General features: G+C 59.5%; 46 protein-coding genes and 3 pseudogenes (2 of these 49 cut by a window edge). 25 read left to right on the top strand and 24 right to left on the bottom strand.

All coding sequences use genetic code 11. From position 1 onward, the window contains the following. Window positions 1-796: the 5' portion of a Ku protein gene (locus BKP54_RS01770; RefSeq protein ID WP_084814090.1), read on the bottom strand. It extends 104 nt beyond the left edge of the window; only the first 796 of its 900 coding nucleotides appear in the window; the start codon lies at window positions 794-796; its stop codon lies off the left edge, out of view. A 268-nt stretch (window positions 797-1,064) separates the two neighbouring features. Here BKP54_RS01770 and xth point away from each other — a divergent pair, with 268 nt between their 5' ends. The 4 genes from xth (at window position 1,065) to BKP54_RS01750 (ending at window position 5,735) form a co-directional block, all read left to right on the top strand. After that, entirely contained in the window at window positions 1,065-1,835 is a 771-nt protein-coding gene (gene xth, locus BKP54_RS01765; protein ID WP_084814259.1) for an exodeoxyribonuclease III, read from the top strand. A 290-nt stretch (window positions 1,836-2,125) separates the two neighbouring features. Then, window positions 2,126-2,626 (top strand): hypothetical protein, encoded by a 501-nt coding sequence (locus BKP54_RS01760; RefSeq protein WP_025430447.1) that lies wholly within the window; start codon window positions 2,126-2,128, stop codon window positions 2,624-2,626. Between the two features lie 2 nt (window positions 2,627-2,628). Beyond that, on the top strand, window positions 2,629-3,222 hold the full coding sequence (locus tag BKP54_RS01755) for an OmpA family protein (protein ID WP_084814089.1): 594 nt from the start codon (window positions 2,629-2,631) through the stop codon (window positions 3,220-3,222). Window positions 3,223-3,761: 539 nt separating this feature from the next. Then, on the top strand, window positions 3,762-5,735 hold the full coding sequence (locus BKP54_RS01750; RefSeq protein ID WP_084814088.1) for a TetM/TetW/TetO/TetS family tetracycline resistance ribosomal protection protein: 1,974 nt from the start codon (window positions 3,762-3,764) through the stop codon (window positions 5,733-5,735). A 44-nt stretch (window positions 5,736-5,779) separates the two neighbouring features. Here the strand turns inward: BKP54_RS01750 and BKP54_RS01745 are convergent, their stop codons facing one another. From BKP54_RS01745 to BKP54_RS01735, 3 genes and pseudogenes are all read right to left on the bottom strand, one after another. Continuing rightward, window positions 5,780-6,421, bottom strand: a complete 642-nt coding sequence (locus BKP54_RS01745; RefSeq protein ID WP_084814087.1) for an Isoquinoline 1-oxidoreductase subunit — start codon at window positions 6,419-6,421, stop codon at window positions 5,780-5,782. 13 nt (window positions 6,422-6,434) lie between these two features. Continuing rightward, a pseudogene (locus BKP54_RS01740) lies at window positions 6,435-8,586 on the bottom strand (xanthine dehydrogenase family protein molybdopterin-binding subunit). Window positions 8,587-8,589: 3 nt separating this feature from the next. Then, window positions 8,590-9,048, bottom strand: coding sequence for a (2Fe-2S)-binding protein (locus tag BKP54_RS01735; RefSeq protein WP_025430442.1), 459 nt, complete (start codon window positions 9,046-9,048; stop codon window positions 8,590-8,592). Window positions 9,049-9,286: 238 nt separating this feature from the next. Between BKP54_RS01735 and BKP54_RS01730 the strand changes: the two genes are divergently transcribed. The 7 genes from BKP54_RS01730 (at window position 9,287) to fabI (ending at window position 19,797) form a co-directional block, all read left to right on the top strand. After that, window positions 9,287-10,987 (top strand): SulP family inorganic anion transporter, encoded by a 1,701-nt coding sequence (locus BKP54_RS01730; RefSeq protein ID WP_084814258.1) that lies wholly within the window; start codon window positions 9,287-9,289, stop codon window positions 10,985-10,987. A gap of 988 nt (window positions 10,988-11,975) precedes the next feature. After that, a complete protein-coding gene (locus BKP54_RS01720; RefSeq protein WP_084814085.1) occupies window positions 11,976-13,355 on the top strand; it encodes a DUF3300 domain-containing protein in 1,380 nt (459 codons plus the stop codon). A gap of 21 nt (window positions 13,356-13,376) precedes the next feature. Continuing rightward, window positions 13,377-14,336 (top strand): DUF2950 domain-containing protein, encoded by a 960-nt coding sequence (locus tag BKP54_RS01715; protein ID WP_025430439.1) that lies wholly within the window; start codon window positions 13,377-13,379, stop codon window positions 14,334-14,336. Window positions 14,337-14,591: 255 nt separating this feature from the next. After that, window positions 14,592-16,835 (top strand): DUF3141 domain-containing protein, encoded by a 2,244-nt coding sequence (locus BKP54_RS01710; RefSeq protein WP_128090349.1) that lies wholly within the window; start codon window positions 14,592-14,594, stop codon window positions 16,833-16,835. A 16-nt stretch (window positions 16,836-16,851) separates the two neighbouring features. Further along, complete coding sequence (locus BKP54_RS01705; RefSeq protein ID WP_245317779.1) at window positions 16,852-17,802, top strand: phosphate acetyltransferase; 951 nt, start codon at window positions 16,852-16,854, stop codon at window positions 17,800-17,802. 3 nt (window positions 17,803-17,805) lie between these two features. Next, a complete protein-coding gene (locus BKP54_RS01700) occupies window positions 17,806-18,984 on the top strand; it encodes an acetate/propionate family kinase (RefSeq protein ID WP_057226036.1) in 1,179 nt (392 codons plus the stop codon). Window positions 18,985-19,011: 27 nt separating this feature from the next. Further along, the gene (fabI, locus tag BKP54_RS01695) at window positions 19,012-19,797 is read left to right on the top strand and encodes an enoyl-ACP reductase FabI (RefSeq protein ID WP_084814083.1); all 786 of its coding nucleotides are present in this window, start codon (window positions 19,012-19,014) and stop codon (window positions 19,795-19,797) included. A 45-nt stretch (window positions 19,798-19,842) separates the two neighbouring features. Here the strand turns inward: fabI and BKP54_RS01690 are convergent, their stop codons facing one another. The 3 genes from BKP54_RS01690 to BKP54_RS01680 form a co-directional block, all read right to left on the bottom strand. Continuing rightward, window positions 19,843-20,247, bottom strand: coding sequence for a response regulator (locus tag BKP54_RS01690; RefSeq protein ID WP_084814082.1), 405 nt, complete (start codon window positions 20,245-20,247; stop codon window positions 19,843-19,845). Window positions 20,248-20,320: 73 nt separating this feature from the next. Further along, on the bottom strand, window positions 20,321-20,953 hold the full coding sequence (locus BKP54_RS01685; protein ID WP_084814081.1) for a response regulator transcription factor: 633 nt from the start codon (window positions 20,951-20,953) through the stop codon (window positions 20,321-20,323). A gap of 3 nt (window positions 20,954-20,956) precedes the next feature. Next, complete coding sequence (locus tag BKP54_RS01680) at window positions 20,957-22,840, bottom strand: HAMP domain-containing sensor histidine kinase (protein WP_084814080.1); 1,884 nt, start codon at window positions 22,838-22,840, stop codon at window positions 20,957-20,959. 336 nt (window positions 22,841-23,176) lie between these two features. Between BKP54_RS01680 and BKP54_RS01675 the strand changes: the two genes are divergently transcribed. The 3 genes from BKP54_RS01675 (at window position 23,177) to BKP54_RS01665 (ending at window position 28,509) form a co-directional block, all read left to right on the top strand. After that, the gene (locus tag BKP54_RS01675) at window positions 23,177-24,841 is read left to right on the top strand and encodes an arylsulfatase (protein WP_084814079.1); all 1,665 of its coding nucleotides are present in this window, start codon (window positions 23,177-23,179) and stop codon (window positions 24,839-24,841) included. Window positions 24,842-24,926: 85 nt separating this feature from the next. Next, window positions 24,927-25,940 (top strand): HAD family hydrolase, encoded by a 1,014-nt coding sequence (locus BKP54_RS01670; protein WP_057207017.1) that lies wholly within the window; start codon window positions 24,927-24,929, stop codon window positions 25,938-25,940. 367 nt (window positions 25,941-26,307) lie between these two features. Beyond that, on the top strand, window positions 26,308-28,509 hold the full coding sequence (locus BKP54_RS01665; protein ID WP_128090367.1) for a tetratricopeptide repeat protein: 2,202 nt from the start codon (window positions 26,308-26,310) through the stop codon (window positions 28,507-28,509). A gap of 127 nt (window positions 28,510-28,636) precedes the next feature. Here BKP54_RS01665 and BKP54_RS01660 read toward each other — a convergent pair whose 3' ends face one another. Further along, window positions 28,637-29,086, bottom strand: coding sequence for a group III truncated hemoglobin (locus tag BKP54_RS01660; RefSeq protein WP_057207019.1), 450 nt, complete (start codon window positions 29,084-29,086; stop codon window positions 28,637-28,639). 296 nt (window positions 29,087-29,382) lie between these two features. Here BKP54_RS01660 and BKP54_RS01655 point away from each other — a divergent pair, with 296 nt between their 5' ends. Then, a complete protein-coding gene (locus tag BKP54_RS01655) occupies window positions 29,383-29,589 on the top strand; it encodes a hypothetical protein (protein ID WP_128090348.1) in 207 nt (68 codons plus the stop codon). 516 nt (window positions 29,590-30,105) lie between these two features. On the opposite strand, the gene BKP54_RS01645 is transcribed toward BKP54_RS01655, so the two are convergent. From BKP54_RS01645 to BKP54_RS01615, 7 genes are read right to left on the bottom strand one after another with little or no spacing between them, the layout of a single operon-like run. Further along, window positions 30,106-31,110: an FAD:protein FMN transferase gene (locus tag BKP54_RS01645; protein WP_084814078.1), complete on the bottom strand. Its 1,005-nt coding sequence runs from the start codon at window positions 31,108-31,110 to the stop codon at window positions 30,106-30,108. Next, entirely contained in the window at window positions 31,103-31,627 is a 525-nt protein-coding gene (locus BKP54_RS01640) for a nitrous oxide reductase accessory protein NosL (RefSeq protein WP_234907795.1), read from the bottom strand. Before BKP54_RS01640 ends, BKP54_RS01645 begins: the two co-directional genes overlap by 8 nt. A gap of 26 nt (window positions 31,628-31,653) precedes the next feature. Beyond that, window positions 31,654-32,481 carry an ABC transporter permease gene (locus BKP54_RS01635; RefSeq protein WP_057207023.1) on the bottom strand — a complete coding sequence of 276 codons (828 nt, stop codon included), beginning with the start codon at window positions 32,479-32,481 and terminating at the stop codon, window positions 31,654-31,656. Then, a complete protein-coding gene (locus BKP54_RS01630) occupies window positions 32,478-33,389 on the bottom strand; it encodes an ABC transporter ATP-binding protein (RefSeq protein WP_084814077.1) in 912 nt (303 codons plus the stop codon). The genes BKP54_RS01635 and BKP54_RS01630 overlap by 4 nt, the downstream gene beginning before the upstream one ends. Further along, window positions 33,386-34,756: a nitrous oxide reductase family maturation protein NosD gene (locus tag BKP54_RS01625; protein ID WP_084814076.1), complete on the bottom strand. Its 1,371-nt coding sequence runs from the start codon at window positions 34,754-34,756 to the stop codon at window positions 33,386-33,388. The genes BKP54_RS01630 and BKP54_RS01625 overlap by 4 nt, the downstream gene beginning before the upstream one ends. Then, window positions 34,756-36,675, bottom strand: a complete 1,920-nt coding sequence (gene nosZ, locus BKP54_RS01620; protein WP_084814075.1) for a TAT-dependent nitrous-oxide reductase — start codon at window positions 36,673-36,675, stop codon at window positions 34,756-34,758. The genes BKP54_RS01625 and nosZ overlap by 1 nt, the downstream gene beginning before the upstream one ends. A gap of 23 nt (window positions 36,676-36,698) precedes the next feature. Then, window positions 36,699-38,957: a NosR/NirI family protein gene (locus tag BKP54_RS01615; protein WP_057226030.1), complete on the bottom strand. Its 2,259-nt coding sequence runs from the start codon at window positions 38,955-38,957 to the stop codon at window positions 36,699-36,701. Window positions 38,958-39,154: 197 nt separating this feature from the next. Here BKP54_RS01615 and BKP54_RS01610 point away from each other — a divergent pair, with 197 nt between their 5' ends. The 6 genes and pseudogenes from BKP54_RS01610 (at window position 39,155) to BKP54_RS01585 (ending at window position 45,688) form a co-directional block, all read left to right on the top strand. After that, complete coding sequence (locus tag BKP54_RS01610) at window positions 39,155-40,015, top strand: ferritin family protein (RefSeq protein ID WP_225906217.1); 861 nt, start codon at window positions 39,155-39,157, stop codon at window positions 40,013-40,015. Window positions 40,016-40,113: 98 nt separating this feature from the next. After that, on the top strand, window positions 40,114-40,785 hold the full coding sequence (gene ric / locus BKP54_RS01605) for an iron-sulfur cluster repair di-iron protein (RefSeq protein ID WP_348272065.1): 672 nt from the start codon (window positions 40,114-40,116) through the stop codon (window positions 40,783-40,785). Window positions 40,786-41,473: 688 nt separating this feature from the next. After that, a complete protein-coding gene (locus tag BKP54_RS01600; protein WP_025430416.1) occupies window positions 41,474-42,622 on the top strand; it encodes a mandelate racemase family protein in 1,149 nt (382 codons plus the stop codon). A gap of 18 nt (window positions 42,623-42,640) precedes the next feature. Then, window positions 42,641-43,270 (top strand): SGNH/GDSL hydrolase family protein, encoded by a 630-nt coding sequence (locus BKP54_RS01595; RefSeq protein WP_025430415.1) that lies wholly within the window; start codon window positions 42,641-42,643, stop codon window positions 43,268-43,270. An 88-nt stretch (window positions 43,271-43,358) separates the two neighbouring features. Then, window positions 43,359-44,957: an ABC transporter substrate-binding protein gene (locus tag BKP54_RS01590; protein WP_057207030.1), complete on the top strand. Its 1,599-nt coding sequence runs from the start codon at window positions 43,359-43,361 to the stop codon at window positions 44,955-44,957. Window positions 44,958-45,339: 382 nt separating this feature from the next. Further along, window positions 45,340-45,688, top strand: a pseudogene (locus BKP54_RS01585) (VOC family protein). 306 nt (window positions 45,689-45,994) lie between these two features. Here the strand turns inward: BKP54_RS01585 and BKP54_RS01580 are convergent. The 9 genes and pseudogenes from BKP54_RS01580 to BKP54_RS01540 all read right to left on the bottom strand — a co-directional run bounded on the left by BKP54_RS01580 (window position 45,995) and on the right by BKP54_RS01540 (window position 53,959). Further along, on the bottom strand, window positions 45,995-46,756 hold the full coding sequence (locus BKP54_RS01580; RefSeq protein WP_057207032.1) for an ABC transporter ATP-binding protein: 762 nt from the start codon (window positions 46,754-46,756) through the stop codon (window positions 45,995-45,997). Beyond that, a pseudogene (locus BKP54_RS01575) lies at window positions 46,756-47,591 on the bottom strand (ABC transporter ATP-binding protein). Before BKP54_RS01575 ends, BKP54_RS01580 begins: the two are co-directional and overlap by 1 nt. 4 nt (window positions 47,592-47,595) lie before the next feature. Continuing rightward, entirely contained in the window at window positions 47,596-48,483 is an 888-nt protein-coding gene (locus BKP54_RS01570) for an ABC transporter permease (protein ID WP_025430411.1), read from the bottom strand. Next, window positions 48,483-49,505, bottom strand: a complete 1,023-nt coding sequence (locus tag BKP54_RS01565) for an ABC transporter permease (RefSeq protein ID WP_084814074.1) — start codon at window positions 49,503-49,505, stop codon at window positions 48,483-48,485. Before BKP54_RS01565 ends, BKP54_RS01570 begins: the two co-directional genes overlap by 1 nt. Before the next feature lie 109 nt (window positions 49,506-49,614). Next, window positions 49,615-49,929, bottom strand: coding sequence for a cupin domain-containing protein (locus tag BKP54_RS01560; RefSeq protein ID WP_057207316.1), 315 nt, complete (start codon window positions 49,927-49,929; stop codon window positions 49,615-49,617). A gap of 62 nt (window positions 49,930-49,991) precedes the next feature. After that, window positions 49,992-50,741, bottom strand: coding sequence for a FadR/GntR family transcriptional regulator (locus BKP54_RS01555; protein WP_057207033.1), 750 nt, complete (start codon window positions 50,739-50,741; stop codon window positions 49,992-49,994). 83 nt (window positions 50,742-50,824) lie between these two features. Next, the gene (locus BKP54_RS01550; protein ID WP_057207317.1) at window positions 50,825-51,562 is read right to left on the bottom strand and encodes a FadR/GntR family transcriptional regulator; all 738 of its coding nucleotides are present in this window, start codon (window positions 51,560-51,562) and stop codon (window positions 50,825-50,827) included. 81 nt (window positions 51,563-51,643) lie between these two features. After that, entirely contained in the window at window positions 51,644-53,161 is a 1,518-nt protein-coding gene (locus BKP54_RS01545; RefSeq protein ID WP_057216780.1) for an aldehyde dehydrogenase (NADP(+)), read from the bottom strand. A gap of 3 nt (window positions 53,162-53,164) precedes the next feature. Next, window positions 53,165-53,959, bottom strand: a complete 795-nt coding sequence (locus BKP54_RS01540; protein ID WP_057207038.1) for an NAD(P)-dependent oxidoreductase — start codon at window positions 53,957-53,959, stop codon at window positions 53,165-53,167. A gap of 248 nt (window positions 53,960-54,207) precedes the next feature. Between BKP54_RS01540 and kduI the strand changes: the two genes are divergently transcribed. The 4 genes from kduI to BKP54_RS01520 form a co-directional block, all read left to right on the top strand. Beyond that, a complete protein-coding gene (gene kduI, locus BKP54_RS01535) occupies window positions 54,208-55,032 on the top strand; it encodes a 5-dehydro-4-deoxy-D-glucuronate isomerase (RefSeq protein WP_084814073.1) in 825 nt (274 codons plus the stop codon). Then, window positions 55,029-55,772, top strand: a complete 744-nt coding sequence (kduD, locus tag BKP54_RS01530; RefSeq protein WP_057207041.1) for a 2-dehydro-3-deoxy-D-gluconate 5-dehydrogenase KduD — start codon at window positions 55,029-55,031, stop codon at window positions 55,770-55,772. Before kduI ends, kduD begins: the two co-directional genes overlap by 4 nt. Window positions 55,773-55,879: 107 nt before the next feature. Continuing rightward, window positions 55,880-56,791, top strand: coding sequence for a 5-dehydro-4-deoxyglucarate dehydratase (gene kdgD, locus BKP54_RS01525; RefSeq protein ID WP_057216786.1), 912 nt, complete (start codon window positions 55,880-55,882; stop codon window positions 56,789-56,791). Window positions 56,792-56,814: 23 nt separating this feature from the next. Continuing rightward, window positions 56,815-57,671: the 5' portion of a mandelate racemase/muconate lactonizing enzyme family protein gene (locus tag BKP54_RS01520; RefSeq protein ID WP_057207045.1), read on the top strand. It continues 280 nt past the right edge of the window; 857 of the gene's 1,137 nt are visible here — the first part of the coding sequence; the start codon lies at window positions 56,815-56,817; its stop codon lies beyond the right edge, outside the window.

Raw genomic sequence — 57,671 nt, 5'->3', positions numbered from 1 at the left:
GCTTTGCTTTTGTTTTCTTCGCACCCATGCCCGCACTTTCGCGCAGTGCCTGCAGCAGATCTCCAGGCTTCGACGCAGCGGGCGCCTTCCTTTTGGGAAGCGAGCGTCCTTCGATTTTGGCTTTGACCAGTTCGGCCACGGCAGCCTCATATCGATCGTCGAAGCTGCTGGCGTCGAAGCTACCCTTCTTGGTTTCGATGATATGTCCGGCAAGATCCAGCATCTCGCCTTCGATCTTGAGGTCGGGGAGATCCTCGAAAGCCTTGTCGGCCGAACGGACCTCGTAATCAAAGTTGAGCGTGGAGGCAATCAGCCCCTTGCCATGCACTCGGATAAGGACGGTGCGCACCCGTCGGAACAGCACCGTTCGCGCAATCGCGGCGACCTTTTCCTGTTTCATCCCGTCGCGCAGCAGCACGAAGGCATCGGTGCCCAGCTTGTCGGGAGCGAGATAATAGGGCTTGTCGAAGTAGATTGTGTCGATCTGGGAGCAGGGGATGAAGGCCTCTATCTTCAGGGTCTTGTCGCTGTCGGGAACGGCTTCGGCCATTTCCTCGGGTTCCAGGACGACGTACTGGCCATTCTCCATCTCATAGCCTTTGACCTGGTCGTCACGCTCAACCGTATCTCCCGTCTCGCCATCGACGAATTCGCGTTTGACTCGGTTTCCCGTCTTGCGATTGAGAGTGTTGAAGGCGATGCGGTCAGAAGTTGATGCCGCCGTATAGAGCGCCACGGGACAGGTCACCTCGCCGAACTTGATGTAGCCTTTCCAATTCGCTCTTGGGGCAACCATGATACAAGTTCTCCTGACGCGGCAAAGGAACTCAACCGTTCAGCCGGCGTTTCGTTCCCGACCGTTCCCAATCGAATGCATCTTTTGCGCCGCAGCCGCGTTTGTGGAGGGGAAAATCACAAGGGAGGTCTGCCATGAGAATGCGCGAGCCAATCGATACCGGCAGCGGTGAACGCCGTCGGCGGCGCGAGGAGGATCGCGAGTCCAAGATGGGCAACGAAGCTTCGTCGTCGCTGCCCATCGCATGCCGGCGGCGCAGATCATTCTGGTGAAACTCGCCACCTACAATGTCAACGGCATCAACGGTCGCCTCGACGTGCTGCTGCGGTGGCTCGAGGAGAGGCAGCCGGATGTCGTGTGCCTGCAGGAACTGAAAGCGCCCGACAGCAGGTTTCCTCATCGGGAAATCGAGAAAGCCGGCTATGGCGCGATCTGGCACGGACAGAAATCATGGAATGGGGTGGCCATCCTGGCTCGAGGACGGACCCCAATGGAGACGCGCCGCGGTTTGCCGGGCGATCCTGATGACAGTCACAGCCGCTACATCGAGGCGGCAATCGAGGGGATAATCGTCGGATGCCTTTATCTGCCGAATGGCAATCCCGCCCCTGGACCCAGGTTTGACTACAAGCTGCGTTGGTTTGACCGGCTGCAGCACTATGCGGCGCAACTGATAGAACTGGAGATCCCGGTTGTCTTGGCTGGCGACTTCAACGTCATGCCAACCGATCTGGATGTTTACAAGCCGGAGCGGTGGCGAGACGATGCGCTCTTCAGACCGGAGGTGAAAGCGGCCTACGCCGCACTTCTTGTTCAGGGCTGGACGGATGCGGTGAGGCATCTCCATCCGAATGAGCGGATCTATACATTCTGGAAGTATTTCCGAAACGCATTTGCCCGAGACGCCGGGCTTCGCATTGATCATTTCCTGTTAAGCCCGGCGCTTGCTGGCGATCTCAAGCGGGCCAAAGTGGACAAGTCGGTGCGAGGTTGGGATCACACGAGTGACCACGCGCCAGTTTGGATCGAGCTGCTTTAGCGCGTTTCCGATTTAGACGGGCCGAACAAACGCTTTATCTCTTTGTTTTTACGCATTTCCTGAAGGAAAACCGCTTCACACTTTTCTTGGAAATGTTCTTAGTGCCCGCAACAATCTGCTCTCCCGTAGACATCCGATCACAACAAGCCCTCGGTCCTGCAGCGAATGAAAGCGGGCGAAAATGTGGGAATTTCAAGACTTCGCCACATTTCTCCCATGCGAGAAAGTTACTGGAGGTTGTTTTGTGATTCGTATGCACTGCCTGCAATTTTGAAAAATCGAGGATTGATATGGTAAAAGTGACCAGAATTGCCACGACTGTCTGTGCTCTTGGTGCCCTCCTGGCAACAACTGGATTGGCTCAAACGGCCTTCGCCCAAACTCAGGCTGAAACCACTTCTGTCGCACCCTTGGCCACAGGCTTGACCGATGGCGGGGCCGCTGAAGCGCAGGTCGTCGAAGCTGTCCGCGCCGGGGATGTTTTAACAATCAAACTCCGCTTCAAGCCGCTCGCGACGAACCAGCTGGAACGAATATATGATTCGATTAGCCAGGACGCATATGAAAACAGCTTCTACGTTCTTGCTGGCAATAAGAAATACCTGCTGCTCACGGACAGCAGTGATAAGCCGCTGACAAATCCAAACCTCGTTATCAAAGCTAACAAGGATTCTCCGATCGCGGGTTCCTGGCATGGTAGGTTCCCTGCTCCGCCAAAGGACGTCACCGAGGTGTCACTGACGATCCCGGGCGTCGAGACACTCGACGCGATCAAACTTACCGACCGATAGCCATGGCTGGTGCAGCGAAATGTTCCCTCGCGATGGTCGTGATCATGATAGCGGCCAGCGGCTCTTATGCGCAGGTGTCACCTTACCATCGCGAAATACGTGATCTTAAGGCCACGGTTCTTGATTTGAAGGGGCTACCCTCCGATCTGAACAGCGCCGTGTTTGATCTGTCTGCGAAAGCCGATGGGCTTACCGCTCAGCACGGTGGTCTTTCCGTACGACAAGACGCGACGACCGTCAGGGTGTCCATGACGGGCGATGTGCTGTTCGATTTCGACAGGGCCGACATCCAATCGGCCGCCGAACCGACGCTCATGGACATCGCGCGTCTCATCACATCCGTCCCCGCCGGCACGATCATCATCGAGGGTCATACCGATTCCAAAGGGTCGGCTCAGTACAATAAGGAACTGTCCCTTCAGCGAGCTAGTGCCGTCATGCAATGGCTTGTGAAACATGGAGCAGATAAAGCGCGGCTATCGGTCGAAGGGCTAGGTGACAGCCGTCCGATCGAACCCAATACGAAAAACGGAGCGGACAATCCCCAAGGGCGCGCTCTCAACCGGCGCGTCGAGTTCGTTTTTCCAAAGCGATAGAAAAATGGGTCCTGCGGGCCGATGAATTGACGCACGCCGGCTACTTAGGGCCGACGTGCGACCGCTATGGCGTTTGCTGTTGGCCCGACCGGCCGACGCTATCCGTACGGTGACGTATGCGCCTGACGGAGCCCGAGGTCGCCCTTGTGGAGTGTTTGGCCCACAAGTAACCAGTGCACCATCAGGCGGTGTCTTCAACGACGAACAGATCGACGGACCGCCGAGGCATTACGACGCAAAGCCGCCGGCGGCAAACACAGCAAGCGCGCATCCATCCGGCATTCGGATAATCAACCGTTGTCTGTGAATTGCCGACACAACGGGAGGTATGGCGGTTCTTGACATGTATTCAGATACGGCTTTTAAGTTTGCTGGCGGCTTTGCAAAGCAGCAGAGTTGTGCGGAAACCCTACTGCATGGTTCCTTAAATCCAATCCGATTCAAGGATCAAAACATGCGGCATCAGCTCTTAGAGGTCCCAATGCGCCGAGTCCCTTCTCACGAAAATCACGTTGGAATTTCTGAGAAGTTGAGGATTCATGCGCACCTTAAATCTGGGCGTCCTGGCCCATGTGGATGCAGGCAAAACTAGCCTTACCGAACGACTCCTTTTTGACGCCAGTGTCATCGACAAGCTAGGCAGCGTCGACGCAGGCAATACACAGACAGATAGCCTCGCTCTGGAGCGGCAGCGTGGCATCACCATCCGAGCTGCCGTCGTTTCATTCACGATCGGCGACACGGTGGTGAACCTCATTGATACGCCCGGTCACCCCGACTTCATCGCCGAGATCGAGCGCGTGCTTGGGTTGCTGGACGCTGCAGTCGTCGTTGTTTCCGCAGTCGAAGGCGTGCAAGCGCAGACGCGAGTGCTCGTGCGGGCGTTGCAGCGTGTTGGGGTTCCCTTCCTATTCTTCATCAACAAGGTCGATCGTCTCGGTGCGCGCTACGACGAAGTGCTGCAAGCCATTGCCGGCCAACTACCGGTTCGACCCATCGCCATGTCGGCCGTCATTGATGCCGGTAGTAAACTCGCTCAGGTAAAGGCGTTCGATCCGGGAAGCGAGCCGCTTTTCACCGCGCTGTGCGAGTCCCTGGCGGAAAACGATGACGAGCTGCTGCGCGATTATCTGCAAGCGCCGGATCGTCTTACCGACGAAAGACTTGACCGCTCGCTGCGGGATCAGGTTTCTCGCGGTCTGTTGCAGCCGGCATTTGCTGGCGCGGCGGTAACCGGCGTTGGCCTGCCAGCTCTGACATCGGCAATTGCGACCCTACTGCCCAGCCGCGACCTCGATCCTGATGCTGCTGTCACCGGCAGGATCTTCAAGATCGAGCGTGGATGGGGCGGTGAGAAGCTCTCCTATCTCTATCTCTCATCTGGCACGGTCTGCGTGCGGGAAATTCTCGACCTGCCTCAGGGGTCGGCAAGGGTGACCGGAATCCAACTTTTCGACGCCGGCAAAATTCACAGCGCAACCAGCTTCAGGGCAGGCCAGATTGCTCGGGTCAGCGGCCTTGGCAGCGCCCGCATCGGCGACGTGGTAGGCACCACCCGCCTCGCAGACGTCCCGCACCATTTTGCGCCTCCAACGTTGGAATCCCGGGCTCAAGCGCAGCGTCCCTCCGAGCGTGCGGCGCTCTGGCTGGCGCTAAACCAGTTGGCCGAACAGGACCCGCTGATTGACCTGCGCAAGAACGACGACACGAACGACATCTTCGTGTCTCTCTATGGCGAGGTGCAGAAGGAGGTGATCCAATCGACCCTGTTGACGGATTTCGGTCTCGAAGTTGCGTTTGAGGATAGTACAGTCATCTGCGCCGAGAGGCTCGCCGGAACCGGCACGGGCCTTCAGATCATCTTCAAGGAGCCGAATCCATTCCTGGCGACCGTTGGCTTGCGCGTCGAACCGCGACCGGAAGGGGCGGGCAACAGCTTCGCGCTGGAAGTGGACGTTGGCCAGATGCCGGCAAGCTTCTACCGGGCAGTCGAGGAAACCGTATTCGAGACGCTTAGGCAGGGCATCTTCGGCTGGCAAGTCATCGATTGCCACGTTGCCATGACCGCTGCGCGGCACAGTTCCCCGTCGAGCACCGCTGCAAACTTTCGGCAGTTGACGCCGTGGGTCCTCGCAACTGCGTTATCAACGGCAAAAACCGTTGTCTGTGAGCCGATCGACCAATTTTACCTTGAGGCTCCCTCGGAAACTTTGGGTGGCTTGCTGACTCTGATTGCCAAGTCGGGTGCTGTCACCAAGAAATCGATTGTCGCCGATGGCGTAGCGCAGCTGGAAGGGCATGTCGCCTCCGAGAGGGTTCAAGGCATTCAGCAGCAATTGCCGGGACTGACAAGCGGCATGGGGACCATGGAAACCTCCTTCCACCACTATGCCCCGGCAGCCGACCCGCAGCGTTCGCGCAAGCGTTCCGGTGTCGATCCATTCAACGGCCGCGAATATCTACTCCGATTGTCCCGACCTGCAGACCGTGCGAAAACTCGGGATGAAATTTGAGCCGCAGAATGTCGTATCCCTTGCCTCGGGCTGAAGGTCGATCTTCAGCCCGACGGACAAGTAGCCCCGGCATCCACCCAGGCTTGAATGATCTTGCCGAATTCTTCCTGTGTGCCGGGCACCGGTTCGCGGCCATCGCCGGGGTGCCACCCCCATCCAACCAGCTCGTCATGCGCCATGTGTTCCACCATTTCAGCCATGGTCTTGTCGCCGTTGCGAGCTGGGTCCTTCAGTTGCTCACAGATCTGGGCAAGGGTCTTGCCCTCCCAGGCCATTTCGATCGGGGCGAGATGCCAGGCGGGATTGCCTGGAATGCTCTTCAGTGTGTCCGCCTGGCCGATGACCGGCGTGTTTTTTTCGCTGTGGCAGGTGTTGCACTGCATGCCCACGAGACCCATGCCGCCATCGCCGCGGAACACCGGCGGTTGATGCGGATGCATCGACATTCCTTGCAATGGGCGTTCCGTCGCCGGGTGACAGTTGACGCATCGCGGATGCTGGATGACCTTTCCGGCTTCTTCGAAGAGGGCGACCGAGCGCGCCTGCTTGTCGGAAATCGACTGGAACGACTCTGCAGAGCGTAGTGCGTTGGCGTTCTGGGCCACGGACGTCGGGGCGAGCATCACGCCCGCCCCGACGATAAGACACTGCACTGCTATGCCTGCAAACAGGAGCTTGATTGTCATCTGACGATATCCCTCACGATGAGATGACACTGACGATGGGAAGCTGCCGCACGGGGGTGCCGGTCAGCTTTCGCCACGCATTGGCGACCGCCGGCCCTATGGGCGGCACGCCGGGCTCGCCGACGCCAGTCGGTTTTTCCGCAGATTTGATGATCTCCACTGCCACATCGGGCATTTCATTGATGCGGATCGAGCGGTAGTCGTGGAAATTCGACTGCACGATCCGTCCGCCTTGGCCGAGAGTAATGGCGTCGAACAGAACGGCACCGAGCCCATAGCCGATGCCGCCCTCCATCTGTGCCTTGATGATGTTGGGATTGACCGCGACGCCGCAATCGACCGCACACCAGACTTTATGGACACGCGGGGCGCCATCGGAGCCGACCGAAACTTCCGCGACCTGACCGACGAACGAGCCGAAGCTTTCGACGACGGCGACACCACGGGCGCGCCGTCAGGAGGTGTTGATCCCCAGTCCGCCATTTCCGATGCCTTGCGCAGGACGCCGGCGTGACGCGACCCCTTGTCAAGCAGCGCAAGCCGTCCTTCGACCGGGTCCCGACCGACGCGGGCCAGCAGTTCGTCGACAAAGGTTTCGACCGCAAAGCCGGTATGGGTGTGGCCGACCGAGCGCCACCACAAAGGCGGGATCGGAAGCACGATGTTGTGTGACGTGACCTTGAGATTGGGGATCTGATAGGGAAGGTTGGATGCGCCCTCCACCGATGTCTGATCCAGGTCCGCTTTGGCCATGATCGACTGTCCGACAATGATCTGTTCCCAGGCGGTGATATGGCCCTCGGCATCGATCGCCCCACGCATCTTGTGGGCATACATCGGCCGATAGAAGCCGCCCTGGATGTCGTCCTCCCGCGTCCACATGTGCTTGAGCGGTCGGTCGCCGCCAATTGCAGCATAGGTTGTTGCCGCCTCCTGCATATAGGGCGAGCCGAATTGCGCCTTACGGCCGAAGCTGCCGCCGGCGAGCTGGGTATTCACGCGGACTTTCTTTTCGTCGAGGCCGAGAATCTTGGCCGCCACCTGCTGGTCGAAGCCCGGGAACTGCGCACCGTTGTAAATGTCGACGAGCCGTCGGCGGCCTTGATGAAAACCGCGTCGAGCGGCTCCATCGGGGCGTGTGCGAGAAACGGGAAAACAATCTCCGCCTCGATCGTCTGGAGACCTTCTTTTCGGAAGGCCTCGTCGACATTCCCGGTATTCGCCGCCTCGAGGCCCGGCTCGTCAAAGTGTCTGATGTATTCGGCAGCGAGCTCCTGTGATGAGCGGGTTTCTGCCTTTGCAAGATGCCATTCGACCTTGAGTGCATCGCGGCCCTTCAGCGCCGCGAACGTGTTGTCCGCGTAGACCGCGACGCCTTGAGGGATCTGTTTGACATCGACCACACCCATGACCTTACGCGCCTCGCCGTCATCGAAGGTTTTCACGGTGGCGCCGAAATGCTTCGGGTGGGCGACCACGGCAACCAGCAGATTGTCCGGCGTGATATCGAGCGTGAAAATCGCCGTTCCGTTGATCTTGCCCTGGGTGTCGAGCTTCGGCAGCTCGGTTCCGATCAACACGAAGTCCTTCGGATCCTTGAGTTTGACATCTGCAGGCGGAGTTTGCCGTGCGGCACTGTCCGCCAGCGCGCCGAAGCCGCTCTCCTTGCCGGAAGACGCATGCTTTACTCGGCCCTTCTCGACGGTGATTTCGGCGACCGGTACCTTCCATTCTTCGGCAGCCGCAGCAACCAGCATGGCCCTTGCGGTAGCGCCGGCCTTGCGCATCTGCTCGTAGGCGTTGGCAATCGAACTCGACCCGCCGGTGCCCTGCAGGCCGAAAGCGAGATTGGCGTAGATCTTGTTGTCAGTCGGCGAGTGGACGGCGCGCATCTGGCTCCAGTCCGCATCGAGTTCTTCGGCAACCAGAGTGGCAAGGCCGGTGAAAGGCCCCTGGCCGAACTCGATGTGCTTGGAAAGCACGGTGACGGTGTCATCCGTACCGATCTTGACGAAGGCGTTGAGCGGCCGGAGTTCGCCGCTCCCGCCGGCCGGCACCCCGGTCTGTGCCGCCGAGAGGAATTTCGGCGCGATCGCCACGCCAATGATCAGGCCGGTGCCGGCGAGGAAGCCACGACGGCTGGTCTTGATGTCATGGATCGACATTGCTCAGCCCTCCATCGAATTGGCCGCGTTGTGGATCGCTGCTCGAATGCGATGATAGGTGGCGCACCGACAGAGATTGCCGGTCATGGCGCCATCGATCTCGTCGTCCGTCGGCTTGGGCACCATCTGCAGCAGCGCCACCGCCGACATGATCTGGCCGGATTGACAGTAGCCGCATTGCGGCACATCCAGCCCCGCCCATGCCGTCTGGACAGCCTCGGCTTCCTTGCCGGCAATGCCTTCGATCGTTACCACGTCGGAACCATCGATCATGGCAATCGGTGTGATGCAGGACCGTCGCGGCATGCCGTCCAGATGCACCGTACAGGCGCCGCATTGGGCGATCCCGCATCCGTATTTTGTGCCGGTCAGCTTTTCGAAATCTCGGATCACCCAAAGGAGAGGCGTATCGGGGTCGCCGTCGAACGTCCGATTTTTACCATTGAGCGTGAAAGTCACCATGTCCATGCATCCTTCTCATGGAGCCGCTGGGGCAGGCTCATAACCAAAGACTTATGGCACCAGTCGAGGATGGAAAGAGACTGGGCAAAATAGGCGATTAAGCCAGTCAACCGGACAGGTATCGGTTGATCAAATCAATTGCCTGTGACGTGACGACCAGCGGGTTGCGCGATCCACCGGGTCCCTTCCGATGGTTGCTGTAGGGGATCCTGCCATGAGCCATGGCGAAGATCCGATCATGAGGTATAATTGGGCCATGCCGACCTTGCCGTTAATCGCGAGTTTGAAAGAGTACCGCGCCGAGTGGCTTCGCTATGATCTGACGTCGGGTCTAGCGATTGCAGCGGTCGGGTTGCCGAGCGCCATCGCCTATCCGGCCATCGCCGGGTTGCCGCCGGAGGTGGGCCTTTATTCCAGCATATTGCCGCTTCTGGGCTACGCTCTCCTCGGATCTTCGCGACAACTCATCGTCGGCCCAGACGCCGGAACGGTTACGGTGCTGGCCGCCGTGCTATTGTCGCTCAATCTTCCGACCGCAGAAGATCGGCTCGTCGCGACCGCAGCAATCGCCGTCATCGTCGGTGGTCTGTGCTTTGCCGCCAATGCTTTACGGCTAGGCTTCATCGCAAACTTTCTATCGCGGCCGATCCTCACGGGCTTCATGACCGGTATCTCCCTATCGATCCTGATAGGCCAGATCGGGCGCCTGACGGGCGTGAAGATCGAAAGCGAAGGCGTGCTTCGACCGATCATGGAACTGTTGGACAAGGCCGACCAGATTCATTGGCCGTCGCTCACCCTCGGCGTTGGCCTTTTCATCCTCCTGCGTTTGCTCAACGCCTGGCGACCCGGCATTCCTGGACCTCTGGTGGCCGTGGCGATTGCAACGGCCATGTCGGCCGCCTTCAATTTTTCCGCCGCGGGCATTCGTGTGGTCGGCGAGATCCCGTCGCGCCTGCCGACGCCGATGCTACCTATGACCACCGGGGTCTCGCTCGGCGATCTCTTCTTGGGCGCTGTCGCCGTGTTGATCGTCAGTTTCGGCGCGGGCATCGTGACGGCTCGCAGTTTCGGTGCGAAGAACAAATATCCGGTCGACGCCAACCGAGAACTGCTGGGCTTCGGCGCAGCAAACATCGCCTCCGGGTTGTTCGGGGGCTTTGCCGTCACGGCATCGGATTCGCGCACAGCCATAAATGATTCCATGGGCGGCAAGACACAACTGGCCGGTATTTTCTCGGCTATCGCCCTGGCGTTGACGGTGCTGTTTCTCACCGGCGCTCTGTCCTTGCTGCCGACCCCCGCGCTCGGCGCCATCCTGGCGTCTGCAGCCATCGGCCTTATCGATCTGCGCGCTCTACGAGAATTGTGGCGCATCAGCCCGATCGAATTCGTCTTCGCGCTCATCAGCATCGCCGGCGTGTTGACCCTTGGGGTGCTGCATGGCGTGATTTTCGCTATCGGAGCGACGTTGCTCTACATCCTGATGAAGGGGCTGAAGCCGCGCGATGCGCTTCTTGGCCGCATTCCCGGACGCGAAGGCTTCTACAAGCTGCATCGCTACAAGGACGTAAGACCGATCCCTGGCGTTGCCATCTATCTTCTGCAAGGCAGTCTGTTGTTTTTCAATGCCGACCATGTGCGCGGCCGCGTGGAAGAGATCGTCAAGAACCTGCCTGCCGATACGCGATGGTTCATTTTTGATGCTGGCGCGGCAGCGCAGATCGACAGCACCGCAGCGGCGATGCTCGATGATCTGCGGGATTTCGTCGAGGGGCGCGGCTTGAAGTTCGGCATTGTCGAGCTCCATAGCGAACCTCGAGAAACCTTGCTGCGCTCGGGCGTCATCGACAAGATCGGCAACGGCATGATCTTCGACGACCTGGAGGACGCGATCGCCGCTTTCGAAGAAGCTGGCAACGCCAAGACCGCAGCCTAGAAGGCTACGGCTCCTCGCCATTCAACGACATCGTTAATACCCCGGATTGACGCCGCCTGACCGGATCGCGGCGAAGCTTGGATCGGGGTAAGAACCCTGCCATTGAGCGTAGGTGGTATTGCCTCCTCCACTCGTTGCGCAGCCCGAGATCGCTAAAAGCGCCAGCATCGCGATAACCAGGGAGATATTAGGCAAAGTCGTCCTCCTCCACACTGAGGTTTCGAACAACCTCCACACTGAGGTTTCGAGCAATACGTTAAGACTTATTTGTATGATGCGCAAATCAACATTTTCAGGGTGCATTCGTACCGTATTTGCAAATCTACACAACAGTTTTCAGGGAAGTTAACTGCGCTACGCAAATAATAGGCCGAATTTCATCCGAGAAGCCGCGAAATGTATTGCGGCGTTGCTCGAACGCCAAGAAGAAGGCGATCAATCGGGTGAGGTCGATTGTTGTGTCGCTCGCCCGGCAAGGCTCGCCATCACAAAACGACCCCGGAGCAAAAACAATCCGGGGCGACCCGCCGCCCTGGCAGATGGCGTGGCGGTGTCTTTGCGGTCCTTACTTCGGACGGACCAGCGAACGCTAGGCGGCAATCAAAAGCCAGTGAGTGGAAAAAACTGAACGCAATGAATTGAAAATGGACTATTCTGATCTCTGTGCTAGTTTATTCTACCGCAAGGCTCACATACCTGTCCTTTATCTTTGGCAGACCACTGTTCTGGTAATGACGGCGAAGGACGCCGACATAAATCGCAGCTATATAAATGGCACACGAGCTCATTGGCGCGTGTCTACTCTAGTGTTGAAACGCTCTATCAAGTTCGGATTCTGGGGTGCGCACAACATTGCTCGCCACAGCATCCGTTATGGGGACGACAGCTTCAAGTGCTCGATCGGGACCCGGTTCAGAAACGGGTGCGTTGATCCTGCGCCCGCAAGTGTTTTGAGCAAGAGGCCTTCCAGTCTCTTTTGGAGGAAGAAATGGCGATTGAGCGGGTGTTTACGTTTTTCCGCGCGACGGTGATCGTTTTGTCGATGCTTGTGCCCTCTGGGGTTGTGCTGGCCCAGCAGACCGCCACAGCGCCTTCCACGCCCGCGGAGGCGGCTCCAGAACCGCTAAGCGACGATGAGCTCGAGATCCTCGTTGCCCGGATCGCGCTTTATCCCGACGAGTTGGTCGCGCTCATCTCCGCTGCATCGCTCTATCCTTTGCAGGTGGTCGAGGCCGAACGTTTTCTTCAGGAGAGTTCAAAAAATCGCGATCTGAAGCCGAAGGAAAGCTGGGACGGCAGCATCGTTTCGCTGCTCAACTATCCCGAGATCGTCAAGATGATGAGCACCGACCTCGAGTGGACGCAAAGCTTCGGCGAGGCGATCGCCAACCAACAGAAAGATGTTCTCATAGCGATACAGCAGCTGCGTGACGAAGCCGTTGCCAAGGATATAATCAAGACCGACGACAAGATTAAAGTCGTCGAGGAGGGTGACAACGTCGTCATCCAGTCGGCAAATCCCGAAACGATCTATGTGCCGCAGTATGCGCCGGAAATGCTCTACCAGCCCGATTATGCGCCGGTACCGATCGGCTATTATGACGATCCCTATCCTGCCTATTGGTACCCGGGCGCCGCCTTTTTCGCCGGAGCAGTCACCGGCGCGGCCTTCGCGGCCATCGTCGACTGGGATGACTGGGGCGTCTGGGGTGGCAATTGGGGCGGCGACATCGATGTCGATTGCAACAACTGTTTCAACAACATCGACTTCGACGGCAAGATGAAATGGAACGACGTCGACTGGAAGAATGTCGATCGCAGCAAGATCAACTTCGACCGCAATCAGTTGCAGAAGTTCGATCGCACCAACATCAAGAACAACATCAAGGCCAACGGCAACAACAACATTCGTAACCGCGCCGCCGAGATCAATCGCGACCGGCCGCAGGCGCGACCGGGCGGTGCAGGTGGCGGTCAGCTCAACGACGTGCGCAAGAGCACGCTCGATGGGCTGAAGGCGCAGCAGCGACCGGCGGCACGCCCAGGCGGCGGTCAGGCGGTAGCGAAGGCCAGGCCAGGCGGCTCGAAGCCCAGCGTGAACAGGCCCAAAGGCAACAAGCCCTCGCAGGTAAACCGACCCGCCGGCAAGAAGAAGATGGCCGCAAAGGCACAGAACCGGCCCAAGAAGCCGTCCGGCCTCGGCAACGTCAACTCGGGTCGTCGCGAGGTCGCTTCTTCGAAGCGTGGCGGACAGAGTATGGGTGGCGGTCATCGCGGCGGCGGGCGGCCTCAGATGAGAAGTGGCGGTGGAAGGCCATCGGGTGGCGGGGGCCGTGGCGGTGGCGGCCGTGGCGGCGGCAGGCGTTAACGGTGCAACAGGAGCACGATCATGAGCAAGCTTTCTCAGACTCTTCTTCTGGCATCGGCCATTTCCTTCTCCGTTGCTGCATTTCCGCTCGCTGTCGACGGGGCCCGTGCCCAGGCGGTACCAGACGCCGGCGACATCGAGAACTATGCCGCGGCGGAGGATCCGCCGCTCTTCGACGACCCGGCCAAGGCGGTGGAAATGTTCAAGTCGGCGCTCGCCGCCAACGACCTCGATGGTCTTGCAAAGCTTCTGGGCCTTGACGCCGCAAAGCTGAAAACGGGCGAAGGGACGATGGAAACCTTCGCGCTTATTCGCGAAGGTGTGGCACGCAATGTCGTGGTGCGCGACCTCGGCGAAAGCAAGATTCTCGAAATCGGTGATCGGCTCTGGCCGCTGCCGTTTCCGATCACAAAGGGTCGGGACGGCAAGTGGGCTTTCGACACCTATGTCGGGCTTGAGGAGATCGTGAACCGCCGCGTCGGGGAGAACGAACTTGAGGCGATAGAGACGGTGCGCGCCTATGTCGAAGCACAGAAGGATTATGCCTCGCAGGACCGCGACGCCGACGGCGTGCTCGAATATGCCCAGAAGCTGATCAGCAGCCCAGGCCAGACCGATGGATTGTACTGGCCGGCCGAGCAGGGCGATGGTGAGAGCCCGGTCGGCGACGAGATCAGCGAAGCAGCTCTGGAGAAGGCGAAGGCTGGAGAGGGTTATTTCGGCTATCGCTTCCGCATTCTGACGTCACAAGGCGATAATATTGCCGGCGGGAAATACGACTTCATCATCAATGACAATATGATCGGAGGCTTCGGGTTGATCGCCTGGCCGGTGAAATATGCTGAAACCGGTGTGAAGACTTTCGTCGTCAACCAACAGGGCATTGTCTATGAAGCGGATTTGGGTACGAGCACCGAAGCGATCGTGCCGTTTATCGACCGCTTCAATCCGGATGACAAGTGGAGTGTCGTCCTGGATTAGTTACCAGAAACGCGAGGATATTGTCTCGGTCTGTCGCATAGGCGGCCGTTTGATCGAAATCAACGTTGCTAACGGATGGTGGCCCTATAAGGTTACACCAGTGACACGATCGAGCGGTATGCTGCAATTTCTTCTAACTGCACGAAAACCTCGCCCTAGCGCGTGAGCCTCGCTGGGCATCGGTCACGACAGCAGGCAGTCGTTATTGGCAGCATCAAGAACTAGTCCCTTGAACCGTCTAACGGAGTGGGCGCGATGTCCAAGCTTTCCAGTCTTCCGGCCTCACCCATGTCTGGCAATGCATTGACGGAGTACTCCGTGGATGCATGGCAACGGTGGGTCCTGTTCCTTGATGTAATGCGCAGGCGCGGCGAGCAATATGAGGAACAGGCTGCACGCAGCGCGCCCCATGTGCTGGACTATGAAGCCGAGCTCATCCTGGACGGCAGGACCCTGAAAGAGCCGGTCAACTACGCTCTCGTGCGCATCATACCTCCCGCCGACTGCACGATAGATCCTCTCAAGCGTCCATTCATCGTTGTGGATCCACGGGCAGGGCATGGGCCAGGCATCGGTGGCTTCAAGGCCGACAGCGAAATCGGCGTGGCCATGAAGGCCGGTCATACCTGCTATTTTGTCGGTTTCCTGCCGGAACCAGTGCCCGGACAGACGATCGAGAAAGTCCTGTACGCGGAAGCGCAGTTCCTGGAGACGGTCATTTCCCGCCACCCGGAAGCGGATGGCAAGCCCTGCGTCATCGGCAACTGTCAGGCGGGATGGGCAGTGATGATGCTGGCCGCGCTCAGGCCAGAGCTTTTCGGGCCGATCATCATCGCCGGCTCACCGCTTGCCTATTGGGCAGGTGTCCACGGGCAAAACCCGATGCGTTACTCGGGAGGACTTCTTGGTGGGAGTTGGCTGACAGCATTGGTCAGCGATCTTGGCGCGGGAAAATTCGACGGCGCCTGGCTTGTCCAGAATTTCGAGAACCAGAACCCAGCCAACACCCTGTGGACCAAGCAGTATAATCTCTACGCGAAGGTGGACACGGAAGCCGAACGCTATCTCGGTTTTGAGCGTTGGTGGGGTGGACACGTCACTCTGACGGCGGATGAGATGCAGTTCATCGTCGATGACCTGTTCGTCGGCAACAAGCTTGCAGCAGGGGAAATCCGGACATCTGATGGCATGGCCATCGACCTTCGCACGATCCGTTCGCCGATTGTGGTCTTCTGCTCCAAGGGGGACAACATAACACCGCCTCAGCAGGCCCTCGACTGGATTCTCGACATTTACGACAGCGTCGATGAAATTCGCGCGCTCGGCCAGACGATTGTCTATGTCGTCCACGAAAGCGTCGGCCATCTGGGGATTTTTGTCTCCGCCGGGGTTGCTCGTAAGGAGCATGATGAATTCGCGTCAAACATCGATCTGATCGATGTGCTGCCACCTGGCCTTTATGAGGCGGTTCTCGAGCCGAAAGCAGATGCGCTCGATCATCCGGAACTGGTCACCGGGGAGTGGATTATGCGTTGCGAGGCACGGACCCTCGACGATATTCGTGCTCTCGGCGGTAACGATCTTGACGATGAGAAGCGATTTGCGGCGGCGGCTCAGCTTTCGGAGATCAATCTTGCACTTTACCGTGCGTTTGCCCAACCTTGGGTGCGCGCTGCCGTGACCCCTTCATCGGCAGAGACAATGCGACGACTTCACCCCCTCCGCCTGGGTTACGAGATTTTCGGCCCCTCCAATCCTTTTCTCGACTGGGTTCCCCAGGCAGCAGAGCGCGTTCGCGCCGACCGTCGCCCCACCTGGACGGACAATCCCTTCAGCGCCCTCCAAGAGCAGGTTTCCGGCCAAATCGTCGAAGGGCTGGAGACCTGGCGTAAAATGACGGAACGGCTGGCCGAGCAAACCTTCGGTGCGATCTATGGCTCGTCTGCGCTTCAGGCCGCCCTTGGCGTCGATCCAAAGTCAAATTTGCCACCACGCAAGGCGCCGAAGAGCAAGCTGATCAACGCGCTTTTCGAAGCTCGCACTGCGGCGCTGAAGGAGAGAATATCCGTTGGCGGTCCTCTGGAGGCTCTCGTTCGATCGCTGCTGTTCGTGGGGATGGCCCGTGGCGGGGCCGACGAACGCGGTTTTCAGGCCATTCGCGTGCTTCGGCGTGGCCATCGAGATGCTCGGCAGCTGAACCTTTCGCAGTTCAAGGCACTGGTCCGGGATCAATACTACATCCTGCTTGTCGATGAGGCGGCAGCGCTCGCAGCCATTCCAGCGATGCTGCCGAACGAGCTTGAACAGCGTCAGGCCGGCTTGCAGAGCCTGCGTGGCGTGCTCGAGGCCTCCGGCGCGTTGACGGAAGCTGCGGCGGAGCGCTTTGCCCACGTGACCGAGCTTTTCAGCCTGGATAAGGGGCGCGTGGGCGTCAAGCCGACGCCGATGGCTGTTAGACCTGCCGCGCGCAACCGCGGCGCCGTGCGATCAAGATTGTAGGAGATTATCAGTGGCTATTTCTAGCGCGACAACTCTGGAGCCATCAAAATACGACCGCCTGATTGCTGCTGCTCAAGAGGTCCCTCCTGCGATCACCGTCGTAGCGCATCCCTGCGACGAGACCTCGCTACGTGGTGCGTTGGAAGCAGCCCAGCACCGGCTGATTATTCCGATCCTGATCGGACCGGAGGCAAAGCTTCGCAAAGTTGCAGCCGAGGCTGAACTTGATCTGAAGGCGTACGAGATCATCGACGCGCCACACAGCCACGCCGCAGCAGCGAAAGCCGTGGCACTCATTCGGGAGGGGAAAGGCGATCTGCTCATGAAGGGCAGCCTGCACACCGACGAATTGATGCGGGAGGTAACTGCTTCTGCCACCGGACTTAGGACGGAACGCCGCATCAGCCATGTGTTCGTGATGGACGTTCCTAGTCACGCGGACACGCTGTTCATCACCGACGCAGCGATCAACATTTTTCCCGACCTCGATGTCAAGCGCGACATCGTGCAGAACGCGATCGACCTCTGGGTCACTATTGGCCTTGGCGAACCCCGCGTCGCGATCGTGTCAGCAGTCGAGACAGTGACGACCAAGATCCCTTCGACCATTGATGCAGCGGCATTGTGCAAGATGGCCGATCGCGGTCAGATCACCGGCGGCCTGCTCGACGGCCCGCTTGCGTTCGACAACGCGATCAGCCCGGAGGCCGCCCGCATCAAAGGGCTCAACTCGCCCGTGGCCGGGAGGGCGCAAATCATCGTCGTGCCAGATCTTGAAGCAGGCAACATGCTTGCCAAGAACCTGACGTTCCTGGCCCATGCGGACGCCGCGGGGATCGTGCTTGGTGCGCGCGTTCCCATTATTCTTACCTCGCGGGCAGACACAGTGCGCAGTCGCCTGGCATCATGCGCAGTTGCGACCCTTTATGCGACGGCCCGCCGTCGGTCTACACAAGTGGCGGCTTGAAGCGTGGACGCGATCCTTGTCGTCAACGCCGGCTCATCCAGCCTCAAGTTCCAGATTTTCGAGATCGTGGGCAAAGAGTTGGAACGGCGCATCCGTGGTCAGATCGACGGGATCGGGGCGCGGCCCCGCTTGCGTGCGGCGACCGCTTCGGGCGAGGTGCTCGTCGATCGCAGTTACGAGCAGGCCGCGATGGGCGATCTGCCCGCTGCCATCGCTGAAGCTGGTGACTGGTTGCGATCGCTCGATGGCTTCGTTCTGCGGGCTATTGGCCATCGCGTCGTCCATGGCGGACCCAACTATGCGCAACCGATCCTGCTCGATCACGACATCCTCGATAAGCTCGCCACGTTCCAAGAACTTGCACCTTTGCATCAGCCGAACAATCTCGCGCCGATCCGGCTTGCCATGGAGATTAATCCGCTGGTTCCGCAGGTCGCCTGTTTCGACACGGCTTTCCACCGCGGCCATGCTCCTCATACGGACTGCTACGCCTTGCCGATGGCTTTCTACGAGGAAGGTGTACGAAGATATGGCTTCCACGGGTTGTCCTACGAGTACATCGCAGACCGGATCGGCAACCTAGCGCCCGATGTCGGCCAGGGAAGGGTCGTGGTTGCTCATCTCGGCAGCGGCGCTTCCATGTGCGCAATGAAGGCAGGGCGCAGCGTCGAGACGACGATGGGCTTCACAGCACTTGATGGTGTGCCGATGGGCACCAGGCCAGGGCAGATGGATCCGGGCGTCGTGCTCTACTTGATCGATCAGAAAGGAATGACAACGGGAGAGGTTACAGATCTTCTTTACCGTGCGTCTGGTCTCAAAGGTCTTTCAGGCATCTCCGGCGATATGCGTGATCTTTTGGCTAGCGATGATCCGCGCGCCGCGTTCGCGATCGATCATTTCGTCCATCGTTGCGCGCTCAGCGTGGGCATGCTTGCCGCCGCCCTCGAAGGTCTCGACGCGTTCGTCTTCACGGGCGGGGTTGGTGAGAATTCGGCGCCAATTCGCGCGCGTATCAGTGAGCGCCTTTCTTGGCTCGGGGTTGAGCTTGATGACGCAGCAAACAACGCGGGTAAAACCCGTATATCGACGCAGGCGAGCCGCGTAGCGCTCTATGTCTTGCCGACGGACGAGGAGCTGATGATCGCGCGCCACGTTCATGCGCTTATCACCAGGCCCTGAAATCAGATCTCACTGGAGCAGCAAGCCATGTCCAGCCCGGTCGTAAAAGCGGAACTTCTCAAAGGGAAAAAGGGGCTGATAGTCGGTATCGCGAACGATCGTTCCATTGCATGGGGTTGCGCGCGGGCCTTTCGCGCCTTTGGTGCCGATCTGGCCGTCACCTATCTGAACGATAAGGCCAAGCCCCATGTGGAGCCTCTCGCGCGTGAGGTCGGGGCGTCGATCTTGATGCCGGTGGATCTGGCTATTCCCGGGCAAATCGAGGCTGTGTTCGACCGAATTGAAAGGACCTGGGGTGAGCTCGATTTCGTCGTCCACTCAATTGCCTTTTCGCCAAAGGACACGCTCGGTGGTCGGGTCGTCGACGTGCCGCGCGATGGTTTTCTGACGACCATGGATATCTCTTGCTGGTCTTTTATCCATATGGCTCGCCTCGCCGAACCGTTGATGAGGAATGGAGGCACACTGTTCACAATGACCTATTACGGCTCGCAGATGGTCGTCGAGAACTACAACATCATGGGTGTGGCCAAGGCAGCACTCGAAAGCGCCGTGCGCTACCTTGCCGCAGAACTCGGGCCGAAGGGAATTCGCGTCCACGCGATTTCGCCGGGAGCGGTGGCGACGCGTGCTGCGTCGGGCATTCCAGAATTCGACGAACTTCTGGAAAAGACCATGCGGAAGTCTCCAGCGAGAGAACTCGTCAGTATTGACGATGTTGGTGTCGCCACGGCCTTTCTTGCCCATGATGCCGCGCGCCTGATGACGGGGCAGGTGCTCTATGTCGATGGCGGCTATCACATCATCGATTAATCGAGCCGAGAATCGCGATGCTGCTCAATCGGGATCGCAACGCATTCAAGCCCTCAATGCTCTGTCGACAGCATTGATCAACAAGGCGGCCGGGAACGGCTTGCGTAGATACGCGATGCAGCCCGCCTTGACCGCCTCCAGGTGAAGCGCCTCATCCTCAACGGCGGTGATGAAGATAACCGAGAGGTCGCTGCCGGAAGCCTTTAGGCGGTGCCATAGTTCGATGCCTGAAACGCCACCCAAGTGAATATCGAGGACGATACAGCCAAACTGACTTGCGCCGGCATGGCTTAAAAAAGCCTCGGCAGATGCAAATGCTTCGGTTGCAAAACCATTTGCGTTCAACAGTCGCACGACGCTACGGCGCACGCTTGCGTCGTTCTCGACAACGGCCACTGTGCGTTGTGGGCTTTCCACTTGAGGCCTTTCTGGAGCCTGGAAGAGGAGCAGCCCCGATCATGACGATCGTAGGAGCAACATTGGAGGCTGGCTATTGACCTTTGGTGAAGCGCCGCGCTCCAAGCTATCGTGGGAGCGCATCCGACGCTGGTTCGAAAAGACCCAATCTCTCGGCGATCGACACGGTCTCGGCCAAGGATCGGGCTTCAAGCTTTTCCATGACGTTGTGGCGGTGCGCCTTGACCGTCCGTTCGGATGTGCCGAGAGCATGAGCGATCTGCTTGTTGAGCTTGCCGCGGACGATGAAGCCGAAAACCTCGAACTCACGTGGTGTCAGGTGCGCAATGCGCGCCCTAAGGGCTTGGATACGATCCTGCTCGACGCGCTGCGTCTCGCACCGGCGCAACGCCCGCTGGACGGCCTCCAGCAGTGCCCCCCTGGGGGCCGGCTTTTCCAAGAAATCCTCGGCGCCCGCTTTCATCGCCCGCACGCTGGCTTTGACGTTGCCACGTCCCGTGAGAAACACGACAGGCAGAAGCGGCGCTCGCTCAGTGACCCTGTCCTGTAGCTCCAGCCCACTCAGCCCAGGTAAATCAAGGTCAAGGAGGACACAGCCAGGTTCGTCAAGCGGAAACTGCGCCAGAAACTGATCGCCTGATTCATAGAGGGACACGCGGTACCCGGATGCCGAAAGCAGCCGCCCGACTGCGGTGCGGAAGGATCGATCATCATCGACGATGTGAACGATTGGTTCCATGGTTCATCCAGTTTGCGCGAGAGGCAGTAAAACTCGGAAAACTGCTCCGCCTTCTGGGCGGTTGGCGGCCCAGATCGTGCCGCCGTAGGTTTCGACTATTGCGCGCACGATGGAAAGGCCAAGCCCCGTTCCGGAGGGCTTTGTAGTATAGAACGGCTCGAAAATGCTGGCGAGCTGTTCGTTTGGTATTCCACGACCGGTGTCCGAAATCGAGAGCTCGACCTTGGAATCCTTCGTCAGTGTTGTCTCAAGCATAAGCCTCCGCTCGGTCGCGACCACGTCGAGCATTGCATCCATTGCATTGGTTGCCAGATTGAGAATGATCTGCTGGACGTGGACCCGGTCGGCTCGGACCGGCAGTTCCCGCCGGGCCCAATTGGAACTCACGACGACGCCCCTCTGCTCGGCTTCGCCGCGGAGAATCCTGATCGCACTTGTGATGACCTCATTGAGGTCGAACTCCTGCCAGTCGATCTCTCCTCGCTTCTTAAGTAGGCCTCGCATCCGCGAAATGACGTCATGGGCACGCTGATCGTCGTCTTGAATGTCTATGAGGATCTGCTTGATCAGCTCGAGATCGGGCCTCTCGGACATCAGAATTGCCTCCGCCGCCTCGGCGTTGCTGCGGATTGCTCCCAGCGGCTGGTTAAGCTCATGCGCGATTGACGCTGAAAGCGCGCCGGCTGTTGCTGATTGATTGAGGTGAACCACTTCGAGCAGACGGAGGCGCGATTCGACCTCCGCCGCCTGGCGGCGGCGGCGCTCGACGAGAAGCCCGGCAATGACTGTGCCCTGTAGAGCAACAATGGCAAGGGCGACGACGGTCGCGAACCAGTATTGTTCCCAGAAAGTGGGCTCTTTGAACATCTGGACCGTGCCTGCAGGAAGATCCTTTTCCGACAACCCCCAGCGTCGGAGCTGCCTCACGTCTGCGACATATGTTTGGGGCGACCGGAGACTGGAAATTGGCTTGCCAGCGATGGCATCGAGCGCGAGGTCGGCCGCCGTCATCCCCAGTGATCCAAACGTGACCACGTTGCCTCCAACAATGCCATAGTCGATGTAGGTCGGGTACGGACCGTAGATCGGCGCACTGGCAGTCTTCGATATTTGTTTGATGGCTTCGCGCGGAACGAAATTGCGTCCGGTAACGTCCTTGAAAATCGTCAGCGCCAGTACAATGCTGTCGGGAGGTAGCTCGGCGGCTCGCCTGGTGAACTCTTCGATCGTCAGGTCTTCCAAGTATGTCGTTTCAAACGTTCTTGAGAAAACCGCAAGGTCGGCTCGCGCGGTAGCAAGCCATGAACGGTCGAATTCGGATGATCCTCCAACTATGAAGAGATGCCGCGCATCAGGCTGGAGACCGCGGGCCATCTCAGCGGTCTTTACGATGTCAAATTCGCTGAAAGCTCCGATCACGTCGCTGGGCAAGTCCATTGCTTCGGCAGAGGAACTGCTGAAGCCCGCGACGATTATCCTTGCATCGCCCGAGATTTCCTTGCGGTTGGCAGAGATGAACCGAGCCGACTCCTCGCCGAGCGCAATCACCACGTCAGGGCGGCGATCGCCATACTTGGCCGTAAGATATTCAGCCATACGGCGCATGTGCTTCGGCTCAGGAAATCGCGAAAGGTCGAGAAATTCGGAGAAAAGATCGATCCGGCCTTTGGTTGCGTCGAGAAGCCGCGACCTGACAGCCTCCCCGGCTGCGGTGGTCGCCGCGATCCGCTCGTCATAAGGATAGAGCACCAGCACACGCGGCACACTGTCAACAACTGCCTGACCGGCCGTCGCCGCTGACGCAGTCGCCAGGAATGCACACAGGCCCGGAACCACACCCCTGATCAGCCAGTGCGATTGCCTGGTCCGGTTACCCAGAACGCCCATGACTTTCCCCCGACAGATAGGCGCAATCTACCAAGGCGAACTTGCTAATACAACCAGAGCTTTAGAATTCAAGCGCAAGCTAACGAAGTGCGGTTTTGCCCGATGGTACAATATCCCCGCCGCAAGACGTCCGATAGTTTCACCGTCGTGGGTGGCCTCGCGCTGGCCACAGGCATCCAGACGAGAGGCCCTCGATCGAGGGCGTTCAGGCTACAGCATTGCTTCAATTTGCTTCGTTTCGATTCAGCAAGGACAGGCGGCGGATCCCCTTAAACGCATCAGAACTCGTGCGTTTGGTGAACCCGATCCGCCCAAGCCTTCGGAGGAGTAGTCAATATGAATTTTCGCTTCATGTGCTCTGTCGGAGCCTTGGCGGCTTCGACATTTCTCGTTGGGACCGCATCCCAAGTGCAAGCCCAGTCGCCGTCAAAACCCAACATTCTCTTTATCGTTTCCGACGACACGGGCTATGGCGATCTGGGCCCCTATGGCGGCGGCCAAGGACGCGGCATGCCGACGCCGAACATCGACAAGCTGGCCGATGAAGGCATGACCTTCTTCTCCTTCTATGCCCAGCCGAGCTGCACGCCAGGCCGGGCTGCAATGCAGACCGGGCGCATTCCGAACCGGAGCGGCATGACGACCGTGGCTTTCCAGGGGCAGGGTGGTGGTCTGCCGGCAGCGGAGTGGACGCTGGCGTCAGTGCTGAAGCGCGGCGGCTATCATACGTACTTCACCGGAAAGTGGCATCTCGGCGAGGCGGACTATGCGCTTCCGATCGCCCAGGGCTATGACGAGATGAAATATGTCGGCCTTTACCATCTCAACGCCTATACCTATGCGGATCCGACCTGGTTCCCGGACATGGACCCGGCACTGCGGGCTATGTTCCAGAAGGTGACGAAAGGCGCGCTTTCGGGCAAGGCCGGCGGCGAGGCGAAGGAAGACTTCAAGATCAACGGCCAGTATGTCGATACTCCGGTGATCGACGGCAAGGAAGGCGTTGTCGGCATTCCGTTCTTCGACGGCTATGTCGAGAAAGCGGCAATCGAATTCCTCGATGAGGCTGCAAAGAAGCCGGATGAGCCGTTTTTCATCAATGTCAACTTCATGAAGGTGCATCAGCCGAACATGCCGGCACCGGAGTTTGAGCACAAATCGATGTCCAAGTCGAAATACGCCGACTCGGTCGTGGAACTCGACACGCGTATCGGCCGGATCATGGACAAGCTGCGCGAAACCGGAATGGACCGGAACACGCTGGTGTTCTACACGACCGACAATGGCGCTTGGCAAGACGTCTATCCGGACGCGGGGTACACTCCGTTTCGCGGCACCAAGGGCACATTGCGCGAGGGTGGAAATCGTGTTCCCGCAATCGCCGTTTGGCCGGGCAAGATCAAGCCCGATACCAGGAACCACGAACTCATCGGCGGTCTCGATCTCATGGCGACGTTCGCTTCGGTCGGCGGCGTCCCACTGCCTGAAAATGATCGTGAAGACAAGCCAATCATTTTCGACAGCTACGATATGACACCGGTCCTGACGGGTAGCGGCCCATCGCCACGCAAATCCTGGTTCTACTTCACGGAGAACGAACTTTCACCCGGCGCAATCCGCGTAAACAACTACAAGTTCGCGTTCAATCTTCGCGGCGACGATGGAGCCCAGACCGGCGGACTGGCCGTTGACTCAAACCTTGGATGGAAGGGCGCGGAGAAATACGTGGCCACCGTACCTCAGGTGTTTGACCTTTGGCAGGACCCTCAGGAACGCTACGATATCTTCATGAACAACTTCACTGAGCGGACTTGGATGGGCGTTGTCATGGGGGAAGAACTGAAGAAGATCATGGCGACATACGTGAAATATCCTCCACGCAAGCTGCAGAGCATGGGATATACGGGCCCGATTACGCTTTCAAACTATGAGCGTTTCCAATGGGTGCGGGACTCCTTGGCGAAGGAAGGTGTTAGTATTCCGATGCCAACCGGCAACTGACCCTGGCGCGGCGGCTCCGTTCGTTCGGGGGCCGCCGTTTCTTTAACGGTCTGAGATTGCACACAGTTAGTCGACGGAGGCTCTGATGATTGCAACATGTATTTTCTTTAAATTCACCCGCACCGTGCTGCTCGGCATGGCAGCCTGCCTGTTTGTCACGACATCCGTGCTCGCCCAGACAGATCCATTGCCCTCGTGGAACAACACCGGGGCCAAGGCGGCCATCGTTGCCTTTGTGGACAGGGTAACCGCGGAAAATACGCCTGGTTATGTGCCCGAGGTCGAACGCATCGCGGTCTTTGACAATGACGGCACACTGTGGACCGAGCAGCCGATGTACGTGCAACTCGCCTTCGCACTTGATCGTGTCAAGACGGAAGCTGCCACCCACCCGGAATGGAAGGACACGCAGCCGTTCAAGGCCGTGCTCGACAACGACATGAAAGCCCTTGCCGCAACGGGAGAAAAGGGACTTGTGGAGTTGGTCCTGGCGACCCATAGCGGGATGACAACGGAGGAATTCCAGAAGATCGCCTCCGACTGGATCGCCACGGCGCGCCAACCGAGGTTCAATAAACCCTATACCGAGCTGGTCTATCAGCCAATGCTCGAACTGCTCGCCTATCTGCGTGAAAACGGCTTCAAGACGTTCATCGTCTCCGGTGGAGGCGTGGAGTTCATTCGCCCCTGGGCCGAGCAGGTCTACGGGGTCCCACCTGAGCAAGTCATCGGGTCGACCATCAAAACGCAGTTCGAGATGCGTGAGGGCGTGTCGACCTTGTTTCGCCTGCCACAGATCGACTTTATCGATGACAAGGCCGGCAAGCCTGTTGCGATCAACCAGTTTATTGGCCGCCGGCCGATCGCCGCCTTCGGAAATTCTGACGGCGACCTCGAAATGCTCCAATGGACCACGTTGGGCGGCACGACCACTCGCTTCGGCCTGATCGTCCATCATACCGATGCGGAGCGCGAATACGCATATGACCGCGACAGCCCGTTCGGCCGCCTCGACAAGGCACTGGATGCCGCGGCCGACAACAATTGGACGGTGGTCGACATGAAGGCAGACTGGAAGCAGATCTTTCCCGCGAAATGAAGCCGAGCGTTTCGCACGCGGCATCGCCGATATTTCCAATGGGGAGGAGAAATCACAATGAGGATCAATCGCATCGCGGGTTTGATAGGCTGTGTCGTCTCCCCCTTCCTCCCTTCTACTAGCCGGAAGCCTATTCCAGTAAACAGAAGAGCAATTGGTCCCGAGAAACGTGCCAAGCATCGCTGACCAAGGCTACCTCGGTTCGTTCCTTTGCCGATGCTTCGGCTGCGCCGCTCCGTGCGTCCTGATCATTTTTGGAGTAGTGGGAGGCGTGAGATTGAAGATTGCATTCTGTCTAGCGGCTGTTTCTCGGACGGCACTGCTGACTTGCGGATTATCGGTGTTCGCCGCCGCCGCTACGGCGGAAATGGCTGTGCCGCCTGCCGCGGACCCGCAGATCGAAATTCACGATAGCTTCGTAGATGAGAAGGCGTGTGCTTCCTGCCACGCTGGTCAAGCCGCCGCATTCGCGAAATCCCACCATGCAAAGGCGATGGCTCTTGCCAACGAGAAGACGGTGCTCGCCGATTTCAACAATACCCAGTTCGAATGGAACAGCGTCAAGGCAGTTTTTTCCCGCCGGGATGGCCGCTTCTTCGTTAGCACCGAAGGGCCTGACGGCAAACCGGCGGACTTCGAGGTGAGGTATACGTTTGCCTACGAGCCTCTGCAGCAGTACCTGGTCGATCTTGGGGGTGGCAAGCTGCAGGCTCTCGACATCGCCTGGGACACGCAAAAGCAAAAATGGTTCTGGCTCGGCGAAGGCTCCTCGGCGAAACCTGGCTCGACGTTTCACTGGACAGGCCCGTTCTATCGATGGAACCGCACCTGCATCGACTGTCATTCCACCGATCCCCAGACCAACTTCCAGCCGCAGACGGACGAGTATCAATCATCCTATGTCGCGACCAGCATCGGCTGCCAGTCCTGCCACGGCGGCGGTGCAAAACATGTCGAATGGGCGAGAGCCAAGGTCGGGAATGCTCAAACGGCAGCAATTGCGGGCCTCGGCCTGTCGAAGGTCGATGCGAACACTTGCTTCGCCTGCCACGCGCGGCGCGCCCGGCTTGTCGATGGCTATCAGCCGGGAGGCACCTTTCTCGACAATTTTTCCCCGGCGTTGCTGCGTAGCGATCTCTACTTTCCGGACGGACAGATTCTGGATGAGGTCTTCGAATACGGATCGTTCCAGCAGAGCAAGATGGCAAGAGCAGGTGTGACGTGTTTCGACTGCCACCGTCCGCATGAGGGCAGCGTCAAGGCCGTTGGAAACGCGCTATGCACCCAATGCCACACCCAGAATGCGCCAAAGCGCTTTGCCAGCACCGATCCGGGCGGCGCTTTCGACACTCCAGCCCATACGCATCATCCGGAAGGCTCCGCTGGCGCGCTCTGCGCCAACTGCCATATGCCCGAGCGGACATACATGAAGGTCGATCGTCGGCGTGACCATTCTTTCGTGATTCCGCGCCCAGACCTTTCCGACATGTACGGAACGCCGAACGCCTGTACGTCGTGCCACGACGGGAGGTCGAACAAGTGGGCATCGGAGACCCTGGATACTTGGTTTGGTGCAGGCTGGCGCAAGCGGCCGACGATCGCACATGCGTTCGCCGCCGCGGCGAAAAACGACGCTGCCTCGATCGAGGCCTTGCGGGCATTCGTCGGGGACGAAAAACAAGCTGGAATAGTCAAAGGAAGCGCCATTGCCGAGATGAGCAGGCTCGCTGGAGCTGACGTCGCCGCAGACGTGACGGCGGCGGCGGAGAGCCCCGATCCGCTGGTGCGTCTGGGGGCAGCCGAGGCCGCTGCCAACCTGCCGCGGGAGTATCGGCTTGATGCCATCGGCGGACTTGTCAGCGACGACGTACGCGCCGTGCGGGTGGCTACTGCCAGGGCACTAGGAAGCACGCAGTCGCTGGACTTCCTCGGTGATCGACGTCGTGATTTCGACCGTGCGGTGGCCGATTTGAAAGCGTATGTTCAAGCGAACGCGCACGTTGCCGAGACACAAAGCAGCTATGGAACGTTTCTGCTTGAACAAGGACGTCCAGAGGAAGCGGAGAAAGCGCTCCGTCAGGCGATCCATCTCGATCCAACCCTTGCCGGCGCGCGCATCAACCTCGCCGAACTCTACCGCGCAACAGGGGAGGGCGAGAAATCCGAACAAACCTACGCTGAAGCCGTGGCAACCGATCCGGATCGAGCCGACCTTCGCTACGGGCATGGCTTGTCGCTTGTGCGTCAGAAGGCAATGGAGGAGGCGATAGAAGAACTGAACGCGGCCGTGCGCCTGGATCCCGTCAATCCCAGATACAGGACGACAGCGGCGATTGCCCTGGATTCAGTCGGGCGAACGGAGCAGGCGTTTGCGCTCTTCGATGCTGCTGCCTTAAGCGGAGCAACTGACGCCAGTCTGCTCGGCACGGCAATTCAGATCGGTCTCAAACTCCGCCGTTATGCCGAGACGCTCCAATTTGCAGAGGCCTTGGCCCGTCTGCAGCCGGACAATTTACAGATTGCAGAACTCATCAGGCAATTAAAGGATGCAGTTGAGCATGGTAGATAAGCTCTGAGCTTTGCATTCGTGGCGGTCGGATCGTGCGCTAGCCTTCTTGCGACGTGACGGGATGCCGGCCAGGCTTGGTTGACGACGGTTGTCACCGAGCATTGGCCGCGGATTGCCAGCTTGCTCTCTAAACCTGCCCGGCGGTGTGGGCTAGCGGCAGCTTGATGGCATGCGGTCCGATGTTCAGGCCAATCTGCAGGCTGTCGGCGATGCGCCTCGCGCGGTCGAGAAAGAAGGCTGCGGCCTCGCCCTTGCAATGTTTGCCGACAGTCCCTTCGAAGATTTCCAGCCAGTGATTGAAATGCTCGGGAACAAGATCGAGACCCTGGTGGGCGACATGGGGCTTCCCGCCATAGCGTCCCGTTTTCAGGGCTATCGACGACCAGAAGTCGACCAGCGTTGAAAGGTGCAGATCCCAATGTTCGCCAATGCGGGCGTTGAAGATCGGCCCGAGCATGGGATCGTGGCGGATGCGGCCGTAGAAGTCGTGAACGACCGCCCTTATCAGTTCTTCGGACATGCTGGCTGGAAGCAGTGTCGCACACATGGTCTTCACCGATGCTTTGTGGTTCACCATTCCCTACAGCGCCGCGCGTCTTATTAGGCGCGCAAAGGTCGTTGTAGCACTTTGAATGGCTGCATGTTTTATCCTTAAATCGAATAGGATTTAAGGAAACATGCAGTAGGCCACGAGGTCGGCGCTGTAAATCCGCGGCCATGCGGCATGGTGTCGTCCTGACATAGGCCGTTCGGGTGGTCGAACGATGATCGCTTGCGTCAGCGCAAAGAGGCTCCACCGCTTTGCGCCTACCAAGGACGTGGACGAGCTCGCGTGGAGAAACCGTCTTCACGGACTAGGCGGAGATGCAGGACATGATCGAGTTTGGGATGAGGGATGAGACATTGTGCGATTGCACGATCGAGGTCGCCGAGTGGTTCGCCTGCATGCCGGGGTATAATGCTGAGGCCGGGCAGTTACTCGATCTTCTGGCGCACCGCCTCGAGAGAATACGCGACCGCTCGGAACGGGCGAGAACCATGCCGGACGCGCGCCTGTCGACCTCGACGACACTCGTTTGAGGGTGGCCATTGAGATCATCGCTAGATGCTGTTTGCATACCAGAACGTCTCGACACGCCGTCAATGTCGGGCCCCGGCTTGAGATATTTGCGAATGGCGCTCTATCCTTCATGACGAAAACCTGGTCCTCAGAGAGATCCGTTCAATGCTGACATTGACCAATAGGCGGGTTATCCGCGTCGAACGCGACCCCGAGGGCGATTTTTCCGTGCCGGCGCCAACGATGTCATCGGCACTCCGCCTGCCCCCGGCGGAGTTGAAAAACCGCCTGAGCCGAGGCGAGGTCAAGAGCCAGGTCGAGGTCGGTCAGGGCGAGCACGTTGGAACGTTCAGGCTAACGCTGCGATGTGGCGGTCGCTGCTGGACTGCGACGGTGTCTGCGGACGGAACGGTCATCGACGAAGTCTTTTCGTTTGATCGCGAGCGCTTGGCGAACTGGCGCCGGCGTCACCTGGACGCAAGCCAGCGTCGCTGACAGGCGCCAGGTTTGTCTTGGCATCGGGTGCGTCGGCCTCGTTACGCGCCGAGACCAAAGCGCCTCCGAGTGCCTGCCTGGCTCAAAAGATCCGCGCCAAGATCGGGCCGGGTATCGATCAGGGCCTTTATCTCTTGCGGCTCCATGAGGCTGAAGGCTGTCGACAGCGCATCCGCTGTGACCGCGTCATCGGCGACAACGCTCACGCGCCGATAAGACTGCATCGTCAAGCCGGTGCGGGGATCGAGAATATGCGACAGCCGTCCCGCCTCATCAAAACTGAAGCCTGCAATGCCAGACGTCGCGACCGCCCTGTCGACGAGCGGTAAAACGATGTCTGAGGCAGCGTCCACGTCGCTTGCCGCCAGCCCAACCTGCCATGGGCTGCCATCTGCGCGGGCCCCGATCGTCCGGCTTTCCCCCATATGGACCAGGCTGCTCGCCACGCCGTTTTGACGAAGCAGATCGACGATGCGATCGGTAATGTAGCCCTGTGCTATGCCGTTCAGAGTCAGAGCCATGTCAGGCATTGCAAACGCGATCCGGTCGCCATTGAACCGGACACGGGTGAGGTCGACGTAAGCCAGTGCCTGTCGGATTGCGCGTGCCGACGGACCGCGCTGATCGGAGGACGGTTTGGCGAAATGATCGGCATAGAGCGTCCAGAGCGGTTGAACCGTCGGATCGAATGTGCCGCCGGTCATTTTGTGAAAGGACGCGCAGATTTCAAGAAGATGTACCAGTTCCGCCGGCGGGGCGACGAGCGCGCCCATCCTGTTCAAGACCGAAAGGGCTGAATCACTGCGGTAGAGGCTGAATATCGCCTCCAGACGGTCAATTTCGACCACGACTCTGTCCAGCAGTCGGCGTGCCACTGCTTCGTCTTCATGATTAAGGATCAGTGTTGCCGATGCCCCAAGCGCCTGGCCACTCCACGTGACCGGACGCAGGGCCGCTCTGGCTGCGCCGGGTAATGGCAGCAGAGGCAGGCCTATGGTCGCCCCGATGATAGCGATTGCACGCCGCCGCCCGATAATCCTAGTCATGACTAGCCTCCGCCGGTTCGGAAAATGATGTCAACGCAGGCGATGCCCCATCTGCTCCCAGCACATAGTCTTGCGGTATGTTGCCAAAGCCGACGATTTGGCCGCCATGCCTTTCGGTGAAGCTGAGCGCATCTTGCCTTGAGGAGAAGGGAACGGCCTCGGCTGCCCCCATGCCGCCACGCAATCTGCTGCCGACGACATAAAAGGCGCTTTTGGCGTCGATCCAGTTGTCCGCTCCGGGCTTCTCCCAGGTCGGCGCCTTGCCCATGTCAGAGACGTAGATAGCGGCGATCTCCTTTGGTTCTTCTGGCAGCAAGGTGAAGGCGACTGTGTCGCGGGCCGACGAAAACCAGATCGGTTCGGGTATCTGCTTGAGGATGACCTGACCCTTCGGGCCGGGATGTTCGAGCACGTTCATGCCGCAATAGCGCCCCATGGCGTCGTCGGTCAGTGAATATGGAAGAGGCGGGCTGTCTGCTTCTTCGGCGGCACATCCAACCAGCACGAAGGCACTCATCGCCACGGCGACGAGGTTGCGCGTTTTCATAGCTCTCTCCTTGAGAATATCGCAGTGGCTACCGCAAGCGGCGCAAATGTCCATGACACCAGCGCCAGGATGAGCCCGGTCTTGCCGAGTGCCGATTGCTCGGCCACGCCACCCATCCCCGACAGCGACGCTGCGTCGCCCGAGCCCAGATTGAGCAGTCGATAGGCGTCGGTCGGATTGAGCAGCAGCAAGGTATCGAGCAGGCCCGCCGGCAGTGCCTGGCCTTGCCCTGCCACAAGCGCCCCGAGCAGGGCCATGTCATAGATCAGAACGAAAAACAGCCACACCGCGATTGCGATGCCGCCAGCAGTGCTGCGTTCGCTGGCAACGGTGCTTGCGAGGTAGCCGATCGCGATGAAGACCGCGCCCAACAGGACGGACGAGCCGATCATGGAGGCGAAAGCAAGCCAGCTTGAGCGCGCTATGTTGCCATCGACGACTGCAAGTGCAACGGCGGCAGCGCCATAGCCGCAAAGCGTTGCAAACAGCAGGATGGTCAGGTGACCTGTAAACTTCCCAATGAGAATCTGCCTGCGGCCGATGGGATAACTGAGCAACAACAACATCGTGCCACGCTCGGTTTCGCCGACGATCGCATCGTGCGAGAGCAGGAGCGCGATGAGCGGAACAAGAAAAATGGTCAGGCTCGAGAGGCTGACGACGACAATATCAAGCCGGCTGGCACCGACATTGCCTGTCGGCACACTACCGAGGAACGACAAGGTGAGCGCCAGAGCCGCCAGCAGAAGGGTCGTCGCCACGACCCAGCGGTTGCGCATGCCCTCCTGGATCTCCTTGCGCGCAATGATCATGATGTTGTTCATCGGCTATCCTTTTGACCCTGAAGGAAGTGTGCGTAGAGTTCGTCGAGGGTCGGCTCCAGGACGACGAGGTTTGCAATCCCCAATGCGGCGGCGCTCAAACGGTGCAGGACGGCGAGCTTGTCCTCCTGCCTGACCTCTATTTCGAGATCGCCGTCGTGGTGTTTGACGACCTGGCCCGCGATTTCCTCCTCAAGCGACTTTCCAGCCTTGGTGGTCACGCGAATGCGGGTTGGCAGCCTTGCAAGCTTGCGAAGATCATTGAGGGTGCCGTCTGCGATCTTGTTGCCACCGTTGACGATGATGACGCGATCGGCACGTCCCTCGAGTTCCGTCAGCGCGTGCGACGAAAGCAGGATCGTCGTTCCCTTGGCGCGCAAGGCCTCGATGAGTTCGTAAAAATTGTGCCTCAGCGCCGGGTCAAGCCCGCTCGTGGGTTCGTCGAGAAGCAGGACATGTGGGTCGCCAAGCAGAGCCTGGGCCAAGCCGAGACGCTGGCGCATCCCCTTCGAATAGGTTCGCACCGGCCGGTCAACTGCCGCCCTGGAAAGGCCGACGCGATCGAAAAGTTCGGTCGCAGTGGTCGTGTCAGCGCGCTTCAGGCGGGCATAAAAGGCAAGCGTTTCCCGACCGGTCAGGGCGAGGTGAAAGGACACGCTCTCAGGCAGATAGCCAAGTCTTGCGCGAACGCCGAAATCGCCTGAGGCCGGGTCTTCGCCAAGGACGCTGACCCGGCCCGTCGTCGGTCGGATAAGGCCGAGCATCAGTTTGATCAAGGTCGTCTTGCCGGCGCCGTTATGGCCGACAAGGGCGATCGTTTCACCGGCACCCAGCTCAAACGAGACGTCTCGAAGAGCCTCCGTCTTGCCATAGTTCTTGCCTGCATTGGTGACGCTCACCGTAGGTGTCATGGTTGCTGGTCCTCGTCGTCCGGGCGCATCATCAGGGGATGGCTGTCGATTACGCCGCCCGGCAACAGCGCCGGAAAGCGCGACTGGGCAAAGCGAATGACTTGAACGGCCGGGCTTGTGATCAGAACCTTGGCCTGCGGTGCGGTCCAAAGTACCCGGTCGATCAAGTCGTTCGGCCGGTAGGGATTGTCGCCGACCCCGTCACCATTGAGATCGAAGGCCGGATTGTCGCTCCAGTAATTGCCGCGGCCATTTTCGGACCAGTCGAGATACCGGGCGCCGACATATTTGACCTGGTTTCGATTGTTGATGAAGGCATTGTCGGACAGTGCATTGCCCTCCGAGCCCGCCGTGAAGTGAATGCCGATCGAGCAGCCCTCAAAGACATTGCCGCGGAAGCGGTTCTTGTTGGCGTTGTAGATGAAGACGCATTTTTCCGGCCCCAATCGGACGGCCGTCCCCTCGGCAAACGTGTCTTGCGCGGCCGGCAGCCCGTGTTCGGGTTTTTCCTTGGCTCCACCGTTCACCATCCAACGGTCGGAATTCTGAAGCCGCCCGCGTACGACGTTTCCGGTGATCTTGGAGCTGTTGGCGTAGTTGAGGAGCAGGCCGTGATCGCGATCGCCGTCCGAGACATTTCCGATGATCTTCAGGCGGCTTGAAAACATGATGGCGTAGCCGACAGAATTGCCGGTGGAGATGTTGCCGCTGATCTCGCTGTCGTTGGTGTACATGTAGTGGATGGCAAAGCGCAGGTTCTCAAACCTGTTCCCGTTGAACACGTTGCGTTTGCTGGCGTTGGTCGCGATCCCATCGCGTCCGAAGCTGATAGTGTTGTCGATGACACGTGCCCCGGGAGCGTTCCAGACCGTGACGCCGTTGCCGGTTTCGCTGAAGCGCCTGTCCTTCGTCCCGACAATGCGATTGCCGCGCGCCAGGGATCGGGCGGCGCCATGCAGGTAGATGCCATAGAGATTGCCGATGATCTCGTTGTCTTCAACGGATGCACCTTTTGCCGTCGCGGCAACGAAAACACCGGAGTCCATGGTTTCAAGGTTGCTGCCCGAACCCTCGATCCGAAGCCCGCGCAGGATCGTGTCAGCGGCGTTGATGGTGACGACGCTGCCCTTGCCACTACCGAGAATGGTCGCGCCAGGCTCGCCGATCAGCGAGATCGCGCTGTCGATCGTAACTGGCCCCAGAAAGCGCGCCGGTGGCAATATGAGCGTGTCGCCGGGCGTTGCGGCTTCGATGACATCTTGCAGCCTGGCATCAGCGTCGACACGGATCGTCGCAGCGCAAGCGGTGCCGATGGCGGCGCAGAGCGCCGCCATCGAAACACCGAGCATGAGAGTGCGCGCGTGCATCAGGCCTTCTTCGGCTCGACGAGCATGCGGCCCTTCATTTCCATGTGCATCGCATGGCAGAACCAGGAGCAGTAATACCACCACACGCCGGGCTTATCGGCGCGGAATGTGACGGAGGCTGTCGCCTGGGGCGCCACTTCCATGTTGATGCCATAGTTGATGATCGAGAAGCCGTGCGTCAGATCCTCCACCTCATCGATGTTGGTGATGTAGACGGTCACTTCGTCGCCCTGCTTGACCGTGAAGCTTTCGAGGCCAAAGGCCGGTGCGGCCGAAGTCATGTAGACACGCACTTCGTCGCCATCCCGAATGACTTCGGAATCAATCAAAAGATCGATACCGTCCTTCTTTGCCTGAGCCACGGCATCGGCAAAGAAGACATCGTCCCGGCTCCAGACGCTCACCGGATTGATCTTGGAATTGTGGACGATCGTCGCGTCATGCGGCTCGGCGAAGGTCGGATTATCGTGCACCAGAACCATCTGGTCGCCCGAAATGTCGATCAGCTGATCGTTTTCCGGCTTCAACGGACCGACGTTCAAATAGCGGTCCTTGGAGAACTTGTTCAGCGAGATCAGCCATTTGCCATCGGCGTCTTTTGTCTGTCCCATGGACGTGTGGTTGTGTCCGGGCTGGTAGTGGACATCAAGCTTCTGGCGGATCGGGTCTACCTTTTCGCCGGCAAAGGCTCGTTTGGCGTCGTCGATGTTCCACTTGCAGATCTGGCTGTCGATGAACAGCGTGGTATAGGCATTGCCCTTGCCGTCATAGGCCGTGTGCAGCGGCCCGAGACCAAGCTCCGGCTCGGCAACAACGGTGTCCCTCGGCTTGATCTTGTCGGCGAAAAGGTCGTCGAATTTGCGCACATCCATGACCGTAACAGTGGGCGAGAGCTTGCCGTTGGCGACGATGTGAATACCGTCAGGCGCAGTGTTCATTCCATGCGGTCCGTTCGATACGGGGATGTAGCGCGTATAGGGTGAGCCGTGGCGACCATCGAGGACGGGGACGCCGCCCATCTCCTTGAATTCGCCCTTTGCGACGGCCTCCTCGATCCGCTTGAGGTCAAAGACAACCACCCAATCCTGGTCCTTGGCCATCATCTCCGCAAGATTGACGCCCTCTTCGGAATTGTAGCAGGTGGCGAAGGCATATTTGCCCTGGTAGTCGGCATCGACATTGTCGAGGTTGCCGTCGATCATGACCTGCCAGGCGACCTTCATGGTCTCGCCGTCCACGGCGGTGAATATGGCGTGATACTGCTTGTGATCGTCGAGAACCGAGCCGTCGTTCGGCACTGGTACACGGTCCTCACCGTTGCAGAAGACATAGCCCGTCTTGGGATATTTCTGTACGCGCAGACCGTGAACCGTATGCTGGTTCGGCAATTGGATGATCTTGTCGCAGCGCATCACGTCGAGGCGAATGCGGCAGACGCGGGTATTTGCCTTGTCGTTGGCAAACAGGTAGCGCCCGTCATAGGTTCCCTCCGTGAATGAGGGGTGCGGATGATGCAGGTCGCCATTGAGATAGATGCCGCCCTTGTCTTCCAGATATGCTTTCGTTTCGGGCAAAAGTCCTTCGGTGAGCACCTTGCGGCTTTCATTGGTCTGGCCCCAGCCGGTGGCGCTGTCGCGATTGAAGACCGGGATACGCATCAGCTCGCGCATGGATGGCAATCCGAGAATGCGCAGTTCGCCGCTGTGTCCGCCGGAGAAGAAGACATAGTATTCATCGAGCTCGCCTGGCTTTACCTCGAAGGGCAAGCCGCCTGTGCCTTGAGCGAATGCCGGTGATGCGGTTGTGCCGGACAGGGCAAGCGCCCCACCAACACCTGCCGCCCCGGCGACGGCCGCCGCGGCTGTCGTGCCGAGAAGCTGACGTCGATTGAGGCGCACTGCTTTGTCTTCTGTTGCCATTTCGATTTCTCCTTGTGTGGATTTCAGATGGGTGTGGCTGGCGGCGGCTCGTCGCGCACGATCGGTTTTCCCTTGTGCGTAACCGCCGTCCTGCTTGGCGCTTCGCCTCGCGATGTGGGGGTCGAAAGGGCCTGAAACTTTTCTCTCTTGAGCCGGACCTGGATCATGTGCGGACAGCGCGTATCGTCCTGGTAGAGTTCCTGGCAGTGCATGCAGTAGATGCACTCGTTGACATTGATCTGCCCTTCAGGGTGGATCGACTGAACCGGACATTCCTTGGCACAGCGCTGGCAGGGCGAGCCGCATTCGGGCCAACGCTTTAGCCATTCGAACATGCGGATGCGTCCTGGAATGGCGAGGGCTGCCCCCAGCGGGCAAAGGTAACGGCAGTAGAAGCGCTCGATAAAAAGACCGGCCGCCAACAGCGTCAGTGCAAAGACGACGAAGGGCCATTCACGGGCGAACTTAAGGACGATCGCGGTCTTGAAGGGCTCGACTTCGGCAAAGACTTCGGCGAGCGCCAGTGAATAGAAGGACAGACCGAAAAGGCCGAGAAAAACGATGTACTTGATCGGCCAGAGACGCTCGTGAAGGCCCCAAGGAACCTTGATCTGCGGTACCTTGAGCCACTTCGCGATGTCGTTGGTCAGTTCCTGAAGGGCGCCGAAGGGGCACAGCCAGCCGCAAAACGGACCACGCCCCCAAAATAGAAGTCCTGCCGCCACGGCGGCCCACAGCAAAAAGATGAGGGGTGCCGACAGGAAGAACTCCCAGCGGAAACCGGTGATCAAGGCGTTTGTGAACGTCAGGACATTGACCACTGAAAGCTGCGCATTGGCGTACCAGCCGAGCCAGACAAGTGCATAGACAAGGAAACCGCGGCGGATCCAGGCAAACAGAATGGGGCGTCGGACGAGCCAGTCCTGGAAGAAGAAGATCGCAGTCAGAAACACAAGTGCCGTTGCGGTGAGGGCGACCGAGACACGGTTCATCTGCCAGATGCTGACCCACAGTGGTTGGCCGTCTGCTTCCTCGCCAACAATTGGCGCTGTGCCGTCAGAAGGGCTGACCTCGAGCGGGTGCGTGTCGGCAACCAGATACTTCTGTGGCAGGGCATAGCCGAGGTTGAAAGGCAATGTCGCCTTGTCTCGCCCACCGGCGCTTCGCTGCACCAGAAGTTGTACCTCCCATGGTGCCGTGACATCGAAGGCGAAGTCGGGCGACACGACAAAAAGGGCGATCTCGCGAAGATGAGGCGCACCTTGCGCTGCAAGCGATGTCAGGCGCGTGTGGTCGCGGTCGCGAAACCGCATGCCCTGGCCGTCCTGGAGCAATTCAATCCGATCGAAGATGCCGCCGCGCACATAGCCCGAACCCTTGAAGGAGTAGGCTCCATCGCCCGCGACGAGCAATGCGCTCTGACCGGGTTTAAGGCGTTTGACAAGGCGACCGTAGCCTTCCTCACCGAGCAGGCTTTTGCCGATGGCCGGAACGCTCACGGGCGCTGTGTAAAGGTCGATGAAGCGGTCGTTGGGCGTTACCGTTTCCGGCCGTTCTGCCGCTGTCGTTTGATTGGCCTGGCGAAATGCATCCGACACTTCGCCGACCGTCATTCTAAGGCTGCGGATCGAGCCGTCGCCGAGCAGGCTCTGCCAGTCGGCCGTCTCGTTCATTGCCGGATCGAGCTTGCGGACGGGAGGCGCAGGCTCTTGGGCGACGCTCGCCTTGGTACCAAGGCGATTGCTGCGGATCAGGCGAACGGCCGAACGAACAACACTGTCGCCCATGACCAGAACGGTGACGGTCGCGCCGCTGACGATATCGACCTGTGGCGGTCGCTCCTGTCCCCTCGCAACGCGACCGAGGTCGCGGCCGATGATGGCGTTCAAGGCGGCGACGACCTTGCGTTCCGGAATGCCGATCAGGACGATCGGTTCCTTGTGATCGACAAGTTTGATCCCCTTGACGATGCCGTTTGGATCGATGCCGACGGCGATGTGAATGGGCTTGCCGGAGTAGCCTATAGCGCTGGTGAAATCCGAGTTGAGATAGGCATAGCCGAGCAGTTCGGTACCCCGAAACACCGGCGCGATCGGTGGTTCGCCGACAGTGGCGCCGAAGCGATCTGCACCCGCAAAGAGCTCGGCGGGCACTATCTTTGAAAGATAGTCATCGAGCCCGCCGGCGGCATAGGAGCCGTGTGCTCCAAGCAAAACAAGGAGCGTCGCGAGCATCATGCAGAGCAAGCGGAGACGGTGGCGGTTTTTGTTGTTGTTGCGCATTTCTTGTCGTTCCGTCCCGACAGACTGGCTGCTCGGTTTGGCGGGCATCCTTGTTTCCGGCGAATTGACCGGCAACCTACGCAAAGTCCGATCACCTTCTTTGCGCTGCAACAAACGGAGGTGCGTTTGTTCCTGTAAAACAGTCGCATAGCGCAAGCGAAGGAGCCGTCATGCCGACACTCAGGATCGATCCGCCGTTGGTCGCAACGCTTGGGGAACTTCTTGAACTTGCCGTCAGGCTTGAGCGCGAAGCCATCGACGGCTACGTCATGCTCGCAAAACGCATGCGCCGCGAAAATCGAGCCGATCTAGCGGATCTGTTCGAAGGGCTTGCAGCTGATGAGCGCGGACATCTCGATATGGTTTCCGCTTGGATTGAAGAGGCGAACCCACCTGTAGGTCCGGCACGGATTTTCGCCGCGACAGACAATGCAGGTATGTTTGACGATGGGGATGCGCTTATCGTGGCCCCGGAACTGCTCAACGCCTACAGGGCTTTTTCAGTCGCCGTGCGCAACGAGGAGCAGGCGTTCATGCTTTGGAGCTATGTGGCGGCGGATGCGGCTTCCACCGAAATCAGACAGGCAGCAGAACGCATGGCGCTGGAGGAACTCGGCCATGTCCGCATCCTGCGCAAAGCCAGGCGAACAGCGTTTCACGACCTGCGGAGCCATCGATTAATCGTTGCTGACGACCTGGCGGCGGTTGAAACGCAGCTTGCCGATTGGCTGGAAATGAACGCAGGCGATGCAAGGGCAGAGGGCACCGCGTCATGGTCGTCCCTTTCAACTGATGCCCGGCAAAGAGCCCGCCAGATGATCGATGTTCCCTTCGCCGCCCCCTTGGGTTTAGCGCCACTGCCTGAGGGGGGCACGATTTCGGCGATGGTGCTCTGCGAGTTCCTGCTTGAGCGTTATCTCGACCTGTCCGAGCGTGAGGGCGACGATGGTCTGCGGCAACGCGCGCAGACCTTTGCAGCAGCCACGATCGATTGTTTGCAGGCCCTCCGTGGCAGAGCGAAGAAGAATGCGGCAACGCTTGCGACCTCGCCACAATGAACTTGCGTTTCGACAAAGAACGATCGGCCGAACTACCGCAACGTCTCTCCTGACATAACCTTCCGGGCATTGAGGAGAGCACATTGACGGAATTGAACTTGAACTTGGACGCCACCGTCGGGACGATTGCATGCGAACTTCCGGGTGCAGCCGAACTCTTCAGACAGCATGGAATCGGTTTTTGCTGCGATGGCGATGTCTCGCTTGGTGATGCGGCGGCCGATGCCGGAGTTGTGGCGAGCGACCTGCTTGACCGCCTTCGGGCACTCGAGCAAGCCGCAAGGCGCGATGCGCCGGACGGCACCAACGAGCTTATCGCTCATATTCTGGAGCGATATCACCAGACACACCGAAACGACCTCGAATGGCTGATCCCGCTTGCGCAGAAAGTGGAACACGTTCACGCCGCCCATAGCAGCGCGCCGATGGGCCTTGCGAAGGCGCTTGTCGACCTTCAAGACCAACTGATCCCCCACATGGCCCGCGAGGAACTCGCCCTCTTTCCGATGATGCGCCACGAGCCGGACCCCGATATCGAGCACTTGATAGGCAGAATGCGAGACGATCATGCGTGCGAAGGCCAAAGCCTAGCCACCATCGAGCATCTCACCCACGGGTTTGCACTTCCAGACGGCGCCTGCCGATCCTGGACGGCTCTTTACGTCGGTCTTCAAAAGTTTTCCGAGGACTTGGTCACGCATATGCATCTGGAAAACAAGGTTTTGTTTCCGCGCTTTTCCAGCGTTGAGGACGTAGCGTCTCCGTCATGACATCTTCCATCGGTGGACAGATGGTCGCGACCGATATCGGCGTGGCGCTGTTATCGTTGCGAATTCGTTGTCGCTCTGCCTCGCTCTACCGGGCGGGGCGGCAGTTCTGGTTGAGGTGTCGGGTGGACCGGTCCTAACGAACCGGAGACTTTGGTTTCCTCTGGCTCCCGTTGCATTAAATTCCAGGCAACTGGCAGGGCTCGGTGTATTGTTTCACAAGCTCGCCAAGTGCAATTCTCCGCGGTCGGGATGACTGTATCAAACGCGCAAAATGGATCTGCTGGAAACGGCAGCATGAGCGATCTTTGAAGCAGGGGTTGCCGGCATTGAGCGGCGTAAATTGCGAAAACAGCTGGTGATCGCAATACCTTTGGGTCGCTCGACCGATTACGTCTCGGTTTTCTTCCGCTTTCTTTGAGATATCTCTTCTACCGGCTACCGGACCGAACTCTCTCACAACTGCAACTGAACTCGGATCATTTGAGCCTCGTCTCAAATGGCCAACGTTCGTTGCGAACTTGCCGCCGGGGGCCAGTATTCTCGCCGCTGGCCGTACGGCATCGGGCGAACCTGTCCGTCATTTTTAATAATCTGTCATACAGATTTGACAAAGCTGTGATGATCTGTCTAAGTATGTGTCATACAGAATGGTGCGGGGAGCCGGCCACTTTCGCATACCGGAGGAACAATGATCATCACCGACGTCGATGTGCGAGTCTTCCGCACGACCACGCGCCGCCATTCGGACAGTGCTGGCCACGCGCATCCAGGCCGGCCGCATCAGGTGGAGCAGGCAATTCTGACCATTCGCACGGAAGACGGCCATGAAGGGCACTCCTTCACCGCGCCGGAAATTGTTCGTCCGCACCTGATCGATAAGTTCGTGAAGAAGGTTCTTATCGGCAAGGACCATCGTGATCGAGAAAAGCTGTGGCAGGACCTCGCCCACTGGCAGCGGGGCTCAGCCGCGCAGCTCACCGATCGCACGCTTGCGGCTGTCGATTGTGCGCTGTGGGATCTTGCAGGCAGGACGCTCAACCAACCTGTATACAAGTTGATCGGCGCTTACCGCGACAAGGTACTGGCCTATGGCTCCATCATGTGCGGCGATGAACTGGACGGCGGCCTGGCGACGCCGGACGATTACGGCCGTTTTGGCGAAACGCTGGTCAAGCGCGGCTACAAGGGCATCAAACTACACACCTGGATGCCGCCGGTCAGTTGGGCGCCGGATGTTAAGATGGATATCAAGGCCTGTGCTGCCGTGCGCGAAGCGGTGGGTCCGGATATCCGTCTGATGATCGACGCCTTCCACTGGTATTCCCGTACGGATGCGCTCGAACTTGGGCGGGGCTTGGAAAAGCTCGGCTTCGACTGGATCGAGGAGCCGATGGACGAGCAGTCGCTGTCTTCCTACAAGTGGCTTGCCGACAATCTCGACATTCCTGTGGTCGGGCCGGAAAGTGCCGCGGGCAAGCATTGGCATCGCGCCGAGTGGATCAAGGCCGGTGCCTGCGACATACTTCGCACCGGCGTCAACGACGTCGGCGGCATAACCCCTGCGCTCAAGACCATGCATCTCGCTGAAGCTTTCGGCATGGAATGCGAGGTGCACGGCAACACTGCGATGAACCTGCATGTGGTCGCCGCCACCAAAAACTGCCGCTGGTACGAACGCGGCCTGCTGCACCCGTTCCTCGAATATGATGATGGCCACGATTATCTGAAGTCACTTTCCGACCCGATGGATGGGGACGGCTACGTCCACGTGCCTGATCGCCCCGGGCTCGGCGAGGATATCGATTTCGACTTCATCGACAACAACCGCGCGCGATGACAGTGAGGTGATTGGGCAATGAAGACAGTTCTCGCCTTTGGCGACAGCCTGACCTGGGGGGCGGACCCTGCAACTGGGCTGCGTCATCCGCCCGAGGGCCGCTGGCCCGAGGTTCTCGACCGGGAACTTGGTGACGCGGCGGCGATCATATCGGAAGGGCTCGGTGGCCGCACCACCTGCTATGACGATCATGCCGGGCCCGCGTGTCGCAATGGCGCCAAGGCGTTGGAAGTGGCGCTTGCCAGCCATATGCCGCTCGATCTCGTGATCATCATGCTTGGGACCAATGATATCAAGCCGGTGCACGGAGGTCGTGCGGAGGGTGCAGTTTCCGGCATGCGCCGCCTGGCGCAGATCGTGGACACATTTCCGTACAAGCCGAGTGGCGCGAAACCGAAGCTTCTGATCGTTGCGCCACCACCCTGTTCGCCCGGTCCAGATGGACACCCGGCGGCTGGCAGAAGCGTAGCAGAATCCGAGCGGCTTGCCCCGCTTTACCACAAACTCGCCTGCGAACTCGGGCACGCGTTCTTCGATGCCGGCGCGGTTGCCCGTGGATCACAGGTCGATGGTGTGCATCTGGAAGCCGCGGCGACCGCAGCCGTTGGCCGGGCGCTCGCCGCGCCCGTCGGCGCAATTCTTGGCTGATCCGTCCCAACACCTGCGGAGGAGCAGGCAGGCGGATCATGAAACTGGTAGGCCGAAATCCGCATGGACGGCCGCAAAAGGAGGAAGCATGAGACACTTTTTTGCAACGGCCGCCCTCGGCGTGCTGCTCACCACAGCCTCGCCGATTGGCGTGTTCGCCGAGACACCGGCCGACCAATTGGTCGTCGCCACGACCATGAGCAACATCCTGACGCTGGATCCCGCTGCCATTACCGGCCGCGAGACCGTACAGGTGCTCAACAACATCTATGACACTTTGGTCGTCCTTTCGCCGCAAGACCGTAGCGTTCAGCCTCGCCTCGCCGAACGCTGGGAGATCGCCGAGGATCGCAAGTCGATCCGCTTCCACCTGCGCGGCGATGCAAAATTTGCTTCGGGCAATCCTGTCACGGCCGGCGACGTCGCCTGGAGCCTGAAGCGGCTGCTTGCCCGCAACCTGGCGCAGTCATCTTTCCTCAAGTCGCGTGGCTTCACGCTTGAGAATGCCGACAAGGCGTTGGTCGCTGAAGACGACCACACCTTCGTGATTCATCTGCAGAAGCCCGACGACCCGAACCTGTTGCTGATGATCCTTGCGCAGAATGGCCCTGGCTCCATTCTGGACAGCAAGGTCGCGCTCGAGAACGAGAAGGACGGCGACCTCGGTGCTGGTTGGCTGACGCTGAATTCCGCTGGTTCAGGTCCCTTTACACTGACGCAGTGGAAGTCGAACGAATACATCATCCTCACACGCAACGATGACTATTGGGGTGAAAAGGCCGCGATGAAGCGCGTGTTGATGCGCCACTTGCCGGAATCCCAGTCGCAGCGGCTGCTGTTGGAAAAAGGCGACATAGACGTCGCCTATTCTCTGCAGGCACCGGACCTCAAATCGCTGGAGGCCGACAAGGCGATTGTCATCGAATCGACGCCGGGTTCAGGTTTCTACTACCTCAGCGTTTCGATGAAGGATGAGCGTTTTGCCAACAAGAAGGTCCGCGAGGCGCTGCGCTACCTCATCGACTATGAAGGCCTCGACAAGGCGGTCATGCCCTATTACGGCAAGCTGCATCAGCGTCCGTTGTCGTCCGGCGTGCTCGGCGCCCTTCCGGACGAGGGCTACAAGTTGGACGTGGAAAAGGCAAAGGCGTTGCTCGCCGAAGCCGGCTATCCGAACGGTTTCAGCACCACGCTGCGGGTCCTGTCCGAAGATCCGTTCATGAAGGCGGCGACGGCGATCCAGAACACGCTCGGCCAGGCCGGCATCCAGGCGGAGCTCATCAGCGGTTCGGGTGACCAGATTTACGGCGCAATGCGGGAGAGAAACTTCGAATTGCTGGTCGGCCGCGGCGGCGGCGGTCAGCAGCCGCATCCGGACAACAACCTGCGCTCCATCGCCTACAATCCTGACAATTCCGACGAGGCAAAGCTGACCAACTACCAGAGCTGGCGCACCAGCTTCTACGACGAGAAGCTGAACAAGCTGATCGAGGAAGCACTGGTCGAGCGCGATCCCGCCAAGCAGGCCAAGCTCTATGAAGGCGTGCAGGCCTACATGGATGAGGCGGTGATGTCGATCCAGCCCTTCTCCGAAGTTGTCGACACTGCGGCCTATCGCAGCGACGTCAAGGGTATGATCGTCAGTCCGTGGCTTTCACGTTTCGAGGGCGTGACCAAGGAGCGCTGATACCACCACCCGTCTCATTCTCCAAAACCAAAAGGCGCGTGCTGGCACGCGCCTTTCTCGCGTTTCAATGAGGTTTGGCCCCATAATGGCTCCAGAGGTGTGGCGTTGCTCGACGGACAAGCATCTCCCCCATGCAAGTGGTTTTCCCACGGGCCGGAGTGGCCCGATGGGGCGCCTTTTTACCTGTCGGGAGCCGCCCGACATCCATCGGCAAGCAATGACGCCAGGACACGCTTTTCCATCCGAGGCGATGTTCCAGACTCAGCAGTACTAAAAGGTAACCGATGTTCTGCAACCTTGCGGACGTCACGTCGAGCTTGACCTTTAGGTTGCAGGTGAGCCCCTTCGCCGGCATTGTCCTGTCTCAAGCCAAGGGGGGCTCATGCCAAAGGTCGTTGGAATAGGCGGTGTGTTCTTCAGGGCAGCGGACCCGGCTGGGCTGGCCGAATGGTATTGGTGTTGATGACCTGCACAAGTCCGTGTGGCAGCAAGAGGCAGGAATGACAATTTTTGGGCCCTTCTCTGAGAACACCGACTATTTGGGACGAAGAGAACAACAATGGATGATCAATTTCAGGGTAGATGATCTGGAAGGGCTCATTTCAAACCTCACGGCGAGCGGGATCGCGGTGGAAACGCGAGCCGAGTGGAACTCGGAAGTCGGTCGCTTTGCCCGGATCCACGATCCCGAGGGCAATCCGATCGAGCTCTGGGAACCAACGAAGGAGTGATGGCGAACAACCCGCCATTCCATGCTCGGTGAGTGTCCTGACGTTTGATTTTGACCAGGGCCTGCTGCCGTGACTGCTTGTGGCGCGTGGATGCCACGGAGCTTCACGCGCTGGCATCTCATCCCGTCGGCCTGTATTGCCCACGGCTTGCGCTAAGCCACGGGCCGTTGTGGGTTGTCATGTGAAGAATTGGGCTGCTGCCGATCGGCAGCGCTCTGGGCTTGCTTATGCCGCTTTCGCGTGACCGGGGAGCTGGCACGTCGAGGGCAATTTCAGACGGAGTGCCCGAGCTTCAATTAGTCGAGCTCAGTGCGCGCTTTCGTATTCGAGTGAGGCGCCGATGAGTTCTCGGGCATAGGGGTGGGTCGCTCCGTTTCCGGGGATCGCATCGCGTGGAAGCACCTCGGTGATCTCTCCGTGGAGCATGACAGCAAAACGATCGCACATGTGGTCGACCACCGCGAGATCGTGCGTGACCATGATGTAGGTGAAACCGCGCTCCTCGCGCAGGCGCTGCAGCAGGTTCAGGATTTCCGCCTGGACGGAGACATCGAGCGCCGACGTGGGTTCGTCCAGTAGCAACAAAGAGGGCTCCAGGATGAGCGCGCGGGCAATCGCCACCCGCTGCCGCTGGCCACCGGAGAGCTGGTGTGGAAAGCGGTCGAGGAAGGAAACGGGCAGGCCGACATCGGCAATGGCCTTGCGCATGCGATCCTCGCGATCGCCGAGCTTGTGAATGACGAGTGGCTCGCTGAGCACGGTGCGTACCGACTGGCGCGGATGCAGCGAGCCGTACGGATCCTGAAACACCATCTGCAGCGTGCGGCAGCGCTCGATAAGCGGCATCTCGCGCACAGGCTTGCCGCCGATGAGGATGTCGCCCGTCCAGATATCGGTCAGCATGGAGATGCAGCGCAACACGGTGGATTTGCCCGAGCCGCTTTCTCCGACGAGGCCGAAGCACTCGCCCGGGCTTACCGAGAAACTGACACTCGGCAAGACTTTGGTGGCGGTTGGTCCAGCGCCGAAGGTGATGGACACATCGCGGGTTTCGACGGAAACGGACATCAGGCTTTCTCCTCCAGCCATTCGGGTTGCGGTCGAGCACGGCGAGAGGTGCACGCCCGCCACCGATCCTTGGTTGGGCTGCCAACAGGCCGCGAGTATAGGGGTGTTCGGCCCTGTCGAGGTCGCGGGCGGCGAGTGTTTCAACCACGCGACCGGCATACATGATGAGAACGCGGTCGCAGAAATTGCGCACAAGGTTCAGGTCGTGACTGATCATGATGAGGCCAATGCCGCGGTCGCGCACGAGGCCGTCGAGGATATTCAACACTTGAAGCCGGACGGTAACGTCGAGCGCGGAGGTGGGTTCGTCGGCGATGACGAGATCTGGGTCTGCCAAAAGCATCATCGCGATCATTACACGCTGACCCATGCCGCCGGATATTTCATGCGGGTATTGATCATAGACCCGCTTCGGGTCACGAATCTTGACGGCTTCCAGCATGGTGAGCGCCTTGTCACGGGCCTCTGCCTTCGAGCATCTGAAGTGGCGCAGATAGGTCTCTGCCACCTGGTCGCCAACACGCCGGATCGGGTTGAGCGAGAATTTGGGATCCTGGAGGATCATTGACATCCGCCGGCCACGAACCTTCAGCATCTCTTTTTCGGAGAGCGTCAGGAGGTCGAGGTTCCCAAAGCGCAACGTGTCGGCCGTGATTGTCGCGCCGGGCAGAAGACGCAAAAGAGCGCGTCCAACCGTGGACTTGCCTGAACCGGATTCTCCGACGATCCCCAACCGTTCCCGGCCAAGCGTGAAGGAAACCCCACGCACGGCCTCTGCCGGCGCGCCGCCATAGCGAATGCGGAGATTTTCGACCTCGAGTATGGATTTTTCCACGGGGCTACCTCCGATTTATCTGCTTGGGATCGAGCGCATCGCGCAATCCATCGCCGAGCAGGTTGAATGCGAGGCTGACAGACAGGATCGAGATGCCCGGGAAGGTGACGAGCCACCAACTGTCCAGCATGTACCGGCGGCCGGTTGCGATCATCGCGCCCCATTCGGGCAGCGGCGGCTGGGCGCCGAGGCCGAGGAAACCGAGGCCAGCAGCCGTGAGGATGACGGTCGCCATGTTGAGGGTCAGACGGATGAGGACCGAAGGCAAGCACATGGGCATGATCGACTTGAAGATGATGCGCGCCGGCGATGCCCCCTGAAGTCTTGCGGCAGAAATGTAATCTGCCTTGCGGAAGGTCATTGCCTCGGCGCGGGCAAGCCGAGCGATCGGTGGCCAGGAGGTCAGCGCGATGGCGACAATGGCGTTGTTGAGGCTTGGGCCTAGCGCCGCGACGAAGGCGAGCGAGAGAATGAGGCTCGGAAACGACAGGAAAATGTCGGTGATGCGCATCATCACCGTATCGATCTTGCCACCGAGATAGCCGGCGGTCGTACCGATGATGAGGCCGATGGGGCCGACGACGATCGACACGAGGAAGATGATTGTCAGCGTGATGCGGGCACCCCAGACAAGGCGGCTGAAAATGTCGCGGCCAAGCTCGTCGGTACCGAAGACATGCCCGTTGCCCGGCGGCTGCAGCGTTTTGGCAAGATCCTGCACATAAGGGTCGTGGGTGGCGATCAAAGGTGCAAAGGCAGCTACCAGAATGAGCAGCACCAGGACGGCGAGGCCGAATGTCGAGGTCGGGCTTTTCAAAAGGAACAGCACGATGTTCTTCAATGCGTGCAACGGAGCCGGCAGGCGGAACGTAGGTTCGGTGCGGGTAGACATCAGCGTGTCCTTGGATCGAAGATGCGGTAGAGAACGTCGGACAGTAGATTGAGCCCGATGAAGATGACGCCGACGATCAATACGCAGGTCATGACGGCATTCATGTCGCCGGTGATGAGATTGTTGGTGAGATACTGACCAAAGCCCGGCCAGGCAAAGACGGTCTCGATAAGGACCGCTCCTTCGAGCAGTGAACCGTAGGCGAGCGCGATGATGGTGACGAGCTGCACCCGGATATTGACGAAGGCGTGCTGCCAGATCGTCTGATTGTGCGAAAGCCCCTTCACTCTCGCGGTCGTCACATATTCCTGCCCGAGTTGATCGAGCATGAAACTGCGGGTCATGCGGGTGATGTAGGCGGAGGAGGAATAGCCAAGTAGCGCCGCTGGCAGGATGATGTGGTTCACCGCGGACCAGAAGACGTCCATCTCGCCGGCGATCAGGCTGTCGATCAAGAGAAAGCCGGTACGCTCTTCGACGAGACCGATGTAGAACTGGTCCATCCGCCCGCTGCCGCCGACCAGCCCGAGATGGGCGTAAAAGACGATGAGCGCAATCATACCTGTCCAGAAGATCGGCATCGAATGGCCGAAAAGGCTGAAGACACGCACCACATGATCCGGCCAACGATCCTTGTTGACGGCGGCAAAGACGCCAAGCGGCACACCCAGGCCTGCTCCAATAAGGATTGCGAAAGTGGCCAGTTCGATCGTCGCCGGCATGACATGAAGGATGTCCTGTATGACCGGCTGACCGGTGCGAATAGAGGTACCGAAATTGCCGGTGAAGACATCGCCTAGGTAATATATGAACTGTTCCCAAAGAGGACGGTCCAGGCCGAGCGCGTTGTAGACCTGTTCATAGGTCTCGCGGGTCGCATCTTCTCCGACTATGGCCCGCACCGGATCAGCGGGCATGAGCCGGCCAATGAAAAAAGTCAGGAGAAGCAGGCCGAGAAGCGTGACCGCAATGGTCCCGATCTGCCCGGCCGCTCCGTAGAAGCGTATGCGACGTAAAGACATGAATCCTCCGTTTGTCATCCGCCGGAAGGTGAGGCGGTACAGGCTCCCGTCCTGTATGACAACTTAAGGAAATCTGTCACAGGTTATGGGTACTGTCAAGCTAATCTGCTCACAGGAAGTCGTCTCGGCGGGGTGTGAAGCAGTCAATAAGTTCGCCGGTCTCCAGGCATTGGCACCCATGCTCAGTGTTTGAGGGGATGACGAGACTATCGCCGGCCTTCAATTCATGGGCTTCGCCGTCACGGAAAAAGCGGAAACGGCCACGCGAGACGTAGGTGGATTGAACGTGCGGATGGCTATGTAGTCGGCCGCTAGCGCCGCTTTCGAAGCGGAAAGATACGACCATGATCTCCGGTGAGTGCGAAAGAACTTGCCGGGTAACGCCAGTATCGGTCGAGATCGCGGGATAGGTGGGAAGGGTCATGGATGCCTCGTTGATGATGTACGACATCTCCAACATACATGCATTGCAGGCTGTATGACAAGCTAAGACAGGTTGACCTCTTCGGGGGCCAGTGTGCGCGAGCGCAGCAATACCTTGTAGCGATCCAGGCTGCCGCGAAGATGGGCGCGCATGCGCTCGCGCGCAGTGTCGCTATTGCCTTCGATAATGGCATCCACGATCAGGCCGTGCTCTTCCTGAAGGTGAAGGTTATAGTCCTTCGGGCGCGAGCCGGGAGCGGAGCCTTGCAGTTCGCCTCGAGGAATGATGCCGGACCGGATGAGCTGCAGGAATTCGGGAAAGCGACGGTTCTGCGTAGCCTCCGCGATGGCGAGATGCAGTTCGAAATCGGCGTCACGGGTGGGGCTCCCGGTGGCGAGGCATTCGCCAACGTGGTGATGGGCCTCGAGGATCGCCTCGATCTGTGCAGCAGAACGGCGCGAGGCCGCAAGCCCGGCGGACTCCACCTCAAAGACTGTCCTAAGCTCCAAAAGCTCTATGACCGAGGAAATGCGCTCGGTGGTCAGGTCCTTGAACGGTTGTTTCTTGTCTTCGAGCGTCTGCAGCGCGAAGATGCCGGCGCCCTTGCGCGCTTCCACCAGGCCGTCGGCGCGAAGGATTGCAATTGCTTCGCGCACTACGGTGCGGCTCACGGAATATTCGCGTGTGAGCGCACTTTCGCTCGGAAGCCGGTCGCCGGGCTGGAAGACGCCTTCGGTCAGGTCGCGACGCAGATCGGCGCTGATCTTTGCCGCCAGCGACGTGCCTCTCGCGTGATTGTTTTGGGCTTCCATTGCTGCTTCACCTGCATTGAACCTGTCTGGCATGTTATCGGTTATCTGTCCGAATGCAAGGGCAGGCTGTCTAAACCTGTACCTCAGCGAAGCACTCGTAGCATGGCGCGGTACCGCGCCTGACTGTTCTTCAGGTGAGCGCGCATGGCTGAGCGGGCCTGTGTCTCGTCGCCATTTTGAATGGCGACGAGGATCGCTTCATGTTCGTCCACGAGCCGCTCGATATCGACCAAGGGCAGCGTCGTCTCCTCACCGTTCTCGGTCACCGCCCGGCGCGGAATAAGCGTCGGACCGAGCATCTGCAGGAATTCTGCGAAGCGCGGGTTGTTGGTGGCCTGAGCAATCGCGAGGTGGAAGGCAAAATCGGCCTCTGCGCTCGGTCGGCCTTCCGCGGAACTCGTGCGGAAAGCATCGAAGGCCTCGATGATCTTTTCCTCCTGCCCGGGCGAGCGGCGAAGCGCCGCAAGGGCTGCAGCATCTCCTTCTACGGCGGTGCGAAGTTCGAGCATCTCGATCAGCGAAGATACGCGCGCCAGATCGACATTTTGAAACGGACGGCGGGTGGCAAGCGTTGGAGCGAGAACAAAGACGCCCGCTCCTTGGCGTGGCTCCACCAGTCCGTCAGAACGTAGTGCTGCAATTGCCTCGCGCACGACCGTGCGGCTCACACCGAATTCCTGCGTCAGTTGGGCCTCGGAGGGCAGCCGATCACCCGGCTTGTGATGACCCTTGGACATGCGTGCGCGAAGCGCGTCTGCAACCTTGACCACCAGCGTCGTGGTTGGCAGCGGAGCCGGTTCGTGGGTGGTCACTTTCGTCATGCGTGCCGCCATTCGGTGAATAAGCGGGAATCCGCCGTTGATTGTGGATACGCCATTGCCCCACAACGGCGCAATCCGTGCCTAGATCGATTTGAGGTCGTCCGGCTGCAGCTCCTCAGGCAGGTTCTGGTAGCAGACGGGCCTGAGGAACCTTCGGATGGAAAGGGTTCCAACGGACGTTGCGCCGAAGTTTGTGGATGCCGGATAGGGGCCGCCGTGGACCATGGCATCGCAGACTTCGACCCCGGTCGGGTAACCATTTGCCAGAACACGACCCGCCTTGCGCTCCAGGATCGCCAACAGGCTGCGTGCAACTTGAGTGTCGCCCGCATCAAGATGCAACGTGGCGGTAAGCTGGCCATTGAAGCTCTTTGCTACGGCAATCATCTCCTCGATAGTCTCGACCGTCACAATAAGGCCGAGCGGACCGAACACTTCTTCGGAAAGTAGATGGTTGGAGAGCCAGTCCTCGGCGGAAACGCGGAAGAGGAAGGGTGTGGCGTCGCGCTGGTCGCAGGTGGTGGTCAAGACCTCGCGCACACCGGCGCCGGCAGCGATGCGCATGCTTCCCTCGCGATAGGCTTTGGCCATGCCGTCAGTCAGCATCACCTGCGGACCGACCCCTGAGAGCGCGGAACGGGTCGCTTCGGCGAACGCGTCGGCCTGATCGGAAAGGATAATGGCGATGCCCGGATTGGTGCAGAATTGCCCGGCGCCGATCGTCAGCGAACTCGCCCACCCTTTTGCGATTTCCGCGCCGCGGGCTTTCAGCGCTTCCGGCAGGATGAACATCGGGTTCACCGAGCCCAGTTCGCCGAAGAAGGGAATGGGTTCGGGACGTGAGACGCAGAGATCGAAGAGCGCGCGACCGCCGGCAAGCGAACCGGTAAAGCCGACCGCTTTGACGAGCGGATGCGTGACGAGTGCGGTGCCGACATCGCGACGACCGCCTTGGATCAAAGAGAAGACGCCCGGGTGGAGGCCAAGTCTCCTGATGGCGGCATCGGCGGCTTCCGCCACGATCTCACTTGTGCCGGGATGGGCGGAGTGACCCTTGACGATGACCGGACACCCGGCGGCAAGCGCAGAGGCGGTGTCGCCGCCCATCGTCGAGAAGGCAAGCGGGAAGTTGGAAGCGCCGAACACGGCGACCGGGCCGATTGGGCGCTGCATCAAACGAATATCCGGTCGGGGCAGGGGGGTGCGGTTCGGCAGCGCCTCGTCATGGCGCCTGTCCAGATGTTCGCCCTTGCGGATGTGGGAAGCGAAGAGGCGCAGCTGACCCGTGGTGCGGCCGCGCTCGCCTTCGAGGCGGGCGGCGGGCAAGCCGGTTTCCGAGGCGCCGATCTCAGTGATCTTGGTCCCACGGACCTCGATTTCGTCGGCAATGGTGTCGAGGAGGGCAGCGCGCGTCTCGCGGGACGAATAACCGTAGGACCAGAAGGCTTCCTCGGCGGATTCGGCCGCCGTGTTGACCAGTTCGACGGTGCCGACGGAAAAGTCAAAGGCATCGCCGTGGGCGGGCTCGCTGCGGAATTTGATCTGCGCTGCGCGCCATTCGCCGGCGATCAGGTGTTTGCCATGTGGCTCATAGGTCATTTCTTACTCCTTGAATATCGGATTGTTTACGAAGTCGCCGCCCTGGAAACGTGTCGTCGGGTCGCTCGGGTCGGGCCTCGGGGTGAGGGCCTCAATGTGGGTGCGATGGGCCTCGGCATTGTCTTTGGGCTTCCAGCCCAGCCAGCCAAGATGCGAGTTGTCCCACCAGCCGGCGTCGTTGGCCGAGCTGCCCCAGATGACCGGGCAGCCAAGGGTCGACACGCGGAAAATTGCCTCGATCATCGAAGCGAAATCGTCGTGAGAGAGAAAGGTCGACAGCATTCGATAGTTCGTTGGCTCGAGCGTACAGGAGCCGATGCGTACCAGGGCGGTTTCTTGGCCAAATTTGTCGAAGTACAGGCGAGCGAGGGCCTCGCCGAAGCATTTGGAGACCCCATAGAGTCCGTCCGGGCGGTATGGGGCGTCTGGCCCGAGCCGCTCGGTCTGCGGATAGTAGCCGATCGTGTGGTTGGAACTCGCAAAGACGATGCGGGGCTGACCGTGAGAGCGTGCAGCTTCATAAAGATTGTAAAGGCCGACAATATTGCCGGCAAGGATCTGGTCGAAGGGCCGTTCGACGGAAACGCCGCCAAGGTGGACGATGCCGTCGCAGCCGGCGACCATCTCATGGACTGCTGCTGCGTCAGAAAGATCGCAGGACATGCACTCCTCATCGCGCTCGGGCGGGTCAAGCCGAGCAAGATCCGCAAGGCGAATTGTATCGGCGAGAGGCGCAAGCCGTTTGCGCATGACCCGGCCCAGCTGGCCCGCCGCGCCGGTGATCAAAAGGCGTCTCATTTGGGGTATTCCTTTGCGCATTGCCGCATTGCCAGGCACGGCACCGCAGCCATTTCGACCTGCCAATGGCGTGAACCGGCAGAGCCTCAACCTTCTAGCGGTCTTCGTGCCCGAAAAAGCTGCCATCGTTTCACTCGAAACCACATTCGGTCTCGCGTCATTCCTGCGGGCACCTTGACCTCCGATGACATATCATACAATAACGGTAACACATATTATATGTTGTCGACAACTTGAAGGAGGAATTTATGCTGACTGTTGAAACAAGGCAGGCGGTCAACCCGGAATACGCCAAAACACTCGATACATCCGGACTTCGAAAGCATTTCTTGGCCCAGGATATGTTCAGGGCCGGAGAGATCCGACTGGTCTACACCCACTACGATCGTTTCGTGATCGGTGGAGCGGTGCCGGGTGATGCGCCCCTGACGCTTGACAAGGTGGAGGAAACGAAGACCCCGCTGTTTCTCGATCGCCGTGAAATGGGCATCGTCAACATTGGCGAGACCGGTACTGTTGCCGCCGGCGGGCAGACCTATACCTTGAACCGGGGCGATGTGCTTTATCTCGGTGCCGGATCGGGGGCGGTCGCCTTTGCTGGCAAGGGCCGGTTCTATATCACGTCCTGCCCGGCCCATCGCAGCCTGCCGGCGCGCCTCATCACGGCCGCCGAAAGCAAGGAAGTGAAGATGGGCGCATCGGAAACCTCCAACAAGCGCACCATCAATCAGTTCATCCATCCGCTCGTGATGGAAAGCTGCCAACTGGTGCTCGGCTATACCACGTTGGAGGACGGTTCCGTCTGGAACACCATCCCTTCGCATATCCATGACCGTCGCATGGAGGCCTATCTCTATTTTGGTATGGATGAAAAATCCCGGGTGCTTCACCTGATGGGCGAGCCCCAGGAGACCCGCCACCTGTTCATCTCGAATGAGCAAGGCGCGCTTTCCCCACCCTGGTCCATCCACTCCGGCGCGGGCATCGGCTCCTACACATTCATCTGGGCCATGGCTGGCGACAACGTCGACTACACCGACATGGACTTCATCCAACCGGAGGATCTGAAATGATAAATTCCTTTTCACTTCAAGGGCGTAAAGCTCTTGTCACGGGATCGAATACCGGACTTGGTCAAGCGATTGCGGCAGGACTTGCTGCCGCAGGCGCCGAGGTGATCTGCGCGGCCCGCCGCTCGCCCGACGAAACTCTGGATTTGATCGGCAGGGCCGGCGGCAAGGCGAGTGGCATGCAGCTCGACTTCAAGGATCCCATGGCGGCACGAGACATATTTGTCGGCCGGGACATCGATATCCTCGTCAACAACGCCGGCATCATCCGACGGGCGGATGCGGTGGATTTCACCGAGGAGGACTGGGACGCGGTCGTCGATGTGAACCTGAAGGCATTGTTTTTCACGACCCAGGCGTTCGCAAAGGAGTTGTTGGCCAAGGAGCGGTCTGGAAACGTGGTCAATATCGCTTCGCTTCTTTCCTTCCAGGGCGGTATCCGCGTTCCCTCCTACACGGCCGCAAAACACGGCGTCGCCGGTCTCACCAAATTGCTTGCCAACGAATGGGCGGCGAAGGGCATCAATGTCAACGCAGTTGCCCCCGGCTACATCGAGACCAACAATACCGAGGCGCTACGCGCCGATGCCGCGCGCAACAAGGCAATCCTCGATCGCATCCCTGCCAATCGTTGGGGTCGCCCCGAGGACATCGCAGGGGCGGTGGTCTTCCTCTCCTCGCCAGCGGCGAATTACGTCCACGGTGCGGTCCTCAATGTCGACGGCGGCTGGTTGGCGCGTTAATCGACGGCTCGTGGCAATTTGTCATTTAACTTGTATGATGACTTATTGACATATGTATGATGTCTAGCTATGGCTACGGTCAGTTGAATGCACAGAGGAATACTGAAATGACCCCCGAACAAATCAAGGTTGCTCTTGGCTCCGGCCTTCTTTCCTTCCCGGTCACGCATTTCGATGCGCAAGGCCGCTTTGCGCCAGAAAGCTACAAGGCGCATGTCGAGTGGCTCGCGGGTTACAAGGCCCCGGTGCTTTTCGCAGCCGGTGGCACGGGGGAGTTCTTCTCGTTGCGGCCAGATGAAATCCCAGGCATCGTCGCATCCGCCAAGGAGGCTGCAGGCGAAACCGCCATCGTGTCGGGTTGTGGCTACGGCACCGAAATCGCTGTCGATATCGCCCGATCGGTCGAGAAGGTTGGGGCCGACGGCATCCTGCTACTGCCGCACTATCTTATCGATGCGCCTCAGGAAGGGCTCTATGCCCACATTAAGAAAGTCTGCCAGTCGGTCGGTATCGGCGTCATGGTCTATAACCGTGACAATTCGGTGCTGCAGGCCGATACGCTTGCCCGGCTGTGCGACGAATGCCCGAACCTGATCGGCTTCAAGGACGGCACGGGTGACATCGGGCTTCTGCGCCAGGTTACCGCAAAGATGGGCGATCGCCTGATGTATCTGGGCGGCATGCCCACGGCCGAGCTTTTTGCCGAAGCCTATCTCGGCGCCGGCGTCACCACCTATTCATCCGCCGTGTTCAACTTCGTACCGGGCCTTGCCAACGAGTTCTACGTGGCACTGCGCGCCGGCGACCGCTCTACTTGCGAGCGCATCCTGGTGGATTTCTTCTATCCGTTCATGGCGATCCGCAACCGGGTGAAGGGCTACGCCGTCTCGGCGATCAAGGCCGGCGTGCGGCTACAGGGCTTCGACGCGGGACCGGTGCGCGCGCCGCTGGTGGACCTGACGGATGAGGAACTGGGCATGCTCGACAAGCTCATCGGCGGGCACAAACGCAAGGTCTGATACCGCGACTTCCGGAGGAATGCATGAAGATCACCGCCGTTCGCACGCATCTCTTGGAACACCGGCTCGACACGCCGTTCGAAAGCGCCTCGATGCGCTTTGACCGCCGTGCTCATGTCCTGGTGGAGATAGAATGCGATGATGGAACGATCGGCTGGGGCGAATGTCTCGGTCCGGCAAAACCCAACGCGGCGGTGGTCGCAGCCTTTTCGCCCTGGCTTATCGGTCAGGACCCGCGCTCAACCGAGAAAATCTGGGCCGTGCTCTACAATGCACTGCGCGATCAGGGACAGCGTGGTCTCACCGTCACCGCACTGTCGGGCATCGACATCGCGTTGTGGGACATCAAAGGCAAGCACTACGGCGCCTCGATCTCCATGCTGCTTGGTGGACGCTGGCGGCAAAGCGTGCGCGCCTATGCCACGGGTAGCTTCAAGCGTGACGGCGTCGATCGGGTTGCCGACAACGCCAACGAAATGGCGGAGCGCCGCACACAGGGGTTCCACGCCTGCAAGATTAAAATTGGTTTCGGCGTCGACGAGGATCTGCGCGTCATCCGCGCTGTTCGCGAGGCGATAGGCTCCGAAATGCGCCTGATGATCGACGCCAATCACGGTTACACCGTCACCGAAGCGATCCGGCTCGGCAAAGCAGCAGCGGAGTATGATATCGACTGGTTCGAGGAGCCGGTGGTGCCCGAACAGCTGTCGGCCTACCTGGAGGTTCGCACATGTCAGCCGATCCCCGTTGCGGGTGGCGAGACCTGGCATACAAGGTTCGGCATGTGGCAGGCGCTGGAGGCCCGTGCGGTCGACATTCTCCAGCCCGATCTCTGCGGCTGCGGCGGCTTTTCCGAAGCGCAGAAGATCGCAAGCCTGGC

It is taken from the genome of Ensifer sp. 1H6 (genome assembly GCF_001976035.1).
Lineage (GTDB): Bacteria > Pseudomonadota > Alphaproteobacteria > Rhizobiales > Rhizobiaceae > Ensifer > Ensifer canadensis.
Note: the sequence above shows the minus strand (reverse complement) of the source record. Positions and strands in the feature narration are given on the sequence as shown.

Bases quoted from the DNA above. Each gene is read 5' to 3' on its own strand.
- BKP54_RS01760 (WP_025430447.1), top strand. From the start codon at position 2,126: ATGGTAAAAGTGACCAGAATTGCCACGACTGTCTGTGCTCTTGGTGCC.
- BKP54_RS01755 (WP_084814089.1), top strand. From the start codon at position 2,629: ATGGCTGGTGCAGCGAAATGTTCCCTCGCGATGGTCGTGATCATGATA.
- BKP54_RS01750 (WP_084814088.1), top strand. From the start codon at position 3,762: ATGCGCACCTTAAATCTGGGCGTCCTGGCCCATGTGGATGCAGGCAAA.
- BKP54_RS01745 (WP_084814087.1), bottom strand. From the start codon at position 6,421: ATGACAATCAAGCTCCTGTTTGCAGGCATAGCAGTGCAGTGTCTTATC.
- BKP54_RS01735 (WP_025430442.1), bottom strand. From the start codon at position 9,048: ATGGTGACTTTCACGCTCAATGGTAAAAATCGGACGTTCGACGGCGAC.
- BKP54_RS01730 (WP_084814258.1), top strand. From the start codon at position 9,287: ATGAGGTATAATTGGGCCATGCCGACCTTGCCGTTAATCGCGAGTTTG.
- BKP54_RS01720 (WP_084814085.1), top strand. From the start codon at position 11,976: ATGGCGATTGAGCGGGTGTTTACGTTTTTCCGCGCGACGGTGATCGTT.
- BKP54_RS01715 (WP_025430439.1), top strand. From the start codon at position 13,377: ATGAGCAAGCTTTCTCAGACTCTTCTTCTGGCATCGGCCATTTCCTTC.
- BKP54_RS01710 (WP_128090349.1), top strand. From the start codon at position 14,592: ATGTCCAAGCTTTCCAGTCTTCCGGCCTCACCCATGTCTGGCAATGCA.
- fabI (WP_084814083.1), top strand. From the start codon at position 19,012: ATGTCCAGCCCGGTCGTAAAAGCGGAACTTCTCAAAGGGAAAAAGGGG.
- BKP54_RS01685 (WP_084814081.1), bottom strand. From the start codon at position 20,953: ATGGAACCAATCGTTCACATCGTCGATGATGATCGATCCTTCCGCACC.
- BKP54_RS01680 (WP_084814080.1), bottom strand. From the start codon at position 22,840: ATGGGCGTTCTGGGTAACCGGACCAGGCAATCGCACTGGCTGATCAGG.
- BKP54_RS01675 (WP_084814079.1), top strand. From the start codon at position 23,177: ATGAATTTTCGCTTCATGTGCTCTGTCGGAGCCTTGGCGGCTTCGACA.
- BKP54_RS01670 (WP_057207017.1), top strand. From the start codon at position 24,927: ATGATTGCAACATGTATTTTCTTTAAATTCACCCGCACCGTGCTGCTC.
- BKP54_RS01665 (WP_128090367.1), top strand. From the start codon at position 26,308: ATGGCTGTGCCGCCTGCCGCGGACCCGCAGATCGAAATTCACGATAGC.
- BKP54_RS01660 (WP_057207019.1), bottom strand. From the start codon at position 29,086: ATGGTGAACCACAAAGCATCGGTGAAGACCATGTGTGCGACACTGCTT.
- BKP54_RS01655 (WP_128090348.1), top strand. From the start codon at position 29,383: ATGATCGAGTTTGGGATGAGGGATGAGACATTGTGCGATTGCACGATC.
- BKP54_RS01645 (WP_084814078.1), bottom strand. From the start codon at position 31,110: ATGACTAGGATTATCGGGCGGCGGCGTGCAATCGCTATCATCGGGGCG.
- BKP54_RS01640 (WP_234907795.1), bottom strand. From the start codon at position 31,627: ATGAGTGCCTTCGTGCTGGTTGGATGTGCCGCCGAAGAAGCAGACAGC.
- BKP54_RS01635 (WP_057207023.1), bottom strand. From the start codon at position 32,481: ATGAACAACATCATGATCATTGCGCGCAAGGAGATCCAGGAGGGCATG.
- BKP54_RS01630 (WP_084814077.1), bottom strand. From the start codon at position 33,389: ATGACACCTACGGTGAGCGTCACCAATGCAGGCAAGAACTATGGCAAG.
- BKP54_RS01625 (WP_084814076.1), bottom strand. From the start codon at position 34,756: ATGCACGCGCGCACTCTCATGCTCGGTGTTTCGATGGCGGCGCTCTGC.
- nosZ (WP_084814075.1), bottom strand. From the start codon at position 36,675: ATGGCAACAGAAGACAAAGCAGTGCGCCTCAATCGACGTCAGCTTCTC.
- BKP54_RS01615 (WP_057226030.1), bottom strand. From the start codon at position 38,957: ATGCGCAACAACAACAAAAACCGCCACCGTCTCCGCTTGCTCTGCATG.
- BKP54_RS01600 (WP_025430416.1), top strand. From the start codon at position 41,474: ATGATCATCACCGACGTCGATGTGCGAGTCTTCCGCACGACCACGCGC.
- BKP54_RS01595 (WP_025430415.1), top strand. From the start codon at position 42,641: ATGAAGACAGTTCTCGCCTTTGGCGACAGCCTGACCTGGGGGGCGGAC.
- BKP54_RS01590 (WP_057207030.1), top strand. From the start codon at position 43,359: ATGAGACACTTTTTTGCAACGGCCGCCCTCGGCGTGCTGCTCACCACA.
- BKP54_RS01580 (WP_057207032.1), bottom strand. From the start codon at position 46,756: ATGTCCGTTTCCGTCGAAACCCGCGATGTGTCCATCACCTTCGGCGCT.
- BKP54_RS01570 (WP_025430411.1), bottom strand. From the start codon at position 48,483: ATGTCTACCCGCACCGAACCTACGTTCCGCCTGCCGGCTCCGTTGCAC.
- BKP54_RS01565 (WP_084814074.1), bottom strand. From the start codon at position 49,505: ATGTCTTTACGTCGCATACGCTTCTACGGAGCGGCCGGGCAGATCGGG.
- BKP54_RS01560 (WP_057207316.1), bottom strand. From the start codon at position 49,929: ATGACCCTTCCCACCTATCCCGCGATCTCGACCGATACTGGCGTTACC.
- BKP54_RS01555 (WP_057207033.1), bottom strand. From the start codon at position 50,741: ATGGAAGCCCAAAACAATCACGCGAGAGGCACGTCGCTGGCGGCAAAG.
- BKP54_RS01550 (WP_057207317.1), bottom strand. From the start codon at position 51,562: ATGACGAAAGTGACCACCCACGAACCGGCTCCGCTGCCAACCACGACG.
- BKP54_RS01545 (WP_057216780.1), bottom strand. From the start codon at position 53,161: ATGACCTATGAGCCACATGGCAAACACCTGATCGCCGGCGAATGGCGC.
- BKP54_RS01540 (WP_057207038.1), bottom strand. From the start codon at position 53,959: ATGAGACGCCTTTTGATCACCGGCGCGGCGGGCCAGCTGGGCCGGGTC.
- kduI (WP_084814073.1), top strand. From the start codon at position 54,208: ATGCTGACTGTTGAAACAAGGCAGGCGGTCAACCCGGAATACGCCAAA.
- kduD (WP_057207041.1), top strand. From the start codon at position 55,029: ATGATAAATTCCTTTTCACTTCAAGGGCGTAAAGCTCTTGTCACGGGA.
- kdgD (WP_057216786.1), top strand. From the start codon at position 55,880: ATGACCCCCGAACAAATCAAGGTTGCTCTTGGCTCCGGCCTTCTTTCC.